Source organism: Serratia sp. SA088, assembly GCF_049065515.1.
In the GTDB taxonomy this organism is placed as follows: domain Bacteria; phylum Pseudomonadota; class Gammaproteobacteria; order Enterobacterales; family Enterobacteriaceae; genus Serratia; species Serratia nematodiphila.
The window spans coordinates 115,344-172,006 of record NZ_JBAKGW010000011.1 but is presented as its reverse complement, the minus strand read 5'-3'; the positions used below and the strand labels follow the sequence as shown (position 1 = coordinate 172,006).

The window sequence follows — 56,663 nt, the reverse complement described above, 5'->3', positions numbered from 1 at the left end:
ATGGTTATGAATCCCCAATGGGTGGAGAGAGTACAATCAGGTCATGAAGGAAGCATGAACGTCAAACTCAATTTGTCGCAAGATCCGGATGAATTACAGATCCCACATAAACTGTGGCAAGCGATTCAAAATACCCCAGGCTGGTTCCCAGCGTAAAGATACCTTGATAATTCAGTTCTTGGGTAGTGAAATGTGAGCATAATCAGCACCGTGCCGCCAATGTTCAGGCAATGGTTGCTTCGTCAACTACCTGAACATTCTTCAAGTCGGAGTATAGGGCGTGAAATAAAACTCATGCCTATCTCTGGTGAGCTCGTGATACTCGTGCCCCAGCTTTTGTTAATTATACTACGACTCTGCTCTGGGATTTTTACTTGCTGTAATCGCTGATTAATCTGCAATGAGTTAATTTAGTTTTAAAGTGGAATATTTCTCGTTTTCCAGACGGTTTGTTCACAATCAGGGACAACATGAATCACGGACATAGAAAAACCGGCCAGAGCCGGTTTGGGGAGATCTTGTTGTTAGGTTAGCTATTCAACGGCCTACGGAATACCCTGGTGTTGCTGTAGGCTTTTTCACTTCCACTATAGGTGGTGCAATGATTGATGGTCCAATGGATTCGGCAGATCAATAAATCCATATTGATCGGCTCAGCCGATCGATATGTCCATCGTCACGCCAAATCGCATTTTGGCAGCCAGTTTGCTTCGCACTCTTCACTCAGTATCAGGTTGGTCTGTATTCCCTGCTTGGTGCGGCGTTTCAGCAGCGTATGCTCATACTCTTTCAGCGTCTGCGGCACCGCCTGGCCGAACGCCGTCAGGTTCATCACGTGCTGATACCCCCGTGCGGCCATAAACGACAGGTAGGCGTGGTACAGATAGCGGCGCGGGTTCGGCGGGGTGATGTTGGCGTTGCCGATCATCATCCCTTCCGGGGTACCCAGCACCGTCAGGTAACCACAAAAATCGACCAGCGGATCGGCATGCCGTTTGATTTCCAGGGCTTCCGCCGAACTTTGCTGCGCCTGGAGCAGTGCACGCGCGTCATTCGGGTTGGCAAAGCGTTGCATCAGGTGACGCACAATCACGGCCAGCTCTTCGGTGATCTTCGCCAATAGCAACGGGTCACGCTCTTCGGGTGCGATAGCCTCCGGGAACGGCAGAATAACGCGGCGGCGCGAGATGCCGCCGCTGCGATCGCTGAACTGCATCGGGTTATTGTTCACCGCCAGTATCACTGCCGGAATGTGCGCCGCGTAGGCGTCGCGGTATTTCGGGTCGATGGCGACCGCATCGCCGCCGGTGATGGCCTTGATGCCCGCCCCGTCACCGCTCCACTTCTCTTGGTCAGGCAGGATAATCAGTGAATAGCCGACCACGCTGGCTCGCTCGCGCGCCGACTCCAGATTATCGATGGTGGCGGAGGTGGTGTTGTCAGCACCGGCCAACAGCCGGGCGATGGCGGCCATTACGCTCTTGCCGCTGCCGCCGGGGCCGGTCACTTCGAGGAACAGCTGCCAGTCGTAACGGTTGGCCAGCACCATAAAGAGTGCTGCGAGAATGCGCTGCTGCTTGTCGTGATTGTCCCCGGCGGCCCGCGTCAGCCACTGCCAGAAGTGCGGTGCATGGTCGGCCAGGTTCTCCCCGGCGCGCGGCGGCGTGTAGTCCACGCTGTTGACGGTGCGCAGCCAGTGCTCTTGCCTATGTGCGCTGAACTGGCCGTTGACAGTATCGAATACCCCGTTACGAAAGCCTATCAACCGGCGAGCCGGGTCGCCCATCTGCGGCACCATCAGCTTGAGGGTGTCCAGGATGCTGTTGATACCGGCGGCGGAGAACGGTGCACGCACCTTCTGGAACAGCGCGGCAATTTCCCGGCTCAGCTGTCGGTGCGGCAGCACCTGCCAGGCGCCGCGCGTATAGCGGCAGAGTTCTTCCCCTACCGGCGGCACCGCCAGGGTGTTCCCGTAGTGCTCGGCCAGCAGCTCGGCTTTCTCGCTGGCGCTCATGGCTTTCAGGTCGGCATCGCTCAGTGTGTCGAACGGGCTCGGCTGCGGCGGTTGGCTGAACGCCTGGAGCTGTGCGCGCGTGGACTCAGCACCCTGCTGGCAATAGACGTCGTTCCAGTCGCCCTCTGTGGGCGGCAGCGCCGGGATACCGCCGGTGAGTGTGGCCGCCTCGGCGGCGCGGGTCTGCCCGGTGCCGCTGCGGTCATTATCGGCCGCCAGCAGCAACCGCGCATCCGGGTAATGGCTGCGTACCTGCTCTGCCACCGCCGCCAGATTGTTGGCACTGAGCGCCACGCACACCGTTTCACCGGTCAGGCGGCGCACGGTGAGGCCGGTGGCATAGCCCTCGGTGAGCCAGATAACCGCGTTGTCCGGACCGCAGAGGGTGTGGCAGGCGGCCTTCACCTGCCCGCCCGCCAGCATGCGCTTGTCACCATTGGCGTTAATCAGCTGCACGTTGACCACTTCACCCCCGGCATTGTGCAGCGGCAGCAGCAGGTCGCCGGGCTGGAAGATGATACCGCCAACGCGCAGCGGCTGACCGTGCAGGGTCAGGGTGTCTGCTTCCGGCCAGCCTTTGGTACTCAGGTAGGCATTGCCGGTCTGAGGTTGCGCGGCAGCCACCAGAGCCTGTGCCTGTCGCGCGGCCTTGCGCTGAGACTCGGCCTTATCTTTCGTTGAATGACCAGTCTCAGCGGCCGGTGGCAGAGCGTTGGTGTTTTCTCCCATCACGGCAGCCACCTGTTCGGCGGCAGCCCGGGCAGACAGTGACAGGGCCTTTTCCACCAGATTGAGGCCGTCACCGGCTCCGCACTGATTGCAGAGCCAGGTTCCGCGTCCGTCCTGGTTGTCGAAACGGAAGCGGTCTTTACCGCCGCAGGTCGGGCACGGCTGCGGCTTGCCGTTCGGCTGCAAGACGATGCCGAGCGCCGGGAGTATCACCGGCCACTGGCCGGTGGCGGTGCGTACGGTCTGGGAAACGAACTGGGCGCTCATGCTCTTCTCCTCAATGTACGGTGGCGTTCTGTGCCGCCGACAGGCGCTCGCAGCACAGCTCGTCCATCATCTTTTGCCCCAGCGCGGTCAGGCGCGGTGCGGCCACCAGAACGTCGGGCTGCACCATGTCACTCAGCATGGTGCATGCCATGTCCATACCGTCTTCTGCGCCGTACTGACGCACAAAGTGCCCTTCCAAACGCAGGGCAATCGTCATCTGCAGCTCGTCCAGCGTGTAACCCAGGCTCACCCGGTAAAAGGCGCAGGTATCTAGATAGGCCTGCGCCACGGCGCGGCGGAAAACGGCGGTGCGGACTTCAATCGGTAAACAGGATGCAGTATTCATGCGGCGGTGGCCTCCATGCGGGCAAGGATTTGGGTTTCACAGGTGTTGACGACGTGGCCGAGCTGGTCGGTCAGCAAGGCAATGACCGAGGCAAACGACGCCTGTTGCGTGGCATCGGGGCGCTGCCCGCCGAGGTCGAGGGTGTCCAGCAGGTCGAGGAACAGCACGCCGGTGGCGTGCGCATGCTGAAGACGCAGAAAATCGGCGTGCGGGATAGGGTAATGGGTATCGCGGTAGTAGCGGTCGGCCAGGGTATTCATGCTACCGCCTTAACCGGCAGACGACCGGCAAAGGACAACACATAATCACGGGCCAGCACGCGGCGGGCGTTGCGTTCGGTATCCGCCACGGTGCGCACGATACGCGGTGAAGCGGTCAGCGCAGAGCGGCGCACGGCCGCAAACAAAAAGCAGAATGTCGGGTGAGTTGGGGTGAGGGTCGTAGCCATGGTGGCAGCCTCCATTGAGTCATGGTTATTGCTACCACCGAGGTTCTCACGCAAGGGTGGTAGCCCAGACGGGGGTGAGAAACCGGCCTCAATGAATACCGGCCAGCCCGAAGGCTGCCCCGCCTGAGCCACCATTGATTGACTGCTGCGATAGCATAACATCCACCGCGCAAAAAATGAGCAAGCAAAGGCTGCGACATAAAAAAACACGCCAGGCGCGTGTTGTGTCGCCATTGAGTAACACGGGTTCTCACGCCCGGCTGCCGATTGTGCGGCAGCGGGAGGACTATAGCGCAAGGCCGGACAGGGGGGCAAGCCGTAAGACGCCCCCGGACGTTCAATCGATCGCATAGTGATCAACAGTCGGTAAGCGGGTCGTTGCGGGTATCGGCCGCCGTGCAGGTCAGCGGCACCGGCCCGGCACTGAACAGGCGCGGCTCAGCCTGGCGACTCGCCAGACGAATAACGCCGTGTTTTTCGCTGTGGTGCTCCGGTAAGACGACGGCAGGCTCTTTACGCTGCAACAGGATGGCTTCCGCGATAAACAGTGCGTCGTTGTCGCTCAGGGTAAAGTGCTGGCGACCAAAGGTTAATCGCATCATGCGGCGGCCTCCTGGTGACGGTTGGCGATGCGTTCATCCATCCACAACTCGACCTCGGAGGCCAGCCAGGCGACGTTTTTAACGCCGAGGGAGACCTGGGCCGGGAACTGCTTGCGGCTCATCATCTCGTACACGGTGGAGCGGGACAGGCCGGTGGTGTAGAGCACTTCCGGTAGACGGATAAAGCGCTCGCGCGGGGTGTAACCATCAGGAAGCACCGGCGACAGAGTGGATGGGGCGGGGGGGGGGAAACGGTCAACATAAAAACGCTACCTCTTGGTGTCCGGCCAACGCTGCCGGGACTGTGTGAACTTCGGTAGCGCCCTATTATGTGAATATTTACCGGGGTGGCAACAAGACGTTGTTGTGTGGCCCATTAAGAAATGGTCATAAAAACAACAAATTATAATAGCTCAGCAATCCTCACCCTTCCTCAACATTACCCCATAGTTTTCAACAATGAATTCATTGCTAATAAATAGGTATAAACAGACTAACAACCGCTAGCCAGGGAAAAGGGCGTTTTGGGCCGGGTGAACAGTGGTGAATACCGGGTGAAGAGCTTGTAGGAAACTGTTCACCCACTTATTTACTGATTTATCTATACTTTTTATTTAGGTGAACAGTAGTGAATAGTTTTAGGTAAAACTAAAAATAGCTTGATGGTTTTCTCATCAGTGCTCAAGGCCGTTATCGCCGTTACAACAGCAATCATACCCTGCACTAATCACACTCCGCCCTTCAGCTCTTGCCAGCATCATGGGACATTGCCCTTCCGCCTTCGCCCAAAACAGCCTTTTTCCTGGCTAGCCAGCCTCAAATTGCGCGTGCATGCATAGGGTGCATGATTTTGCATGCAAGAAAATGCACTTTTCATCCCCTACGGCCTCAGCACTGGCGTGGCCTGCGGTCATTCATGCAACTGCATGAAAAGCGACACATGAAGCGCGCAGGCGAGGCGGGGGAAGTATTGCGCGCGCAGGGGAAAGAAGCTATGAGGTAGATAAAAATCAAGTAATACGATCTCCTGTACCCATTTTTGTAAAAACTTGCGCATGTTCGTTTTGTGATCAATTATTTTATTAGAATGAACACTTCAAATGTGAGATAGCCAATGCCTGATGAAAATGATAATGCTACTCAATTAGATTTGGATCCTCCTTTAAATGTGAAAAGATGGCTGATTGCATGCGATGAATCTGGCATTGATGGACAGAAATATTATGGTTTTGGGAGCCTATGGATGTTATGGCAAAGGCGAGGTGATTTTCGTCGTGAGTTTGAGGCTATACTCGCAAATAAAGGTTTTCGCAATGAAGTAAAATGGAAAAAAGCTCATAGCGAGAGCATGTATAGAGTGTCAGAGGATTTAATTGATTTCTTTTTTAGAAAACAATGGCTTGCATTTCATTGTGTTGTTGTGAAGAAATCTTTAGTAAATAAAAACTATCATGATGGAGACTATGATTTAGCTCGAAGAAAACATTTTACAATGCTCCTTACAAGAAAAATGAAATATGTTATTAATGCGCACCCTAATTATGATCATGAGTTTAGATTTTGGGTTGATCCAATAGCCTCAAGATACAAAAAAGCTGATGAAGAGGCTGAGAAAATATCAGTTAACATTCTTAATAAGGAGATTATAGGTAAGAGTTTTCAGGGAAAGGTAGTAATAACAGAGCATGATTCAAAATCGCAACCTGCAATTCAGTTATGCGATTTCCTTTTGGGGGGCGTCATGAGTGCTTTCCAAGAAAAAGCGGAGAACGAAAGAAAAGTTAGCACTCAAAAGAATATTGCTAAATATTTAGGGTGGGATGATTTAGCATCAGATACCTTCCCACGTGAAAGGAAATTTAATATTTGGCACTTTGATGATGCTGAATTGTTAAATAATGGAGTAAGGCACTTTTCAAAAACAAGAAAAGTTAATTTATTACATCCATTACAGGATAGGAACTTACAGAAAAAATGACCAACACAAAGTGATTAGCAGTTTTTTAATTTATTTTTGATTTCTTGATGCATAATGCGCCAGTGTATATATTAAGTTTAAAATGAAAGAGGGATTGAAAAGATGTTAATTAATTTTATTTTCATGTTTTATCAAAAATAAATATATACATCATTTCCCCACCATCATTAAAACTGGCGTCTGTAAAGGAATGATTAAATTGGAGCGTGCTGGGGGGGTTAACTGGCATTGAAAATAATAGCTGGGTATTTTTAATAATTTATTTTTTTGCAGTTCTTTGTTAATGCCAAAACAATTTTTTCATTTTCTAAGGATGAGATATTAAGATATTTTTGGATTTTTATTTTTAATTAACCTCTCTAATTATAGTAATGTGAAATAATTATAAATATATACTGATATTTATCTAGATTCATGATATTAAAATGAGAAAGCATCACTTCTATCGCTTAGTTTTTTAATGGGGTTAATTTTTAATCCCATGCCAGTAGTTGGCACGGGATTAAATCAGAGGAGGTGTTTTGATTGCTATTTTCTTGAGTAAACCTCCAATCCCCACCATTGCATTAATTCCCGCCTTTTATCTAAATATATAGAGCGATTATAGGCACGTCTGACCTCGTTCTTGTCATTATGTGCTAATGCAGCCTCAATCACATCAGCATTAAACTCAGCCTCATTCATTGCCGTACTAGCTATAGAGCGTAACCCATGAGCCACAAGCTTACCGCCATAGCCTATACGTTTTAAAGCCGCATTTGCCGTCTGGCTGTTCATCGGCTTGCGTGGATTGTTGCGACTTGGGAATACATATTCAAACTTGCCGCTGATAGGGTGCATGATTTCGAGTATTTCTAATGCCTGATCTGAAAGCGGAACAATGTGATCACGCTTTGCCTTCATGCGTTCTGCTGGAATGCACCATTCCTTTTTTTCAATATCGATCTCAGCCCAGGCGGTTGCTGAGGCTTCAGCAGGACGTATCAGTGTTAGCAGTTGCCATTCAAGCAAGCAGCGGGTTGGGATTGATAGATTGCTCATCGAGATAGTGCGCATTAGCTTGGGCAATTCTTCGGGCCGTATAGTCGGCATATGCTGCTTCTTAGGGCGCTCGAATGCATTGCCAATACCAGAAGCCGGATTAGCATCAATCAAGCCAGTGTTGACGGAGTAGGTCATGATTTCGTTGATGCGTTGCACTAATCGACGAACGGTCTCTAATGCACCACGAGCCTTGATGGGTTCCAGTACTTGGATCAGCAAGCGCGCTTTGATGTCCTGAACTGGAATATTCTCGATAGATGGCAGTATGTCTTTTTCAAGAGAACGCCAGATGTCTTCAGCATGCTTAACGCTAACACTGGCCTGTTTCAATGCGAACCATTGCTTTGCCACGTTCAGGAAAATGCTTTCTTGGGCTACCTGCTTTTGTTCTGCTTCTTCTGCTTCTTTAGCCTGTGGGTCAATGCCCCTAGCAAGTATCGCGAGCTTTTCGGCACGTATTTGTCGGGCGTCGGCAAGTGATAGGGCAGGGTAGGCGCCGAGGCTAACCATAGTCCGTGAACTGCTGCCGGGGCGAAGGTAGCGGAAACGCCACAGTTTCTTACCGGTGGTTTTGACTAACAGGAACAGGCCGTCACCGTCGTGTAGGGTGAGGTCTTTCTCTAGGGCTTTGGCTTTTTGTACTTCTGTATGAGTGAGGGGGCGTGTAGTCCGCGCCATGTAAGGGTTCTTCCATAATTGGTATACGTTTATGGCATACATTTTAACGTATACCTAAACGTATACCAATAACTCCCGGATTTAGCTGGATGTTCTCGGACTATTACAGACACAAAAAAGCCCGCAAACCTAGGTGGGGTGCGGGCTTTCCGTACTTATCCGGACTTATCTGGTAATACCCGGATCATTATTTGGTGGAGCTGGCGGGAGTTGAACCCGCGTCCGAAATTACTACACCGTCGGCACTACATGCTTAGTCCAATCTTTACATTCGCCGGCCAGCTGCGGATGGACACGCTACTGACAGACTAGCCTGATTGAGTTTAACGCTTCAGCCCCAGGCAGGACGTCCACGCGATCTCTTTTGGGTTTGACCTCTCTTGATCCCCGTCCTAAGAGCGGAGGCTAGGGAGAGAGGGCTCTAAGCAGGGTATTAAGCTGCTAAAGCGTAGTTTTCGTCGTTTGCGACTATTTTTTTGCGGCTTTTTACGAGGCCAACCGCCCCTCGGCATGCTCCTAGGGCTTCGCAAATCCCGTCGAATCCAGAATCAGCCCCAAGTAACTTTGTGCAGTATACCAGAAGTTTACCTCGATAAGCCAGCGGCTTAACGATTGGCGTGCTTCATGATACGGGCTTTCGCCGTCTGCCATTCGCGATCTTTGATGTCATCGCGTTTGTCGTGCTCTTTCTTGCCTTTGGCTACGCCGATCTTGATCTTGCTCCAGGCATTTTTCCAATACAGGGACAAGGCCACCACGGTGTAACCCTCGCGGTTGACGCGGCCGAGCAGGGTGTCCAGCTCGCGCCGGTTCAGCAGCAGTTTACGGGTACGCGTCGGATCGCACACCACATGCGACGAGGCCACGTTGAGCGGAGTGATGGTGGCGCCAAACAGATAGGCTTCACCGTCACGGAACGTTACGTAGCTGTCGCTGAGGTTGGCTTTGCCGGCACGCAGCGATTTAACTTCCCACCCTTGCAGCGACAGGCCCGCCTCGAACTCTTCTTCAATGAAGTATTCGAAACGCGCGCGCTTGTTTTGGGCAATGGTGGCGGAACCGGGTTTGTGTGCTTTTTTCTTTGTCATAGTGCGTTCATTATACTGGATGCTTCAGCGAAAGAAATCCTTTCCCGTTCAGCACCTGCGCAATTTTTCGCATTTTTGGTTCCCTCATCCCTTAGCAGATTTTTTGTTTGCCGCCAGATAAATGGTATTATCTGTACGTTTTATGTCTTACAGGAAATGATATGCCCCAGATCAGTCGGTCTGCATTAGTGCCGTTCAGCGCCGAGCAGATGTATCAGTTGGTTAACGATGTTCATTCTTATCCCGATTTTCTGCCAGGCTGCACCGGCAGCCGGGTGCTTAACGCTACCTCCAACGAGATGACCGCCGCGGTGGACGTCGCCAAGGCCGGTATCAGCAAGACCTTCACCACGCGCAATACGCTGCTGGATAACCAGAGCATCAATATGCAGCTGGTTGATGGCCCGTTCCGCAAGCTGATGGGCGGCTGGCAGTTCACGCCGCTGAGCGAAGAGGCCTGCAAGGTGGAGCTGCACCTGGACTTCGAGTTCACCAACAAACTGATTGAGCTGGCGTTCGGCAAGGTGTTCAAAGAGCTGGCGGGCAGCATGGTGCAGGCATTCACCCAGCGGGCGAAAGAGGTCTACAGTGTCTGACATCCAGGTCGAGGTGGTGTACGCCTTGCCGGAGCGGCAGTACCTGCGCAAGGTGAAGCTGGCCGAGGGCAGCAGCGTCGAGCAGGCGATCCAGGCTTCGGGCCTGCTGGAGCTGCGCCAGGATATCGATCTCAAGAGCAACAAAATCGGCATCTACAGCCGCCCGGCCAAGCTGGGCGATACGCTGAACGACGGCGACCGGGTGGAGATCTACCGGCCCTTGATAGCCGATCCGAAAGAGCTGCGCCGGCAACGGGCAGAAAAGGCAAAAAAATAAGGCGCTTATAGCGCCTTATTTTTTTATCTGAAGCTGACTTTTTCTTCCGCGTTGCAGCCTGCGACTGTCATGAGGAACATTATGCCCCCTCATGGGCCGGAAGAGCGGGCGGCACCGATTACTTGGTCAGCGCCGGTTTGTTCTGGATGTCGGTCAACACGCCTGCGCTGTCGAAGGTCAGCGTCAGCGTCTGCTGGGTGATGTCTTCATGGCCAGGCTGCTGGCGGAACACATAGAACCACGTTTGCGTTCCGAACGGGTCTTGCAGCATTGGGGTACCCAATGTGTAAGCGACCTGTTGTTGGGTCATCCCTTTCTGGATTTTCGCCACGTCGGTCGACGTCAGGTAGTTCCCCTGGTTGATGTCAGGACGATAAACCACCTTTTCAAAAGTAGAACAGCCTGCAGTCAGCATCACAAGAACTACAGCGGCGGCAGTCAGCGTTTTACAGCGCATAGTAATCACATTCCTTTAGGGCATAGGATGCCGATGATAATAGACCTTGCGGCAGTTGGAAACCTTTATACCCTTCATCTTTCACGTTGCGACGCATTGGCTTTCCTTTAGCACCTCAAGCGCTTGGCCTTTTTCAGGCCGTTGAGATGGCTTTGGATCACCGCCGCGCCGCACTTTAGATATTTCTCGGGCCAACAGCGTCACTGTCAGACCGCAGGAAAGTGAAAAAGTTGAGCTTTTTTATGCGGCCAGCAGTTCTTTGGCGTTGGCCAGCGTATTGCGGGTGACTTCGCTGCCGCCGAGCAGGCGCGCCAGCTCCTGCAGCCGGGCGCGTTTATCCAGCGGCGCCATCTGGGTTTCGGTAACCGTGCCGTCGGTCTGCTTGCTGACGAACAGGTGCTGATGCCCGCATCCGGCCACCTGCGGCAGGTGGGTGACGCACATCACCTGGGTGGATTCGCCGAGCTGGCGCAGCAGGCGGCCGACGATGGCGGCGGTCGGGCCGCTGATGCCCACGTCCACCTCATCGAAGATCAGCGCCGGGGTTTCCATCTTGCGGGCGGTGATCACCTGAATGGCCAGCGCGATGCGCGACAGCTCGCCGCCGGAGGCGACCTTCGCCAGCGGTTGCAGCGGTTGCCCCGGGTTGGTGGAGACGCAGAACTCGGTACGGCTGGCCCCTTCGGCGCTCAGATGCTGCGGTTCGAAGCGCACGTCGATGTTGAATTTGCCGTGCGGCATGGAGAGGGCCTGCATGCTGTCGGTAATGAGCGTGGTCAGCTCGGCGGCGTAGTGCAGGCGTTTCTGGTGCAGCTCTTCCGCCAGCGCCAGCGCCTGCTGGTGATGCAGGGTGACCGCCTCGTTCAGGTGTTCATGATCGCTTTCCTGTTGAGACAGCAACTGCTGTTCATCCAGCAACTGCTGATGCAGCTGCGGCAGCTCCTCCGGCGCGACCTGATGTTTGCGCGCCAGGCTGATTTGGCGCGACAGGCGTTGTTCCAGCTCGTGCAGGCGGTTGGGATCGAGATCCATGCGATCGGCGTAATGGCGCAGCTCGTCGCTGGCTTCGCTGATCTGGATAGAGGCCTCTTCCAGCATGTCCAGCAGGCCGCTGAGCTTATCGTCCAACCCGGCCAGCTCAAGCAGCAGGTGTTTGGCGCTGTAAAGCTGGCTGAGCATGTTGTTCTCGTCGCTGTCGGCCAGCAGCTGCAGCGTCTGCTGGCTGAGGGTCAGCAGCTGGCCGCTGTTGGCCAGGCGCTTGTACTCGGCGTCGGTCTGCTCGAACTCGCCGGCCTGCGGCGCGAATTCGTTCAGCTCTTTCAATTGGTATTGCAGCAGCTGCTTGCGCGCTTCGCGCTCGATGGACTGCTGTTGATGGTGCGCCAGCTCGCGGCAGCTCTGATGCCAGCGTTGGTAGGCCTGGCTCATCGCCGCCAGCAGGGCGGGTTCGTCGGCGTAGGCGTCGAGCAGCGCTTTTTGGTGCTCCGGCTTGAGCAGCAGCTGATGGGCGTGTTGACCGTGGATTTGAATCAGGCGTTGCCCCAGCTCGCGCAGCTGCGACAGCGGCACGGCGGTGCCGTTGATAAAGCCGCGCGAACGGCCGTCGGCGTTGATCACCCGCCGCAGCAGGCATTCGTTGCTGTCGTCCAGCTGGTTCTGCTCCAGCCATTCGCGCGCGGACGGAGTGTCCGCCAGCGAGAAGCGGGCGCAGATGTCGGCGCGGGCGGCTCCCAGGCGCACCACGTTGCCGTCGGCGCGGTTGCCGAGGCACAGCCCCAGCGCATCGATAGCGATGGATTTGCCGGCACCGGTTTCACCGGTGATCGCCGTCATGCCCGGTTGAAAATCGATTTCCAACTCACGAACGATAGCAAAGTTGCTGATGGTTAATTGCGCCAGCATGGGAACCTTCCTGTGTATAAACACATAACTGTAGTTTCATACAGTATAAACTGGTTTTATATACAGTAAAGTGGCCGGCGCAGATTTTAGAACAATTTTTTCGACCAGCCCAACTTGGTGCTTAACGTGTTGAAATAGCTGTAGTCCTTCGGGTGAATCAGGTTCAGATGGAAGTTGCTGCGGCGGATCAGCACTTCTTCGCCTTCCTGGATCGGCAGCGCGATCTGGCTGTCGCAGCTGATCTCCAGATCGCTGCCGATCTGCGAAAACTTCAGGCGGATGGTGCTGTCGCCGTTGATCACCAGCGGCCGGGCGGAAAGGGTGTGCGGGAACATCGGCACCAGCGCGATCGCCTCCAGCGATGGGGTGAGGATCGGCCCGCCGGCGGAGAGCGAGTAGGCGGTGGAGCCGGTCGGGGTGGCGATGATCAGGCCGTCGGAGCGCTGTGAGAAGGCGAAGCGATCGTCGATGTACACCTCGAATTCGATCATGTGCGCCACTTTGCCCGGGTGCAGCACCACCTCGTTGATGGCGGTGCTGATGCGGCACTGCTGGTGCTCTTTATGCACGATGGTTTCCAGTAGGAAACGCTGTTCGTCGATGTACTCGCCTTCCAGCACGTCCGCCAGCTGCTGCAGAGCGTTGTCGGGATCGAGATCGGTAAGGAAGCCAAGGTTGCCGCGGTTGACTCCGATCACCTTGATGTCGTAGCGCGCCAGCACGCGCGCGGCGCCGAGCATGTTGCCGTCGCCGCCGACCACCACCGCCAGGTCGGCCCGCTGGCCGATATCCGCCAGGCTGCCGGTCACGGCGTCTTTCAGCCCCAAATCATGGGCGATTTGGCGTTCGACCATCACCGAATAGCCGCGGGCGACCAGCCAGTGGAACAGCATCTCGTGGGTTGCCAGCGCTGAAGGGTGACGCGGGTGGCCAACAATGCCAATACAGGCGAATTTTTTATTCATTTGCTGTGATTTTCCTCACCGGGACCCGTTTATGCCCCACATTGTGACCGGTTGACTTGAAACCCCGGTTTTGATCCCCATAATAAGCCAAGTTGCGAGATTAATGCTAAAACGCGGAGATATTCATGAGTAGTAAAGAACAGAAGACGCCAAACGAGCAAGTCTCGGAAGAAATGGAACAACACGCTCATCACGAGGATACGCTGCCGGAAGCGGCGGAAGGCGTCGATCTGCGCGATGCGCGTATCGCCGAACTGGAAGCCCAACTGGCGGAAGCTCAGCAGCAAGAGCGCGACAGCCTGCTGCGCGCCAAAGCGGAAGCGGAAAACATCCGTCGCCGCGCCGAACTGGACGTTGAGAAAGCGCACAAGTTCGCCCTGGAGAAATTCTCTGGCGATCTGCTGCCGGTGATCGACAACCTGGAGCGCGCGCTGGATCTGGCGGATAAAAACAATCCGGAACTGGCCGCGATGATCGAAGGCATCGAGCTAACGCTGAAATCGCTGCTGGACGTGGTGCGCAAGTACGGCATCGAAATCGTCGGCGACGTCAACGTGCCGTTCAACCCGGAAGTGCATCAGGCGATGAGCATGATGGAATCCGCCGATCACCAGCCGAACCACGTGATGATGGTGATGCAGAAAGGCTATACGCTGAACGGCCGCCTGCTGCGCCCGGCGATGGTCGCGGTCTCCAAGGCCAAGGCGTAATCGCCCCGGCAACGATATAAAGAAAGGCACCCAAGGGTGCCTTTTTTGTCTCTGGGCTACGCCTGCGGCAGACGCGGCATCCAGTCGATCGGCGTGAGCCCTTGCTGCTCCAGCAGCTGATTGGCCTGCGAGAAGTGGCGGCAGCCGAGGAAACCGCGGTGGGCGGAAAGCGGCGACGGGTGTGGCGCTTTCAGCACATGGTGGCGGTTGCGGTCGATAAAGTTGCCTTTCTTCTGCGCGTGCGAGCCCCACAGCAGGAACACCACGCCTTCGCGGTTCTCGTTCAGGGCAGCGATCACTTTATCGGTAAAGGTTTCCCAGCCCAGGTTGGCGTGGGAGTGCGCGCGGCCGCCTTCCACCGTCAGCACGGTGTTGAGCAGCAGCACCCCCTGTTCGGCCCAGCTTTGCAGGTAACCGTGATCAGGGCGTTCGAAACCGGGAATGTCGGTCGCCAGCTCTTTATACATGTTCACCAGCGACGGCGGCGCCGGCACGCCGGGGCGCACCGAGAAAGAGAGGCCGTGCGCCTGATTGGGGCCGTGGTAGGGATCCTGGCCGAGGATGACGACTTTGACGTCCGCCAGCTCGGTAAAGCGGAACGCGTTAAACACGTCTTTCTGCGGTGGATAAATGGTCTTACCGGCCTGGCGCTCAGCGGCAACAAAGGCGAGCGTTTCAACAAAATAGGGCTGCTCTTTCTCTTTGCCGATCACGTCATGCCAGGTGAGGGAGGTGGCCATAAACGCTCTCCTTTGTTTTCTTTAGCAATTCATAGGCTATAGCTTACCGTGTCGGCCCGCGCAGCGAAACCCGCTTTTCATTTCTCGCCACCGCGCGCAATGCAATTATTTTTGAAAATTTACAAAAATAATTGGTTTTTGCCGTAGTGGGAAAATTGATATAAAACATAAATTTGCCCCTTCACGCCCTGTGCCTACCCGGTAAAAATTGACTTTAATCAAGGAACTGGCCCGGTCAGGCTGGTATACAGAACAACAAGACAACAATGGTTTTACCAAATGGCCGAAACCAGGATTGGGTTTTCTCACGATGTGAATTTTTACGCCCTTGTACGGAGGCAACATAATGATTACCGGTATTCAAATTACCAAAGCGAACGACCAGGCACTGGTGAATTCTTTCTGGCTGCTGGACGATGAAAAAGCGGAAGCTCGCTGCGTGTGCGCCAAGGCCAACTACGCGGAAGATCAGGTTGTCGCGGTGAGCGACCTGGGCCAGATCGAATACCGTGAAGTGCCGCTGGAAATGCAGCCGACCGTGCGCGTAGAAGGTGGCCAGCACCTGAACGTCAACGTGCTGCGCCGTGAAACCCTGGAAGACGCGGTCAAGCATCCGGAAAAATACCCGCAGCTGACCATCCGCGTGTCCGGCTATGCGGTGCGCTTCAACTCTCTGACGCCGGAACAGCAGCGCGACGTTATCGCCCGCACCTTTACCGAAAGCCTGTAATCGGCGGCGCAATCGTAGCAATGAGGGAGCTTCGGCTCCCTTTTTTGCGTTTGGCGGCCGAAAACCGAACGTGGATCACAATTTGCACAAAGTTAAGCATTCCTGATACAGAACTCATCCGACCTGCCGATAGCTAAGTCAGTACCTATTCAGGTGCTCAATAAAAAGTCTATCGACAAGGAGTCGGCATGAGTATGCCTTTAAGTTTTACCTCTGCAGTATCTCCGGTGGCCGCGATCCCTACACCTCGCGCCACCGCCGAGACGGCACCGGCGGCGCAGCCCGCAGCCGCGCCGGCAAGTCCCGCGCCGGTGGCCACCCCCTCTCAGAACACGCTCAATGCGCAGAATCTGTTGAATACGTTGGTCGGCGATCTCTCCGCAGCGGCGCCGACGGCGGCAGCAGCGCCGGGCGTGACCCGGGGGCAGCAATCGCAAGAGGGCGATTATGCGTTGGCGCTGTTGGCCAAGGACGTTTACTCGCTGAACGGCCAGGGCGCCGCCGGGTTTAACCGCCTGAGCGACAGCGCACTGCTCGGTTTCGGCATCGATCCCGCCAGCCTGCACGACGCGGGCAGCGGTTTCCAGGCCGGGATTTACAGCAACGACAAGCAGTTTGTATTGGCGTTTGCCGGCACCAACGACTGGCGCGACTGGCTGAGCAACGTGCGGCAGGCGACGGGCTATGACGATGTGCAGTACAATCAGGCGGTTGCCGCCGCCAAAAGCGCCAAGACGGCCTTTGGCGATGCGCTGGTGATCGCCGGCCATTCGCTCGGCGGCGGTCTGGCGGCTACGGCGGCGCTGGCGACCGGCACTACGGCGGTCACCTTCAACGCGGCCGGAGTGTCGGATTACACCCTGAATCGCCTGGGCATCGATCCGGCGGCGGCGAAGAAAGATGCCGAAGCCGGCGGCATCCGTCGTTACAGCGAGCAATATGACATGCTGACCAGCACCCAGGAGTCGACTTCGCTGATCCCGGACGCCATTGGCCACAACATCACCTTGGCCAACAGCGATACCCTGACCGGTATCGATGACTGGCGGCCGAGCAAACATCTCGATCGCAGCCTGACGGCGCACGGCATCGACAAGGTGATAAGCTCGATGGCGGAACAAAAGCCGTGGGAGGCGAAGGCCAATGCCTGAAGGGCGTCGCTTGCGGCGGGCGCTGGCGATAGCCTTACTGGCGCTGGTCGCGGTGACCGGTTTACTGATGATGGCTAAGGAGCAACAGATGGGGCAGGAGATTTCGCCGTTTGACGGCCGCAGCAATCTGGCGCTGGCTCAGGCGGTGGCGCGTGGCGATACGCAGGGTATCCGTGCACAGGCCACGCAGGATCGTTTGCGCGAACGGGGCGATCGGCAGGTCACGCTGTTGCAGTGGGCGGTGCTTTCGCAGCAGCCGGCCAGCGTGCAGGCGTTGCTGGATCTCGGCGCCGATGCGGTGGCGGCGGGGCTGGACGGCAACAGTGCGCTGCACACCGCAGCGATATTGCACGATGCGCAGTACCTGCGGTTGCTGCTGGCCAAGGTTAAGCAGGTGAACGTTCGCAATGCCGTTACCGGCGCCACACCGCTTGCGGCGGCGGTGCTGGCCGGGCGTGAGGAGCAACTGCGGCTGCTGCTGGCGGCCGGGGCGGACACCACCCTGAGCGATCGGCTGGGGGATACCCCACTGCATCTGGCGGCGAAGATTAATGCACCGCATCTGGCGCTGTTGCTGTTGCAGGCCGGGGCCGATGCCCGGGCGCGCAATCAGCAGGGTTTTGCGTTCCAGTTTTATTTCTCGCAAACGCCGGCGCATTTGCAGAATGACGAGCTGAAGGCGCAGTTCCGCGAGCTGGATAAATGGCTGCAGGGGCACCGCCTGGCCACGCATTACGCGCAGCAGTAAACGCCCATAAAAAAAACCGCCTGCACAGGCGGTTTTTTCTTGAACAGTGGCGGTTATTGCGCGTCGCCGGCCGGTTTGGCCTTCGCCTGACGGCGTTTGCCGACGTTTTTGGCGTCGCGATGGCGCACTTTCACCTTGTTGGCTTTTTCTTTGCTTTTCGCTTTTTCTTCCGCGCGTTTTGCCAGCACTTTCTTCGACGGTTTACCGTTGCTCTTCTCGTTTGGCACCTTGGTTTTCGGCCGCAGTTCGTCGATCACGCGCGCTTTCAGCGGTTCGTTCAGGTAACGGCCCACTTTGCCCAGCAGCAGATGATCGTGCGCTTCCACCAGCGAAATGGCGGTGCCTTTGCGCCCGGCGCGGCCGGTACGGCCGATACGGTGCAGGTAGGTATCTGCCGTGCGCGGCATGTCGAAGTTGAATACGTGGGTGATATCGAGGATATCCAGGCCGCGCGCGGCAACGTCGGTGGCCACCAGCACGTTAACCCGGCCATCCATCATGCGTTTGACCGCTTCGTTGCGTTTGGCCTGCACCATTTCGCCTTCGAGATAGCAGGTGTTGATGCCCGCTTCGCGCAGCCAGGTGGCCAGTTCGTGCACGCGCTCGCGCTTGCGCACGAAGATCACCGATTTTTGCACGTCCGGCTGTTTCAGCAGGTGGATCAGCAGCGCGGTTTTGTGCTGCACGTCATCGGCGCGGTAGTACCACTGCAGGATCTTTTTGCGTTCGCGGCGCGACGGGTCGGCTTCCACTTCCACCGGCTCTTTCAGGATGCGCTCGGCGAATTCGCGGATCGCTTCGCCTTCCAGCGTGGCGGAGAACAGCAGCGTTTGGTTGCGCCAGCGGGTTTCGGCGGAGATGGTTTCGATGTCCTGCGCGAAGCCCATGTCAAGCATGCGGTCGGCTTCGTCGAGGATCAGGGTTTCCACCGCGCGGCAGTCGAAGTTCTCTTCTTTAATGTATTGCAGCAAACGGCCGGTGGTGGCGACCACCACGTCCTGGTTTTCGCTGAACACTTCCGCGTGGTTCATGTAAGCGACGCCGCCGGTGATGGTGGCGATATCCAGCGAGGTATGAGCAGCCAATTCACGCGCCTGGTCGGCGACCTGCATCGCCAGTTCACGCGTTGGCGTCAGGATCAGCACGCGCGGCGGGCCGGATTTCTTGCGTGGAAAGTCCAGCAGGTGCTGCAACACGGGCAGCAGGAAGGCGGCGGTTTTGCCGGTGCCGGTCGGAGCCGAACCTAAGACGTCGCGCCCGTCCATCGCCGGCGGGATCGCAGCGGCCTGAATGGCAGTGGGGCGATCGTAGCCTTTGTCGCGCAGCGCGTCGATCAGGCGATCATCGAGTTCGAGTTCGGAAAAAGTGGTTGCTGTCATGGTCTACCTCTACTTGGGGCGCCGATTATAGACGGGTTGGCCGCGATCTTCACCTATTTAAGCGGAAAGCCGCTCTTTTCCCGCCGATCAGATTGCCTTATGCTACGCCAGTTTTATAGCCAGGTGGTGAGTGTGAGCAAGCGATCGAAAGCCGATTTTACCCCGCGCCGCGGGGGATTTACCTTTAAACAATTCTTTGTCGCCCACGATCGTTGCGCGATGAAAGTGGGTACCGACGGGGTGTTGCTCGGCGCCTGGGCGCCGGTGGGGCAGGCGCGCCGGGTGCTGGACATCGGCAGCGGCAGCGGGCTGATCGCGCTGATGCTGGCGCAGCGCAGCGGCGACGAGGTGACCGTCGACGCGGTGGAACTGGACGAAGCCGCCGCCGGCCAGGCGCGCGAAAACGCGGCGGAATCGCCGTGGCCGCAGCGCATCCGCGTGCATGCGCAGGATATTCATCATTATGCGCAGCAGCATGCCGCTGAGTATGATCTGATCGTCAGCAATCCGCCTTATTTTGAGCCGGCGGTGGCCTGCCGCGATCAGGCGCGCCACAACGCGCGCTACACCGAAACCTTAACGCACGACGCGCTGTTGGCCTGTGCGGCGCAGCTGCTGGTGGAGCAAGGAACGTTTTGCGTGGTGCTGCCGCACGACATCGGCGCCGAATTTGAACGCCTGGCGCAGCAAAGCGGTTGGCACACGGCGGCGAAAGTGAACGTCAGCGATCGGGCCGATACGCCGCGGCACCGGGTGTTGCTGGCGCTGACGCGTAAGGAAACGCCGCGGCGGGAGCAGGCGCTGGCGATCAAACAGGCCGACGGCAGCTATACCGACGATTTCCGCCGGTTGATCGCCGACTTCTACCTGTTCTACTGAAAGGAAAAGGGCGCCGATAAGGCGCCCTGTTGCATGGTTTAAGGCTGCAAAATGGTCGGCAGCGCTTCCGGCAGCAAATCCGGGTAGTCCAGCGTGTAGTGCAGGCCGCGGCTCTCTTTGCGCGCCATGGCGCTGCGCACGATAAGCTCGGCCACCTGCACCAGATTGCGCAGCTCCAGCAGGTTATTGGAGATGCGGAAGTGAGCGTAGTACTCGTCGATTTCCGCCTGCAGCGTATTGATGCGGCGCAGGGCGCGCTCAAGGCGCTTGGTGGTGCGCACGATGCCGACGTAATCCCACATGAACAGCCGCAGCTCGTGCCAGTTGTGCTGGATCACCACCCGTTCGTCTGCATCGTCCACCCGGCTTTCATCCCAGTGCGGCACCTGTTTGGCCTGCCGGATGAAGGGCAGGCGCTGCAGAATGTCTTCCGCCGCCGACCAACCGTAAACCAGGCACTCCAGCAGCGAATTCGACGCCATGCGATTGGCACCGTGCAGGCCGGTGTAGCTGACCTCGCCGATGGCGTACAGCCCGTCGAGATCGGTGCGGCCGTGCTGATCGACCATCACGCCGCCGCAGGTGTAGTGCGCCGCCGGGACGATAGGGATCGGTTGCCGAGTCAGATCGAAGCCCAGCGTCAGCAGCTTTTCGTAGATCATCGGGAAGTGCTGGGTGATGAATTCCGCTGGCTTGTGGCTGATGTCCAGGTACATGCAGTCGGCGCCCAGGCGCTTCATTTCATGGTCGATGGCGCGGGCGACGATATCGCGCGGGGCCAGTTCGCCGCGCGGGTCGAAATCCGGCATAAAGCGGCTGCCGTCCGGGCGTTTCAGGTAGGCGCCTTCGCCGCGCAGCGCTTCGGTCAGCAGGAAGTTGCGCGCCTGCGGGTGGAACAGGCAGGTCGGGTGGAACTGGTTGAACTCCAGGTTGGCGACCCGGCAGCCGGCGCGCCAGGCCATGGCGATGCCGTCGCCGGAGGAGATGTCCGGGTTGGTGGTGTATTGGTACACCTTGGCCGCGCCGCCGGTGGCCAGCACCACCGTTTTGGCGCGGTAGGTTTCCACCCGCTCCAGCTCGCGGTTCCAGACGTAAGCGCCCACCACTCGGCGGGTGCCCGGCAGGCCGATTTTGTTCGAGGTGATAAGGTCGACCGCGTTGCGGCGTTCCATCACGTAAATATTGGGGTGAGCGCTTGCTTTCCCTACCAGCGTGGTCTCTACTTCCTTACCGGTAGCGTCTGCGGCGTGCAGGATGCGGCGATGGCTGTGGCCGCCTTCGCGCGTGAGGTGATAATGCTCCTCGCCCTGCGCGTTGACCTCGGTGTCGAACAGCACGCCCTGATCGATCAGCCATTGCACGCAGTGGCGCGCGTTGCCGGCGATGAATTCGACGGCCTCTTTGTCGCACAGGCCGGCGCCGGCAATCAAAGTGTCATCAACGTGTGAGGCAATGCTGTCCGTCTCATCGAACACCGCGGCGATCCCGCCCTGGGCGTAAAAGGTGGCTCCCTCGCTGAGCGGCCCCTTGCTGAGAACGGTAACCTTGCAATGCTGCGCCAGGCGCAGCGCCAGTGACAGGCCCGCAGCGCCGCTGCCGACGATCAGTACATCGCTAACATGTTCAGATGATGGTTGCATAACGTATGATGTGTGCAGAAGAAGAGTGAATTTCATGTTAGCCTAACTGTCCGGGCAAAAGCCACGGATAGGGTGACATCAACAGAAAAAACAATGGCGATATGGAACTTCGTGTTCTATATGAACTCCAAGCGAGTGCTTGCTCAGGAAAATAATGTATGGCTGGCAGTACAATTTTACGCGTGGAGACGGATTTGGGGAGAGTTTACCTCGGATGAGCGAGCAGTTAACGGATCAAGTTCTGGTCGAGCGGGTCCAAAAGGGCGACCAGAAGTCGTTTAACCTACTGGTAGTGCGCTATCAGCATAAGGTGGCGAGTCTCGTTTCCCGCTATGTGCCGCAGGGCGATGTGCCCGATGTGGTGCAGGAGTCGTTTATCAAGGCCTATCGCGCACTGGAATCGTTCCGTGGCGACAGCGCTTTTTATACCTGGTTGTATCGAATCGCCGTGAACACGGCAAAGAATTATCTGGTTGCTCAGGGGCGCCGTCCGCCATCCAGTGATGTGGACGCCAACGATGCGGAAAATTACGAAAGTGCGGGCGCACTGAAAGAAATTTCGAACCCTGAGAACTTAATGTTGTCAGAAGAGCTGAGACAGATAGTTTTCCGTACCATTGAGTCTCTCCCTGAGGATCTTCGCATGGCGATTACCCTGCGGGAGTTGGATGGTCTAAGCTACGAAGAAATAGCCGCCATCATGGATTGCCCGGTCGGAACCGTACGTTCGCGTATTTTCCGCGCCCGGGAAGCTATCGATAATAAAGTTCAACCGCTGATCCAGCGTTAGCAATGGCGGGCACAGGAAGGGTACTTAGGCATGCAGAAAGAAAAGCTTTCCGCTCTGATGGATGGTGAATCGTTCGACAGCGAGCTGTTGAGTTCTCTGTCGCAAGATCGAACGCTTCAACAAAGCTGGCAGAGCTATCACCTGATACGTGACACACTGCGAGGTGATGTCGGACAAGTGATGCATCTCGACATCGCCGATCGCGTCGCCGCTGCACTTGAGAAAGAACCCGCCCGGCTGGTGCCTTCCGCCGTTCAGGAATCTCAGCCGCAGCCTCACACCTGGCAGAAAATGCCGTTCTGGGACAAAGTGCGTCCTTGGGCGAGCCAGATTACGCAAATCGGCATGGCGGCCTGCGTGTCGCTGGCGGTGATCGTCGGCGTGCAGCACTACAACCAGCCTTCTGCGACATCGAACGCGTCCGAATCGCCGGCCTTCACCACGCTGCCGATCATGGGGCAGGCCTCGCCGGTCAGCCTGGGCGTTCCTGCCGACAGTTTCTCCACCGGCAGCGGCCAACAGCAGCAGGTGCAGGAACAGCGCAAGCGTATCAACGCCATGCTGCAGGACTATGAACTGCAACGTCGCCTGCATTCGGATCAGCTGCAGCTTGAGCAAGGCAACCCGCAACAGGCTGCCATTCAGGTTCCCGGAACTCAGTCTTTAGGAATGCAACAGCAGTAATGAAGCAAATCTGGTTCTCCGTTTGTTTATTGACGGGCAGCCTGCTCTATTCCAGCATCGCCCCGGCGCAGCCAACTGCGTCCGGGGCGTTATTGCAACAGATGAGCAGCGCCAGCCGTTCTCTCAATTACGAGCTCGCCTACATCAGCGTCAGCAAGCAGGGAATCGAGTCGTTGCGCTATCGCCATGCGGTGATCGGCAACGTGCCGCTCGGCCAGCTGCTGCATATGGATGGCCCGCGCCGCGAAGTGTTGCAGCGCGGCGGCGGGATCAGCTACTTCGAACCCGGTCTGGAGCCGTTCACGCTCACTGGCGATCACATCGTCGACGCGCTGCCGGCGATCGTTTATGCCGATTTCACCCGTCTGGCGAAGTATTACGACTTCATCTCCGTGGGCAGCACCCGCATCGCCGATCGGCCGTGTGAAGTGCTGCGCGTGGTGGCGCGCGACGGTTCCCGCTACAGCTACATCGTCTGGATGGACGAAGACACCAAGCTGCCGCTGCGGGTGGATTTGCTCGATCGCGACGGCGAAACGCTGGAGCAATATCGGGTGATCTCCTTCGCGGTCGGCGCCGAGGTGCAGGGCGCGATGCAGGGGCTGCTCAAGGCCAACCTGCCGCCGCTGCTGTCGCTGCCGGCGGTGGAAAATGTCCAGCTCAGCTGGAGCACCGGCTGGCTGCCGGCCGGCGTGGACGAGGTGGCGCGCAATCGCCGCAAATTGCCGAACGTCGCCGTGCCGGTGGAATCCCGGCTCTACAGCGACGGCCTGTTCAGCTTCTCGGTCAACGTCAGCCCGGCGGGCAGCGGAGCCGGGCAGCAGTACTACCGTCAGGGGCGCCGCACCATTCAGACCGAAGTGCGCGCGGGCAACGAAATCACGATTGTGGGCGAATTGCCGCCGGCGACGGCCAAGCGCATCGCCGACAGCATTTCTTTCAAGGTATCGCCGTAATGATGAAAGAGTGGGCCACGGTGGTTTCGTGGCAACAGGGCGTAGCGCTGCTGCGTTGTGAACCCAAGGCCGGCTGCGGCAGCTGCACCGCGCGCTCCGGCTGTGGCGCGCGTGCGCTGAACGAGCTGGTGCCGGAAACCGAGCATCAGCTGCAGGTACATATCGATCAGCCGCTCGAACCTGGGCAGCGCGTCGAGGTCGGCATCGCGGAAGGCAGCCTGCTGCGCTCCGCCATGCTGGTTTACCTGACGCCGCTGCTGGGCATGATGGTGGGCGGCACGTTGCTGCAATATTGTTTCGGCAGCGACGCCTCGGCGGCAGTTGGCGCCGTGTTGGGCGGCGGCGTGGCCTTTATGCTGGCTCGCCGCTTGGCCCGACGTCTGGGCGAGCAGGCCGATTACCAGCCGGTGGTGCTGCAAATTGGGTTGCCGCCTACCGCGATGCGCATGCAGGCGGAAAACTCCCCGCTGATTTAAACCGATGGCCGCGTCATCGCCGGGTTGTGATAGGCGGGGATGCGGTTGTGGATCATATGCTCCAACAGCGCGATGAATAGATCGGCGCTGAGCAGCGAATCGTAGTTAATCGCGAACAGCACATTTCCCTGGCCGTCGAATAAGCGGATGCCGCGCTGCGGATGATTTTCCAACGCGCGGATCTGTTCGATAGGCACGTTTCCCCGTTCCGTTGTCAGCAGGGTGGCGCTCAGCCGCAGCGTTTCGGTCGGCGTGCCTTGCTGCTTGCCGAGCAGCAACTGCCACAGCCAGCGCGCGTCGCCCTCTATGGTGTGAAACGACACAGTTCCCCCCTGATAGAGCGCATTCAGCGCCAGCGGCCCGCGCTGCTGCAGCTGTTGGTCGACGATCACGTCCGCCAATCGCCACGAGTGGGCGACGTTGCTGAAAACCGTGCACCAAGGCTGATCTGCACCGGCGCGGAACGCCGTAACGTCAAACAGCCCGCCAAAAGCCTGGCCGCCGCGAAAGCGATAGATGTCGCCGATCTTGTCAAACGGGATGAAACGCTCTTTGTGATGGTGGCTGTCAAAGACCCGCACGCCGTGCTCGTACAGACGATAGGTCAGCGTCGGACGCAGATAATGCCGCAGCGCCAGCAGCGTACAGCCGAGTAAAATCGTGCCCGCGCCGGCTTGCAACAGCGTGATGACCTGGCTCTCGTCAATGCTGCTCAGCAGCGGCAGCACCAACAGCGCCGCCCCCACGCTAAACAGCAGCGCCGCCGCCGCCAGTATGCCCCAGTTGACCTTTGAAAAATCGTGCCGGCTCAGCATTTGCCCTTTATCGATCATAATGCACCTTCCAATCAACGTACGCAGATATGCTGGTGAACCCCGGTGGGCTGCCGATGTAGTGCCCTGAATAATGTTTTGTCGCGGAGCTCATGCCCTTTCTATCCGAGGGACGGTGGTGGCGTATATGGGGTTTTTCCTAAAGGAAGTGGGGCAAAATGGAATTCTAAGAGGTTGATCCAAATATTCTTTTTTTATAATTTCGGAGAGGGTTTATTGCGCTGTGGCCGGTTATGTATTAGCGCCGAAGTTTGACGGCCACGAAGTACCGGCAAGCCTTGGATTCAGGCCGCATCGTCCGCGTTAACATCTGTTTTCACCCGCCGGGGCGCCCTGTAACATTTAGCGGCGCATAATAGAATGCCTTCACTGCACCGATCGCTAGGTTTTCAGTGGTGTGGCATGTAGAATGCAGCGATTCAGGTGCAAGACGGCCTCACCCATTCACTGTCGCTTTAGGTCCATGCGGGTTTCTATAGGCGAGTAATTCAGAAATACCAAGGCAGAAAAACTTTTATAATGAAGCATATACGAAATTTCTCCATTATTGCCCATATTGACCACGGTAAGTCGACGCTGTCTGACCGCATTATCCAAATCTGCGGTGGCTTGACCGACCGTGAAATGGCTGCGCAGGTGCTCGATTCCATGGATCTGGAGCGCGAGCGCGGCATCACCATCAAGGCGCAGAGCGTGACGCTGGATTATAAAGCGCAGGATGGGCAGACCTATCAGCTTAACTTTATCGACACCCCAGGCCACGTTGACTTCTCCTATGAAGTTTCCCGCTCGCTGGCGGCCTGCGAAGGCGCGCTGCTGGTGGTGGACGCTGGCCAGGGCGTAGAAGCCCAGACGCTGGCCAACTGCTACACCGCGATCGAAATGGATCTGGAAGTGGTGCCGGTGTTGAACAAAATCGACCTGCCGGCCGCCGATCCGGATCGCGCCGCGCAGGAAATCGAAGACATCGTCGGCATCGACGCCACCGATGCCGTGCGCTGCTCGGCCAAAACCGGCGTCGGTGTGCCTGACGTGCTGGAGCGCCTGGTGCGCGACATTCCGCCGCCGCAGGGCGATCCGGATGCGCCGCTGCAGGCGCTGATCATCGACTCCTGGTTCGATAACTACCTGGGCGTCGTGTCGCTGGTGCGCGTCAAGAACGGCACGCTGCGCAAGGGCGACAAGATCAAGGTCATGAGCACCGGCCAGGTGTATAACGCCGATCGTTTGGGCATCTTCACGCCGAAGCAGGTCGATCGCGACGTGCTGAACTGCGGCGAAGTGGGCTGGCTGGTCTGTGCGATCAAAGACATCCTCGGCGCGCCGGTGGGCGATACCCTGACGCAGGCGCGTCAGCCGGCGGATAAAGCGTTGCCGGGCTTCAAGAAAGTGAAGCCGCAGGTGTACGCCGGTCTGTTCCCGATCAGCTCCGACGACTATGAATCTTTCCGCGATGCGCTGGGCAAGCTGAGCCTTAACGACGCCTCCCTGTTCTACGAACCGGAAAGCTCCACCGCGTTGGGCTTCGGCTTCCGCTGCGGCTTCCTCGGTCTGCTGCACATGGAGATCATTCAGGAGCGTCTGGAGCGTGAATACGATCTGGATCTGATCACCACCGCGCCGACGGTAGTCTATGAAGTGGAAACCACCGGCAAGGAAGTGATCTACGTCGACAGCCCATCCAAGCTGCCGCCGTTGAACAACATCCAGGAACTGCGCGAGCCGATCGCCGAATGTCACATGCTGATGCCGCAGGAATACCTGGGCAACGTCATCACCCTGTGCGTTGAGAAGCGCGGCGTGCAGACCAACATGGTCTACCACGGCAACCAGGTGGCGCTGACTTATGAAATCCCGATGGCGGAAGTGGTGCTCGACTTCTTCGACCGCCTGAAGTCCACGTCGCGCGGTTATGCGTCGCTGGATTACAACTTCAAGCGCTTCCAGGCCTCCGACATGGTGCGCGTGGACGTGCTGATCAACAACGAGCGCGTGGATGCGCTGGCGCTGATCACTCACCGCGACAACTCGCAGTACCGCGGCCGTGAATTGGTGGAGAAGATGAAAGATCTGATCCCGCGTCAGCAGTTCGACATCGCGATTCAGGCGGCGATCGGCACGCACATCATCGCGCGCTCCACCGTGAAGCAGCTGCGTAAAAACGTGCTGGCGAAATGCTACGGCGGTGACGTCAGCCGTAAGAAAAAGCTGCTGCAGAAGCAGAAAGACGGTAAGAAGCGCATGAAGCAGGTCGGCAACGTCGAGCTGCCGCAGGAAGCGTTCCTGGCCATTCTGCACGTCGGTAAAGACGGCAAGTAACCGCGACGAGTTCGCGAAACGAGGGAGTTTGCATGGCGAATATGTTTGCCCTGATCCTGGCGTTGGCCACCCTGGTCACCGGGATCATCTGGTGCTTCGAGCGCTTTAAATGGGCGCCGGCCCGCCGCGCGAAGATTGCGGCGGTCAACGAGCAGACCGCGGGCGCCGTAGACGATAAAACGCTGGCGAAAGTGGCGAAGCAGCCAGGCTGGGTGGAGACCGGCGCATCGGTCTTCCCGGTGTTGCTGCTGGTGTTTGTGGTGCGTTCGTTTATTTACGAACCGTTCCAGATCCCGTCCGGCTCAATGATGCCGACGCTGTTGATTGGCGATTTCATTCTGGTGGAGAAATATGCCTACGGCATTAAAGATCCGATTACCCAGACGACGCTCATTGAAACCGGCCATCCGAAGCGTGGTGATATTGCGGTATTTAAATATCCGCTGGATCCGAAACTGGATTATATCAAGCGCGTGATTGGCCTGCCGGGCGACCGTATTACTTACGATCCGGTGAATAAGCGCGTCACGGTGCAGCCGTCCTGCAACAGCGGGCAGTCCTGTGATACCGCGCTGGCCGTGACCTACGCCGATGCGCAGCCGAGCGACTTCGTGCAGCTGTTCAGCCGCAGCGGCATGGGCGAGGCCAGCAACGGCTTCTACCAGATCCCGCTGAACGATAGCGTGCCGTCGGGCGGCATTCGCATGCGTGAGCGCCAGGAAAGCCTCGGTAACGTCACGCACCGCATCCTGACCGTGCCGGACGCGCAGGATCGAGTGGGCGCTTACTACCAACAGCCGGGCAAACCGTTGGCGGAGTGGGTGGTGCCGGCCGGGCATTACTTCATGATGGGCGACAACCGTGACAACAGCGCGGACAGCCGTTACTGGGGCTTTGTGCCGGAGAAGAATCTGGTGGGCAAAGCCACGGCCATCTGGATGAGCTTTGAAAAACAGGAAGGCGAGTGGCCTACCGGCGTGCGTTTCAGCCGGATCGGCGGCATTCATTAATCGCTGATTTATTCCCTGTCAATTTCACGCCGCAGCCTACTGCGGCGTGAAAGATTAAGAGGATATAAACACAGCATTATGTTTCCACTCGTTGTAGAATACCTTCTCGAGCGATAAAAGTTGGCTCCTGCTGGGAGCCACTGCAAACGAAACAGCTTTGGATCGGCTTTCGGCGAAGCAGGCCTGTTCCGTGTGCTGCAAGTTTTTGACGCATTCTTGATCTATTGGTAACTCATGAACCCCATCGTAATAAACAGGCTGCAGCGGAAGCTGGGCTACACTTTTCAACAGCAGGAGCTTTTACTGCAGGCTTTGACTCACCGCAGCGCCAGCAGTAAACACAATGAACGTCTTGAGTTTCTGGGTGACTCGATTCTGAGCTTTGTCATCGCCAATGCGCTCTATCACCGTTTTCCTCGCGTAGACGAGGGCGACATGAGCCGCATGCGCGCCACGCTGGTGCGCGGCAACACGCTGGCGGAGATGGCGCGCGAGTTTGACCTGGGCGAATGTCTGCGGCTTGGGCCGGGCGAATTGAAAAGTGGTGGGTTCCGCCGCGAGTCAATCCTGGCGGATACGGTGGAGGCATTGATCGGCGGCGTGTTCCTGGACAGCGACATCCAGACCGTCGAGCGTCTGATTTTGGACTGGTATCGCAGCCGGTTGGACGAAATCAGCCCCGGTGATAAGCAGAAAGACCCGAAAACCCGTTTGCAGGAATTTTTGCAGGGGCGTCATCTGCCGTTGCCTTCTTATTTGGTGGTGCAGGTTCGCGGTGAAGCGCACGACCAGGAGTTTACCATCCACTGCCAGGTGAGTGGTTTGAGCGAGCCCGTGGTGGGCACCGGCTCGAGCCGCCGTAAAGCCGAGCAGGCGGCAGCGGAACAAGCGCTGAAAAAGCTGGAGCTTGAATGAGCGAAGTAAAACAACACTGCGGGTTTATCGCCATCGTCGGCCGCCCGAACGTGGGCAAATCGACGTTGCTGAACCAACTGCTGGGGCAGAAGGTTTCCATTACGTCGCGTAAGCCGCAGACGACCCGTCACCGCATCATGGGCATCGACACCGATGGCGCCTATCAGGCGATCTACGTCGATACCCCCGGGCTGCACATCGAAGAAAAACGCGCCATCAACCGTTTGATGAACCGTGCGGCCAGCAGCTCGATCGGCGACGTTGAGCTGGTGATCTTCGTGGTCGAAGGCACCAACTGGACCGCCGACGACGAAATGGTGGTCAACAAGCTGCGCAGCCTGCGCTGCCCGGTATTGCTGGCGATCAACAAGGTCGATAACGTTACCGACAAATCCAAGCTGTTGCCGCACATCGCGTTCCTCAGCCAGCAGATGAACTTCCTCGACGTGGTGCCTATCTCCGCCGAGAAAGGGATGAACGTCGACACCATCGCCGGCATCGTGCGCAAGCTGTTGCCGGAAGCGGAACACCACTTCCCGGAAGATTACATCACCGATCGCTCCCAGCGCTTTATGGCGTCCGAGATCATCCGCGAGAAGCTGATGCGTTTCCTGGGCGAAGAGCTGCCGTACTCGGTGACGGTGGAAATCGAACAGTTCGTGGCTAACGATCGCGGCGGCTACGATGTGCACGGCCTGATCCTGGTTGAGCGCGAAGGCCAGAAGAAAATGGTCATCGGCAACAAGGGCGCCAAGATCAAAACCATCGGCATCGAAGCGCGTCAGGACATGGAACAGATGTTCGACGCCAAAGTGCATCTCGAGCTGTGGGTGAAAGTGAAATCCGGTTGGGCGGACGACGAACGTGCGCTGCGCAGCCTGGGCTATGTTGACGATCTGAAGTAACGATCCGTGGACGGCTGGGAGCGCGCTTTCGTCCTGCATGGGCGGCCGTACAGTGAAACCAGTCTGATGCTGGATCTGTTTACCGAAGGTCATGGGCGGGTGCGCTTGCTGGCGAAAGGCGCGCGCAGCCGCCGCTCCAATCTGAAGGGTTGCCTGCAACCCTTTACCCCCCTGTTAGTGCGCTGGGGCGGCCGCGGCGAAGTGAAAACGCTGCGCAACGCCGAAGCGGTCTCTCTCGGTTTACCCCTCAGCGGCATGATGCTTTACAGCGGCCTGTACGTGAACGAACTGCTGGCGCGCGTGCTGGAGCAGGAAACCAACTACTCGGTGCTGTTCTTCGACTACTTGCAATGCCTGCAGGCGCTGGCGGCGGAAGACAGTTCGCCGGAACAGGCGCTGCGCCAGTTCGAGCTGGCCTTGTTGCATCATCTCGGCTACGGCCTCGATTTTCTGCACTGCGCCGGCAGCGGCCTGCCGGTGGATGACGCCATGACCTACCGTTACCGCGAAGAGAAAGGCTTTATCGCCAGCCTGGTGGTGGATCACTACAGCTTCACCGGGCGTGAACTGCGCGCGCTGGCGGAGCGGCAGTTTCCCGATGCCGAGACGCTGCGCGCCGCCAAGCGTTTCACCCGCATGGCGCTGAAACCCTACCTCGGCGGCAAACCGTTGAAGAGCCGCGAACTGTTTCGCCAATTCGTGCGCAAACAGCCGAATACGCCGGTTGACGACGCCTGACCTTTTCCCCTTTTTCCGCCCTGCGCCCGCGTGTAAACTGCTGGCACTGAAAATCGTATTTAGAGGTTGTCATGGCTGATTTGCTGCTGGGCGTCAATATCGATCACATCGCCACGTTACGTAACGCGCGCGGAACCCAATACCCGGATCCGGTTCAGGCGGCATTCATTGCCGAACAGGCGGGGGCCGACGGCATTACCGTGCATCTGCGCGAAGATCGCCGCCACATCACCGACCGCGACGTGCGCTTGCTGCGCCAGACCATCCAGACGCGCATGAACCTGGAGATGGCGGTGACCGACGAGATGCTGGACATCGCCATTGAGCTGCAGCCGCATTTCTGCTGCCTGGTGCCGGAAAAACGCGAGGAAGTGACCACCGAAGGCGGCCTGGACGTCGCCGGCCAGCTGGACAAAATGAGCGTGGCGGTCGAGCGCCTGGCGCAGGCGGGCATTCTGGTTTCGCTGTTCATCGATCCCGATCATCGCCAGATCGACGCGGCGGTGGCGGTGGGCGCACCCTATATCGAAATCCACACCGGCGCCTACGCCGAAGCGCAGGGCGAGCTGGCGGTACAGGCCGAGCTGCGCCGCATCGCGGTCGCCGCAGCCTACGCGGCCGAGAAGGGGCTGAAGGTCAACGCCGGCCACGGCCTGACCTACCACAACGTGCAGCCGATTGCCGCGCTGCCGGAAATGCACGAGCTGAACATCGGCCATGCGATTATCGGCCAGGCGGTGATGAGCGGTCTGCCGGCTGCGGTTGCCGACATGAAAGTGCTGATGCGGGAAGCGCGCCGGTAATGGCGGTGCTCGGGCTGGGTACCGACATCGTCGAGATGGCGCGTATCGAGGCGGTGGTGGAGCGCAGTGGCGATCGTCTGGCGCGCCGCGTGCTGAGCGACGCCGAGTGGGCGCTGTATCAGCAGCACCAGCAGCCGATTCGCTTTCTGGCCAAGCGTTTCGCGGTGAAAGAGGCCGCCGCCAAGGCGTTCGGCACCGGCATTCGCAACGGCCTGGCGTTCAACCAGTTCGAGGTGTTCAACGATGCGTTGGGCAAACCGAATATTCGTTTGCACGGCCGCGCCGCCGAGCTGGCGGGGGAGATGGGGGTCACCGCGATCCATGTTTCGCTGGCCGATGAAAGGCGCTATGCCTGCGCGACGGTGATCGTCGAAAGCTGAAAATAGAAAGGGCGCCCTGCGGCGCCCTTGTCAGTCCTGCGGCGGGTTAAATGCGATCGGCGTGGTGCAACACCACGAACTTGTCCCACAGCTGTTCGTTGGTCTCACGATGCTGCGGATCGGTGATAATGGTGTTGTCGATGGGGCAGACCTGCTGACAGGTTGGCGTATCGTAATGGCCAACGCACTCGGTGCAGCGATCGGTATCGATCTGGTAGATCTCATCGCCCATCGAAATTGCCTGGTTCGGGCATTCCGGCTCGCACATGTCGCAGTTGATGCATTTGCGTGTGATTAGCAGGGCCATGGCGTATCTCTCATTATTAACAGGGGTATTTTCGCAGCGGCAATTATACCGGTCAAACCAACTTTTTCATTAACTGTTCGCTGTGTTTGATGCGATCGCGGGCATGATCGAGATCGTGCTGGATCAGCGCCATAAACAGCAGGTCGGTGAGGGCGAACTGGGCGGTGCTGGAGGAGATGGCCGCGCTGCGGGTGCGGGGCTCTTCGGCGATGGTATAGAGGCAGTGATCGGCGCGTTGCTGCAGGCCGTTGGGCGAGAAGCTGGTCAGCGCCAGCACCCTGGCGCCGGCCTGGCGCGCTTCTTCCGCCGCCAGATTGATTTCACGCCGCTCGCCGCTGAAGGAGATAGCCAGCAGCAGATCGCGTTTGTCCAGCGCCTGCACCGCCGCCAGTTGGACGTGCATATCCGCTTCGGCCACCGCCATCACGCCAATTTTCAGCAGCTTGAAGGAAAAATCCTTGGCCACCAGCCCGGAGGCGCCGATGCCGATCAGCATCACTCGGCGCGCCTGGCGCAGCATGTCCAGCGCCTGATGCAGCCGCTCTTCGCTGTTGATGTCCAGCGTCGCGCGCAGCGCCGCCTGCTTTTCCGCCAGCAGCTTTTCACCGACGATTTTCAGCGTGTCGCTGCTGAGAATGTGGTTATGAACGGTCACTACCGGTTCTGCCTGCGGCTGGGCCAGCGTTTCGCTCAGCGCCAGCTTCAGCGCCGGGAAACCTTTATAGCCCAGCTTTTGGGCGAACTTCACCACGCTCGACTGGCTAACGCCGGCCAACTGAGCCAGTTTTTGCGAGCTGAGATGGCGCGCCTGCTCGGCGTTATTCAGCAGAAAGTCCGCCAGCTTGCGGTCGTTTTGCGCCAGTGTCGGATACATCTGGCGAATGCGCAGAAGGGTACTCATTGTTCTTTCCCTGGAAACCAGCGGCCATTTTGCCATGCAGAGGGCGAAAACGCGCGGTGAAAATTTTTGTGAGCTCACCGTTAAAATAGCAAATAGCGCTCGCTTTGTTGAATAAAATATTCAAATATTGATTTAATTATGTGAATTAAAAATTCAAAGGTGAACAGATGAACTTAGGCGCACTGGTATCGGAAACCCGCAACCCGGCCACCATGGGGCTGGATGAAATGTCGACGCTGGACATGGTTCGTTGCTTTAACCAGGAAGATCGCAAGGTGCCGGAGGCTATCGAAAAGGTGTTGCCGGCGATCGCGCAGGCGGTCGATTTGGCCGCGGCGGCGTTGAAGGCCGGCGGCCGGTTGATTTATTTGGGCGCCGGCACCAGTGGTCGCCTGGGCGTATTGGACGCTTCCGAGTGCCCGCCGACCTTCGGCGTGCCGCACGGCGTGGTGGTGGGGCTAATCGCCGGCGGGCCGGGCGCGCTGCTCAAAGCGGTGGAGGGGGCGGAAGATGACGAGGCGCTGGGTGAAGCCGATCTCCGGGCGCTGAACCTCACCGCCGTCGATATGGTGGTGGGGCTGGCGGCCTCGGGGCGCACGCCCTACGTGATCGGCGCACTGCGCTATGCGTGCGGGCTGGGCTGCCCGACGGCGGCCATCTCCTGTAACCCGGATTCGCCGATTGCGCACGAAGCACAGGTGGCGATTTCGCCGGTGGTGGGGCCGGAGGCGCTGACCGGCTCAACGCGCCTGAAATCCGGCACCGCGCAGAAACTGGTACTCAACATGCTGTCGACCGGTGCGATGGTCAAACTGGGCAAGGTCTACCAGAACCTGATGGTGGACGTGAAGGCCACCAACGTCAAACTGGTGGATCGCGCCTGCCGCATCGTGATGGAGGCCACCGGCGCCGAACGCGCTCAGGCGGAGGCGGCGCTGGCGCAGACCGGCTTTGAGGTTAAACCGGCGATCCTGATGATTTTAGCCGGCGTCAGCGCCGAAGAGGCGCAGCAGCGGCTGCAGCGGCACGATGGCTACCTGCGCGCGGCGCTGGCGCGTTAATTCACGGTGGGGGCGGCGATGGACAAGACAACGGCATTGGCGACACAGCTCCTGGCGGGCGTGGGGGGCGAGGGCAATATCCTCAAACTGGAAAACTGCATGACGCGGGTGCGCGTCGAGGTCAGCGATGAGCAGCGGCTGGATCTGGCCGCCCTCAAGCAGCTGCCGGGGGTGAAGGGCTATATCAAACAGGGTGAACAGCATCAGTTTATCGTCGGTCCGGGCGCCGCCGCCAAGGTGGTGGACGCCATGCGCGGGCTGTTGAGCGGTGATGCGCAGCCCGTTGCCGCCGTCGGTGACGCCGCCCGCACCAAGGCGCAGGCCAAGCAAAAATACGCTGCGCCGATGAGCGGCGCGCTGAAAAAGCTGGCCGATGTCTTTATTCCGCTGATCCCGGCGTTTATCGCCTCGGGGCTGATCACCGGTATCATCAACCTGCTGAAACGGCCCGACATCGCCGGCCAGCTGGCGGTGGACTACCCGAACGTGCTGGGGCTGCTGGCGATCTTCGGCAGCGCGGTGTTCGCCATTATGAACATTCTGGTTGGGGTCAACGCCGCGCGGGTGTTTGGCGGTTCGCAGGCGATGGGCGGCGTGATGGCCGGCATTCTCTCCAGTCCGGCGCTGGCGCAGATCACCCTGTTCGGCGAGGCGCTGCAGCCGGGGCGCGGCGGGGTGATCGCCGTATTGTTGGTGGTGGCGTTGATGTGCTGGGTGGAGAAGCGCCTGCGCACGCTGTTGCCGGAGTCGGTCGAACTGATCCTTAACCCATTGCTGACCACGCTGGTGACTGCCTCATTGGCGATCCTGATCCTGCAGCCGCTCGGGGGGGTTATTTCCGATGCCATCGCCCACGGCGCCAATCTGGCGATCGACAAGGGCGGGCTGCTGGTGGGGGCGCTGCTCTCCGGGCTGTTCCTGCCGCTGGTGCTCTCCGGCCTGCATCAGGGGCTGGTGCCGATCCACGTCGAGCTGGTGCAGGCGCACGGTTCCAACCCGCTGTTGCCGATCCTGGCGATGGCCGGCGTCGGTCAGGTGGGGGCGGCGCTGGCGGTGCTGCTGAAAACCCGCAACGCGCGGCTGAAGAAGGTGATCAAAGGGGCGTTGCCGGTCGGCATTCTCGGCATCGGCGAGCCGCTGATCTTCGGGGTGACGCTGCCGCTGGGCCGGCCGTTTATCGGCGCCTGCCTCGGCGGCGCGGTCGGCGGTGCGCTGATCAGCTACTGGAAGGTGGCGACGGTGATCACCTTCGGCATTTCGGGGCTGCCTTTGGCGTTGACCATCGTCTCAGGTAAGGTGATGTTGTATCTGGCGGGGATGCTGATTACGATTATCGCCGGTTTTCTCTTCACCTGGATGATGGGGTTCAACGATCCCGAGGAGTAGCGTTTGAGCGACAAGCAGCAACAACCGGCCGCAGCAGGGCGCCGCGTGGTGTTTTTCGATCTGGACGGCACCCTGCATCAGGAGGATATGTTCGGCAGTTTCTTGCGCTTCCTGCTGCGCCGCCTACCGCTGAACCTGCTGCTGGTAGTGCCGCTGCTGCTGCCGATCGGCCTGGCGCTGTTGCTGCTGGGGCGCGCTGCGCGCTGGCCGATGAGCCTGCTGCTGTGGGCTATCACTTTCGGGCGTTCCGAAGCGACGCTGAAGGCGCTGGAGCGGCAGTTTATCGAGGCCTTTCGCCAGAAGGTGACCGCGTTTCCGGTGGTGCAAATGCGGCTGCGGCAGTATCTGGAGGAGCACGATGCCGAGGTGTGGCTGATTACCGGCTCGCCGGAGCAACTGGTGGCGCAGGTGTATCGGGATTCGGCGTTTCTGCCGCGGGTGCGGTTGATCGGCAGCCGCATCACGCGCCGCTGCGGCGGATGGGTCTTGACCCTGCGCTGCCTGGGGGCGCAGAAAGTGGTGCAGCTGGAACAGCGGCTCGGCGCGCCGCTGAAGCTGTACAGCGGTTACAGCGACAGCAAGCAGGATAACCCGCTGCTGTTCTTTTGCGAGCACCGCTGGCGGGTGAGCAAGCAGGGCGAGCTGCAGCAGCTGGAATAAACCAAGGGCGGAGAATTCCGCCCTTGGTTGCTTTTATCGGTACCGCGATCAGTCGTCGCTTACGTCGTGCGGCTTGCGCCCCAGCTGCCAAATCTTCTCCGCATAATGCCCCAACGCCCACAGGCTCAGGCCGAGCAGCGCGAAGAAAATCGTTTTCGGCATGCTGTCCCAGAAAAACTCGAACAGGCGGGTATAGAGGTTGATGCCGAGGAAGGTCAGCCCGAAACCGCGCAGCATGGCGTCGTCATGCTTCAACCCCAGCCAGATGGCGGCGAGGGCGGCCAGCCCGAACAGCAGGCTCCAGTGGAACAGCTCAATCTGGCGCGCGCGGTACCAGCTGTCGAGATCGCCGTAGTTGCCGAAGATAGACAGCAGCCACAGCGCGATGAACAGGTACAGCAGGCCCATCGCCAGCGACACCCGCTGCAGGCCGCGCTGCGCCAAGAGCGGCCGCAGCAGCAATGCGGCGGCGATCAGCACCCCGCCGAAGGCGATAAAGCGAATCGGGTAGCTCATGCCGAGCCAGTAGGCGCCCCAGCCGGACAGGTAGCCGGTCTCGGCGCCGAAGGCATTGCCGAGCGACAGCAGGGCGAACCACCATACCAGCCCGGAGCGGCTGAACCAGCCGATCGCGCCGTACAGCAGCGCGGCGACCAGCAGCAGTACGGAAACCCGCCCGCTGCCGTTATCCAGCCAGACGCCCAGTTGCCATAAGGCGCAGGCGGTGAGCAACACGGCGACAAACAATGCCGCCTCGTTGCCGTAACGTTTTTCCGGGTGCCGTTGGCGGCGGCGCAGCGCCCAGACATAGGCCAGCGCCGCCAGTACGCCGGCGATCGCCATGCGCACCGGCGCGTCGAAGCGGAAGAGTTCGCTCAGCCATTCAAGCAGTGCGCTGTCGGCGAACAGGCTGGTGACGGCGATCAGCAACGAGGCCAGCGCGGCGAGAAACGCATAGCGCGCCAGCCGCCGCCAGTCGAAAGGTTGCACGTCCACATGCTGCAGCAGTTGCTGCCGTTGTTCGGGCGTCATGGCGCCTTCCCCAACCCAGCCGTCCAGCGCCTTGCGCACCACGACGGCGTTCTTTTTACTGAGTTTCATGCTTCTTGTCCCTGAATCACATGCCGATTCGGCCAGTATAGCCATTGGCGGGCGGCTACGACAAAGGAGGGCTAGTGTGTATAATGCCCGCCGCAAAAGCGCACGAGGAATTATGCGATGACTGAATATAACGATGAGTACTGGATGCGTCAGGCATTGCAGCTGGCCCTGCGCGCGCAGGAAGAGGGCGAGGTGCCGGTGGGTGCGCTGCTGGTGCTGGACAATCAGGTCATCGGCGAGGGCTGGAACCGGCCGATCGGCCGCCACGATCCTACCGCACACGCCGAGATCATGGCGCTGCGCCAGGGCGGCGCGGTGCTGCAAAACTATCGCCTGCTGAACGCCACGCTGTACGTCACGCTGGAGCCCTGCGTGATGTGCGCCGGCGCGATGGTGCACAGCCGCATCCGCCGGTTGGTGTACGGCGCCGCCGACGAGAAAACCGGCGCGGCCGGCTCGCTGGTGGACATTCTGCGCCATCCGGGCATGAACCATCAGGTGGAGATCGTCTCGGGCGTGCTGGCGGACGAATGCGCCGCCACCCTGAGCAATTTCTTCCGCCTGCGCCGCGAACAGAAAAAAGCGCTCAGGCTGGCGCAGCGGGCGGCGGATAAGCCGGAATAATCAGTAGTTGAGCGCCAGTTCCGGCATCACCGTCGGATAGCCTTTCCCCAACGCTTCCTGCTCGGCGGCCGCCTGCGCCGCCTTTCTCTCTTTTTCCTGCAGATAGCCCACCAGGCTGACCTGGTAGCGGCGGATGTTTTCTACATAGTTGTAGGCTTCACGCCCGCGCGCATAGCCATAGGTCAGCTGCGGGTAGTAGCGCTTTTGGCTGAGCATCGGCAGGCGCTGCTTGACGTCGACCCAGCTGTCCGGGTTGCCTTTTTGCGTCTTGGTCAGCTTGCGCGCGTCCAGCATATGGCCCCAACCCATGTTGTAGGCCGCCAGCGAGAACCAGATGCGTTCGTCTTCCGGCACGCTGTCCGGCACCTTGGCCATCAGCCGCTGCAGGTACAGGGCGCCGCCCTGAATGCTCTCTTCCGGATCGAGGCGATCGTTGACCCCCAGGCCGTCGGCGGTGGCGCGGGTCAGCATCATCAGGCCGCGCACGCCGGTGGGGGAGGTGGCCTGCGGATTCCAGTGCGATTCCTGATAGGCGATGGCCGCCAGCAGCTTCCAGTCGATCTCGTTGGCGTGCTTCTCGAACAGCGGGCGGAAGTTGGGCAGCACCGAATCGATGGCCGACAGGAAGGTTTTGGTATCCACATAGTCGAAGCTGCCGACGTGGCCGAGGTATTTCTCTTCCAGCCGCGCCAGGGTGCCGTCGTCCACCATCTGGCTGTAGAAGTCCAGCATCGCCGCGTACAGGCTGTCGTCGCCGTCGCGTTTCAGGTACCAGGTGACCGGTTCTTCGTCGGTGACGTCGAACGCCACCGCCAGCTGCGGATGGATGCGCTGCAGCAGCGCGATGGTCACCGAATCGCCGAGGGTGTAGTCCAGCTTGCCGTCGGCCACCCGTTCCAGCAGCTCTTTGGAGGTGAGATCGCTGGAGGACTCCCAGGCGAGATCCGGGTATTTATCCTGCTTGAGCTGTTTTAGCGTGCTGACGTGCGCGGAACCGGAGGCGACCGCCAGCTTGCCTTTGATGTCGGCGAAGCTTTTCGGCCGCGGGTTGCCCAGCCGGTACACCAGCTGTTGGGAAACGGAGTAGTAGGCCGGGCCGGTGCGCGCGCGGCTGAGGCGCTCCTGGTTGTAGATCAGGCCCGCCGCCAGCAGGTCGGCGTCGTCGTCGTCCAGATCGTCGAACAGGTCATTGATGTTCTGATGGGGGATCACCACCAGCTTCACCCCGAGGTAGTTGGCGAAGCGCTTGGCCAGTTCGTAGTCGAGCCCACCCGGCCCTTGCTTGGTGTTGAAATAGGTCAGCGGTGAATTCAGCGTGCTGATACGCAACTCGCCGCGGGAAATGATCTCCTGGAGTTGCCCGCCCTGGCCGCTGCGCCAGGTGATGTTGGGCCACAGCGCGAGAGCCAGAAGCAGAGTGACAACGCCGATGAGGATGTAGTTTATTTTAAGACGTTTCAAATAGTTATCCAGTGGTGGCACAGGTACGCCGGCGACGACAACCGCGACTTTTCTCATGGTTAAATCACCAGTGCGGGGGGCATTTTGCGCAACAAAACGCCAGTGTGCAACTTTATTGACACGTTATGACAATTCGACGGTGCGGCATGCTTTTATCAATAATCCCTACGCAAACGGTTTCGTCGGCGCCGAGGATTCTCTATAATGACGCGCGTTTTCCCCTGTTGCGCCCAATGAAGCGTCTTATCCGTCGCTTCGAAGACGAGAGAACTTTGATTATGGAAATTCTGCGTGGTTCGCCCGCTTTATCGGCTTTTCGCATTACCAAACTGCTGTCCCGCTGCCAGGACGCTCACCTGCCCGTCAGTGATATCTACGCCGAGTACGTCCACTTTGCCGATGTCAGCGCACCGCTAAGTGCCGAAGAACACGCCAAGCTTCAGCGTCTGCTCAAGTACGGTCCTTCTCTCGCCGAACACGCTCCTGAAGGCCGGCTGCTGCTGGTTACGCCGCGTCCGGGCACCATTTCTCCCTGGTCTTCCAAAGCCACCGACATCGCCCACAACTGCGGTCTGCAACAGGTGCTGCGGCTGGAGCGCGGTCTGGCGTTCTACGTCAAGGCGCCTGAACTGACGGAAGCCCAGTGGCGGCAGCTCGCCGCGCTGTTGCACGATCGCATGATGGAAACCGTCTTCAGCGAGCTGCAACAGGCCGAACAGCTGTTCGCGCACCATCAGCCGGCGCCGTATCAGTCGGTCGACGTGCTGGGCGCAGGGCGCGCCGCGCTGGAGCAAGCCAACGTCCGGCTCGGCCTGGCGCTGGCGCAGGACGAGATCGACTACCTGCTGAATGCCTTTACCGGTTTGGGGCGCAACCCGACGGATATCGAACTCTATATGTTCGCGCAGGCCAACTCTGAGCACTGCCGCCACAAGATTTTCAACGCCGACTGGATCATCGACGGCGAGCAGCAGCCTAAATCGCTGTTCAAGATGATCAAAAACACCTATGAGCAGACGCCGGACTACGTGCTGTCGGCGTATAAAGACAACGCCGCCGTGATGGAAGGTTCGCAGGTCGGCCGCTTCTTCGCCGCGCCGGAGAACGGCACGTACGATTACCATCAGGAAGACGCGCACATCCTGATGAAGGTGGAAACTCACAACCACCCGACGGCGATTTCGCCGTGGCCGGGCGCCGCGACCGGCTCCGGCGGCGAGATCCGCGACGAGGGCGCCACCGGCCGCGGCGCCAAGCCGAAGGCCGGCCTGGTGGGCTTCTCGGTGTCCAACCTGCGCATTCCCGGCTTTGAACAGCCGTGGGAGCAGGACTTCGGCAAACCGGAACGCATCGTCACCGCACTGGACATCATGACCGAAGGCCCGCTGGGCGGCGCGGCGTTCAACAACGAATTCGGTCGCCCGGCGCTGCTGGGCTACTTCCGCACCTATGAAGAGCGCGTCAACAGCCATAACGGCGTCGAGCTGCGCGGCTACCACAAACCGATCATGCTGGCGGGCGGCATCGGCAACATCCGCGCCGATCACGTGCAGAAAGGGGAAATCACCGTCGGCGCCAAGCTGGTGGTGCTGGGCGGCCCGGCGATGAATATCGGCCTGGGCGGCGGCGCGGCGTCCTCGATGGCGTCCGGCCAGTCCGATGCCGATCTGGACTTCGCTTCGGTGCAGCGCGACAACCCGGAAATGGAACGCCGCTGTCAGGAAGTGATCGACCGCTGCTGGCAGCTGGGCGACCAGAACCCGATCCTGTTTATCCATGACGTCGGCGCCGGCGGCCTGTCCAACGCCATGCCGGAGCTGGTGAGCGACGGCGGCCGCGGTGGGCGCTTCGAGCTGCGCGATATCCTCAACGACGAGCCGGGCATGAGCCCGCTGGAAGTGTGGTGCAACGAATCGCAGGAACGTTACGTGATGGCGATCGCCCCGGCGCAGATGGCGCAGTTCGACGAGATCTGCCGCCGCGAGCGCGCACCTTATGCGGTGATCGGCGAAGCGACCGAAGAACAGCACCTGACGTTGAACGACCGTCACTTCGACAACCAGCCGATCGACATGCCGCTGGACGTGCTGCTCGGCAAGACGCCGAAAATGACCCGCGACGTTACCCGTCTGCAGGCGAGTGGCCAGCCGGTGCAGCGTGAGAACATCACGCTGGCCGACGCGGTGAAACGCGTGCTGCATCTGCCGGCCGTTGCAGAGAAAACCTTCCTGATCACCATCGGCGATCGCACCGTTACCGGCATGGTGGCGCGTGACCAGATGGTCGGCCCGTGGCAGATCCCGGTGGCCGACTGCGCGGTCACCACCGCCAGCCTGGACAGCTACTACGGCGAGGCGATGTCGCTCGGCGAACGTGCGCCGGTGGCGCTGCTGGACTTCGCCGCCTCCGGCCGCCTGGCGGTCGGGGAAGCGCTGACCAACCTGGCTGCCACGGAAATCGGCAGCCTGAAGCGCGTGAAGCTGTCCGCCAACTGGATGGCCGCCGCCGGCCACCCGGGCGAAGACGCCGGCCTGTACGAAGCGGTGAAAGCGGTGGGCGAAGAGCTGTGCCCGGCGCTGGGCATCACCATCCCGGTGGGCAAAGACTCCATGTCGATGAAAACCCGCTGGCAGGAAGGCGACGAACAGCGCGAAATGACCTCGCCGCTGTCGCTGGTCATCACCGCCTTCGCCCGCGTGGAAGACGTGCGCCACACCGTGACGCCGCAATTGCGCACCGATAAGGGCGACAGCGCGCTGCTGTTGATCGATCTGGGCAATGGCCATAACGCGCTGGGCGCTACCGCGCTGGCGCAGGTTTATCGCCAACTGGGCGACAAACCGGCCGATGTGCGCGATGTCGCGCAGCTGGCGGGCTTCTTCAACGCCATGCAGCAGCTGGTGGCCGATCGCGCGCTGCTGGCTTATCACGACCGCGCCGACGGCGGCCTGCTGGTGACGCTGGCGGAGATGGCCTTTGCCGGTCACTGCGGCGTAGAGGTTAACCTCGATGGCCTCGGCGACGATGCGCTGGCGGTGCTGTTCAACGAAGAGCTGGGCGCGGTGATCCAGGTGAGCGCCGAACGTCTCGACGAGGTGAAGCAGGCGTTCGCTCAGCATGGGCTGACCGACAACGTGCATCAGATCGGCAGCGCGCAGGCCGGCGATCGTTTCGTCATCAACCAACATGGCAAGGCGTTGTACAGCGAAAGCCGCAATACGCTGCGCACCTGGTGGGCGGAAACCACCTGGCAGATGCAGCGCCTGCGCGACAACCCGGCGTGCGCCGATCAGGAACATCAGGCCAAGCAGGATGAACAAGATCCCGGCCTGAACGTGAAGCTGACCTTCGCACCCGAGGAAGACATCGCTGCGCCGTACATCGCCAAGGGCGCTCGCCCGAAAGTGGCGGTGCTGCGCGAGCAGGGGGTGAACTCCCACGTTGAAATGGCGGCGGCGTTCCACCGCGCCGGCTTTGACGCCGTGGACGTGCACATGAGCGATCTGCTGGCCGGGCGCCGCGATCTGCAGGACTTCCACACGCTGGTGGCCTGCGGCGGCTTCTCTTACGGCGACGTCCTGGGCGCCGGCGAAGGCTGGGCGAAGTCTATCCTGTTCAACGAGCGGGTGCGCGACGAGTTTGAAGCGTTCTTCCACCGTCCGCAGACGCTGGCGCTGGGCGTGTGCAACGGCTGCCAGATGATGTCCAACCTGCGTGAGCTGATCCCGGGCGCCGAACACTGGCCGCGCTTCGTGCGCAACCTGTCGGATCGCTTCGAGGCGCGTTTCAGCCTGGTGGAAGTGGCGGCCAGCCCGTCGCTGTTCATGCAGGGCATGACCGGCTCGCGCATGCCGATCGCCGTTTCCCACGGTGAAGGGCACGTCGAAGTGCGCGATGCGGCGCATTTGGCGGCGTTGGAAAGCCACGGCCTGGTGGCGCTGCGTTTCGTCAACAACGCCGGTCAGGTGACGGAAGCTTATCCGGCCAACCCGAACGGCTCGCCGAACGGCATTACCGCCGTGACCAGCGCCAGCGGGCGCGCCACGGTGATGATGCCGCACCCGGAGCGCGTGTTCCGCACCGTCAGCAACTCCTGGCACCCGGAAGAGTGGGGCGAGGACAGCCCGTGGATGCGTATGTTCCGCAACGCCCGTAAGCAGCTGGGCTAAAAACGGCCACCACCGTACAGAGGGCGCAAGCAATTGCGCCCTTTTTTATGGCCGGCGTTCGCCGTCTGGCGGCAGTGTCTGCATTTTGCGACAAGCGCTATTTTCCCTGTCGCCAAATGGAGACGTTTAACTTATTGATTTTATTGCAGGTAAGCAGGTTTGACTTTAGTTGTCTGCATTTGGCGACAGCACGGCGTTTTTTTCATCGCTCATCAGTGCGTAATGGGTGGGGGGGATTTGCTGATGTGATTTTATTTTTAAATAAAATCATTGTGTTATTATTTTTGTTGCAAAACTGGCACGCTACGTGCATTATTCTCGGCGGCTGCTCATTCACCTTTTTATGACGGCGCCGTAATTAGACGGCAAATCGCCTCATAAGCCTCCGAATGATGCCAAAGAAATGGTGCCTATCGTCCAACCAAACCGATAACAGACCGCGCAAGCGGCTTTATCAAGCATCGGGCGACACGTGGAGTGAGGCACCGCCTGTATCCAACTGTGATGAAGGGTTCATCAATCCTGGATACTTACGGATGCTATTCGTCCTGTTCGATGCCAGCCGCTGCGCTACATCACCCTGGGGACGAGGTTTAAGGGCATCCACACTTTCCTTGCGTTGGGGCAAGTTTCTTGCCCCGATGTCAATTCTCAACGCTGCGCTTATGCCCGTTTCGTTGCCTATGCCCTCGAACGCAGACGCTATCCCCATACTCTCGTTTTCGCGCCGGTTGATGTTACCGGGGCCGCATGCCGTCGGCAGGCCAGGCCTATGGGCGCGCTTCGCCGATCCCGCGGCTTTTTCCTTGCGCGTTCAGGATTCTCCCCTGCCGGGCTTTTCTCTTTCCGGCGAGTCAGTTAGCATCGTGACAGAGCTGAGAGAATGAGATGATTTCGTTGAAAAAATGGCGTTTATTCCCCCGTTCGCTGCGGCAATTGGTGCTGCTGGCCTTCCTGTTGGTGCTGCTGCCGCTGTTGGTGCTGGCCTATCAAGCCTACCAGAGCCTGGATCACCTCAGCGCGCAGGCGGCGGACATCAACCGCACCACGCTGGTGGACGCGCGGCGCAGCGAGGCGATGACCAGCGTGGCGCTGGAGATGGAGCGCAGCTATCGTCAGTACTGCGTGCTGGTCGATCCTACGCTGCAGAAGCTGTACCAGAACCAGCGCAAACAGTATTCGCAGATGCTGGACGCCCACGCGCCGATCCTGCCGGACGAACGTTATTACCAAACGCTGCGTCAGTTGCTGACCCAGTTGGCGGCGATCAAATGCCATAACAGCGGGCCGGACCAAGAGGCCTCGGCCCTGCTCGAGTCGTTCTCGCGATCCAATGCCGAAATGGTACAGGCCACGCGCGCGGTGGTGTTTTCACGCGGCCAGCAGCTGCAGCAGGCCATCGCCGAGCGCGGTCAGTTCTTCGGCTGGCAGGCGCTGCTGTTGTTCCTGGTCAGCGTGCTGCTGGTGGTGCTGTTCACCCGCATGATCATCGGGCCGGTCAAGGCCGTGGAACGGATGATCAATCGCCTGGGGGAAGGGCGCGCGCTGGGCAGCACCGCGTCGTTCAAAGGGCCGCGCGAGCTGCGTTCGCTGGCGCAGCGCATCATCTGGCTGAGCGAACGGTTGGCGTGGCTGGAGTCGCAGCGCCACGAGTTCTTGCGCCATATCTCGCACGAGTTGAAAACGCCGCTGGCCAGCATGCGTGAAGGAACCGAACTGCTGGCAGACGAAGTGGCGGGGCCGCTGACCTCCGATCAAAAAGAGGTGGTGGCGATCCTCGACAACAGCAGCCGTCATCTGCAACAGCTGATTGAACAACTGCTGGATTACAACCGCAAACTGGCCGACGGCCCGGCGGAACACGAGAACGTCGAGCTGCGTGAGATGGTCGATTTGGTGGTCGCCGCGCACAGTTTGCCGGCGCGGGCGAAGATGATTTCCACCGAAATCGCCCTGGAGGCGGAAATCTGCTGGGCAGAGCCTACGCTATTAATGCGCGTGCTGGATAATCTCTACTCCAATGCGGTGCACTACGGCAAGGAATCCGGTAACATTTGGATCCGCAGCCGTCAGGTTGGACAACGGGTGCAAATCGACGTCGCCAATACCGGCACGCCGATCCCCGAGGCTGAAAGAGCCATGATTTTCGAGCCTTTTTTCCAGGGTAGTCACCAGCGAAAAGGGGCGGTAAAAGGAAGCGGACTGGGGTTGAGCATCGCTCAGGACTGTATCCGTCGCATGCGCGGTGAGCTGCAACTGGCGACGGTCGCCGGTGCAGACGTCTGCTTCCGCATTGAACTGCCGTTAACCGCCGAGAATGAATAAATAATGTACACATGGTCTAAGCGCCTTCGTCTTTCACAGACCGAACGTTCACCGCGTGCCGTGCACAGAGCGCCGCTCGGCAAACGCCCGATCAGCTGGTTGGGCGCCGTTTTCTTTATGCCGCTGTTGCTGGCGGGCTGCGTCGATCGCGCGGTCAGCGGCGGCCTGAGCGCTCAGCAGCAAGAAGCGATCCCGGATACCAAGGTGATCGATTACCGCACCGCGGCTTGCGATACCCTGTGGCAGTTGGACGACAAGGACGCGCTGGATAACGCGCTCTACTGGCTGCGTGCGATGGACTGCGCCGATCGCATCGGCTCAACCCAGGCGCGCGCGCTGGCGAAAACGGTGCCTGGCGACAGCTGGTCCGGCGTTTTCAAACAGAGCATTCTGCTGGGGAGCGCACAGCCGACCTCCGGCGAACGCCGCCAGATGATCGACAGGATCAACAGCTACCGGATGGAGTTTCCCGGTTCGCTGCGTCCACTGACGCAGCTGTGGCGCCAGCAGCAGATGCTGCAGATCACGCTGTTCGATGAGAAAGCGCGTTATCAGCATCTGCAGGAAAGCAGCGACAGCCAGATCGATTCGCTGCGCCAGAGCCAGGCGCGCTTGCAATCGCAGCTGCAGGACACCTCGCGCAAGCTGGAAAACCTGACCGACATCGAGCGCCAGCTCTCATCGCGCAAGCAGTTGCAAGGGGAAATACCGGACAACGGCACAGGCTCGCAAAAGGGCGAAGCTGCCGGTAAAAACGGCGCGGCCGCGAAAGGGGCTGAGCCGCAGGACGAACCGGAAAAGGGCACTGCGCTGCCGGTTGAACCGGAAGACACCTATACGCCGCACCCTGCCAATAAGGAGTCCCACGCGCAATGACCGCACGCAAACCGGCCAACCTGTTATTGGTTGACGACGATCCCAGCCTGCTGAAGCTGCTGGGCATGCGCCTGACCAGCGAAGGTTTTCACGTCACCACCGCCGAAAGCGGCCAGGAAGCGCTGCGCCTGCTGGCGCGCGAACAGATCGATCTGGTGATCAGCGATCTGCGCATGGATGAGATGGACGGCATGGCGCTGTTCGCCGAGATCCAAAAACATCAGCCGGGCATGCCGGTGATCATTCTCACCGCGCACGGTTCGATTCCCGATGCGGTGGCCGCCACCCAGCAGGGGGTGTTCAGCTTTCTCACCAAACCGGTGGATCGCGATGCGCTGTACAAGGCCATCGACGAGGCGCTCGCGCTGTCGGCCAGCCCGGCCGGCGACGATGCCTGGCGAGAAGACATCGTCACCCGCAGCCCGTTGATGCTGCGCCTGCTGGAGCAGGTGAAAATGGTGGCGCAGTCCGACGTCAGCGTATTGATCAACGGCCAGAGCGGCACCGGTAAAGAGGTGGTGGCGCAGGCGATCCACGCGGCCAGCCCGCGCGCCAGCAAGGCGTTCATCGCCATCAACTGCGGCGCGCTGCCGGAGCAGCTGCTGGAGTCCGAACTGTTCGGCCACGCCAAGGGCGCCTTTACCGGCGCGGTCAGCAGCCGCGAAGGGCTGTTCCAGGCGGCGGCGGGCGGCACGCTGTTCCTCGACGAGATCGGCGATATGCCGCTGTCGCTGCAGGTGAAGCTGCTGCGCGTGCTGCAGGAACGCAAGGTGCGGCCGCTCGGTAGCAATCGCGATCTGGACATTGACGTACGCATCATCTCCGCCACCCACCGCGATCTGCAAAAGGCGATGGCGAAGAACGAGTTCCGCGAGGATCTCTACTACCGCCTCAACGTGGTGAACCTCAAGATCCCGGCGCTCAACGAGCGCGCCGAAGATATCCCGCTGCTGGCCAATCACCTGTTGCGCGAAGCGGCTCAGCGGCACAAGCCGTTCGTGCGCAGCTTCTCGACCGACGCCATGAAGCGGCTGATGACCGCCAGCTGGCCGGGCAACGTGCGTCAGCTGGTCAACGTCATCGAGCAGTGCGTGGCGCTGACCTCGGCACCGGTGATCAGCGAAGCGTTGGTGGAGCAGGCGCTGGAAGGGGAAAATACCGCGCTGCCGACCTTTGCCGAAGCGCGTAACCAGTTCGAGTTGCATTACCTGCGCAAGCTGCTGCAGATCACCAAGGGCAACGTGACCCAGGCCGCGCGCATGGCGGGCCGCAACCGCACCGAGTTTTACAAATTGCTGTCGCGCCACGAGCTGGACGCCAACGATTTTAAAGAATGACAGTTTCCCGCCGGCGCCTGCCACGCAGGTTCTCAACAAATCCGGCGGAATGATTTACACTCCGTTCTCTTTGCCGCGGCGCGCCCCGGCGTAGAGTACCATGGAACGTATTAAGCGGGATCGTACACAAATGAGCAGATCACTTTCCATCGCCCTGGCCCAGTTGAACCTGCTGGTCGGCGACATTGAAGGCAACACCGAACGCATGTTGCAAATCGTGCAGGAGCAGCAGAAGGCGGGAGCCGATCTGGTCATGTTCAGCGAACTGGCGCTGTCCGGCTACCCGCCGGAAGACCTGCTGTACCGCAATGATTTCTATCAGCGCTGCGATGCACAGCTGCTGCGCCTGCAGCAGGCCTCCGCCGAGACGGCGATCCTGGTCGGCCACCCGTGGCGCGAAGGCGACAAGCTGTACAACGCGCTGTCGCTGTTCGCCGAAGGCCGCCTGCTGACCCGCTACTTCAAGCAGCAGCTGCCGAACTACGGCGTGTTCGATGAGAAGCGCTATTTCCACGCCGGCAACGACACCTGCGTGGTGCAATTGAAAGGCTACCGTCTGGGGCTGCTGATCTGCGAAGATCTGTGGTTCCCTGAGCCGATCGACGCCGCCAAGGCGGCCGGCGCGGAGATTATCCTGTCGATCAACGCCTCACCGTATAATCGCGAAAAACCGTATATCCGCAAAACGCTGATGGCCGGCCACTGCCAGCGCACTCAGCTGCCGCTGGTGTACCTCAACCAGGTCGGCGGCCAGGATGAGCTGATCTTCGACGGCTGCTCCAAGGTCTTCGACGCCGCCGGCACCATGACTCACCGTCTGGCGGCCTTCGACGAGCAAGTGACCCGCCTGGAATTCAACGAGCTGGATGTGGTGCCGATGGCCGATCCGGCCGCTGAGCTGCCGCAGCTGGCGCAGGTGTACCAGGCGCTGGTGCTGGCGGTGCGCGACTATGTGACCAAAAATGGCTTTAAAGGCGCGGTGCTGGGGCTGTCCGGCGGCATCGACTCGGCGCTGACGCTGGCGATCGCCGTGGATGCGTTGGGCAAAGACAAGGTGCAGGCGCTGATGATGCCATTCCGCTACACCGCGGATATCAGCATCGCCGACGCCAAGGAAGAGGCGGAAATCCTCGGCGTGGAGTTCGATATCGTCTCCATCGAACCGATGTTCGACGCCTTTATGGGCCAGCTGTCGCCGATGTTCGCCGGCACCGAACGCGACACCACCGAAGAGAACCTGCAGGCGCGTTGCCGCGGGGTGGTGCTGATGGCGCTGTCCAACAAGCGCCGCAGCATCGTGCTGACCACTGGCAACAAGAGCGAAATGGCGGTCGGTTACGCCACGCTGTACGGCGATATGGCCGGCGGTTTCGACGTGCTGAAGGACGTGCCGAAAACGCTGGTGTTCAAGCTGTCTGAATACCGTAACACCGTCTCCTACGTGATCCCGCAGCGGGTGATCGATCGCCCGCCGTCCGCCGAGCTGGCGCCGGATCAGGTCGATCAGGACAGCCTGCCGCCGTACGATATCCTGGATGCGATCCTGGAAGGCTACGTCGAGCGCGACAAGTCGGTCGCCGATCTGGTGGCCGAAGGGTTCGACGAAGCGATCGTGCGCAAGGTGATCCGCCTGGTGGACATCAACGAATACAAGCGGCGTCAGGCCGCCGTCGGGCCGCGCATCACCGCCCGTAACTTCGGCAAAGACCGCCGCTACCCCATCACATCCGGTTTTGGCCGCAAAAATTGGTAAAAGGAAAGAAGATGAAAAAGATCGACGCGATTATCAAGCCGTTCAAACTGGATGACGTCCGCGAAGCGCTGGCCGAAGTGGGCATCACCGGCATGACGGTCACCGAAGTCAAAGGCTTCGGCCGCCAGAAGGGCCACACCGAGCTGTACCGCGGCGCCGAATACATGGTCGATTTTCTGCCTAAGGTGAAGATCGAGATCGTGGTTGCCGACGACATCGTCGACACCTGCGTGGAAACCATTATGCAAACCGCGCAGACCGGCAAGATCGGCGACGGCAAAATCTTCGTCTTCGACGTGGCGCGCGTGGTGCGTATCCGTACCGGCGAGCAGGACGAAGAAGCGATCTGATCCTCCGCAGGTTCATCGGCCATCAGGAGGGCGCAGCATGCTGCGCCCTTGTCATTTCTGCTCCCCGTACATCACACTTCTTCGCCTCGCCGTTTCCCCCATTTTTGCCTGCGGGCATTCTAAAAAAGCGAACGCTATCGCGTTTTTGACACTTTTCCCGATCGCTTCACGGCTGGCGTCTACACTCAACGCAATGTTTTTGCTTGAGGAATCACCCCCATGATGACGTTACGCCAAATCCGCCACTTCATCGCCGTGGCGGAAACCGGGTCGATCTCCGCCGGCGCCCAGGCGGTGTTTGTCTCCCAGTCTTCGCTGACGCTGGCGATCCAGCAGCTGGAAACCGAGATCGGCGTGCGGCTGTTCGATCGCCACGCCAAGGGCATGACGCTGACCCATCAGGGGCACCAATTCTTGCGCCAGTCGTATCTGATCCTGGCGACGGTGGACAACGCCAAGCGCAGCCTGCAGATCGGCACCGAAAGCCTGACCGGCAAGCTGACCATCGGCGTCACCAGCCTGGTGGCCGGTTACTTCCTGGTGGAACTGCTCACGCGCTTTAAATCGGCTTATCCCAATGTCACCGTGCAGGTGGTTGAAGACGAACGCCCGTACATCGAGCATCTGCTGGTCAGCGGCGAGATCGACATCGGCGTGCTGATCTTGTCGAACATCGAGGACCGCGACGCGCTGCAGACCGAGGTGCTGATGCACTCGCCGTATCGCCTGTGGCTGCCGCCGCTGCACCCGCTGCTGGAGCACGAGAGCATCAGCCTGGCGGACGTGGCCAAACAGCCGCTGATCCAGCTCAACGCCGATGAAATGGACGTGCACGCGCGGCGCATCTGGGCGCGCGCCGGGCTGAAGCCGGAGATCGCCATGAAGACCGCCTCGACCGAGGCGGTGCGCAGCCTGGTGGCGGCGGGGATGGGAGTCTCCATCCAGCCGGATATGGCGTACCGCGCCTGGTCGCTGGAGGGCAACATGATCGAGGCGCGCAAGCTGGACGATCTGCTGGAGCCGCTGGATATCGGGTTGGCATGGCGGCGCGGCAGCGCGCGGCCGGAGCTGGTGACGCCGTTCCTCACCATCGCGCGCGAGAACGGCAGCAAACATGCCGCCGGGCTTAAGCATTCGATTTAATCGAACGCGTCGTTCAGTATTTAGAATTTGTTGCCCGCCAGAGGCTCGCTTAGGCTGATTAAAACTAACTTATTCACATTTGGTTAACGTTTTTGTCACTTAGGGGCGTCAGGCGATGGCGGATGTGCAGGTTCTCTCAGGTTTGTCCTGTCAGCAGTTCATTAACGGTCAGCTTATCGACGGCGAAGGCCAGCAGGAGTGCATCGTCAATCCGGCCAACGGCGAGACGCTGATCGCCCTGACCGAAGCCTCTGCGGCACAGGTCGGCAGCGCGGTGAAAGCCGCGCAGCAGGCGTTTGGCCATTGGTCGCGCACTACGCCGGCCCAGCGCGCCACGCTGTTGCTGCGTATCGCCGACGCCATTGAGCGGCAGGCGCCGCAGCTGGCGCAGCTGGAGGCCCTCAACTGCGGCAAACCGCTGCATCAGGCGCTCAATGACGATCTGCCGGCGGCGGTCGACGTGTTCCGCTTCTTTGCCGGCGCGGTGCGCACGCAGCAAGGGCAACTGGCCGGTGAGTATGTGCCGGGCCACACCTCGATGATCCGCCGCGATCCCATTGGCGTGGTGGCCTCGATCGCCCCCTGGAACTATCCGCTGATGATGGCGGCGTGGAAGATCGCGCCGGCGTTGGCGGCGGGCAATACCGTGGTGTTTAAACCCTCCGAACATACGCCGCTGACCATTCTGGCGCTGGTGCCTGCGCTGCAAGAGATCCTGCCGCCGGGCGTGCTGAACATCGTCTATGGCGGCGGTGAAGGGGTCGGCAGCCAGCTGGTGGGGCACCCGCAGGTGCGGCTGGTGTCGGTCACCGGCGATATCGTCACCGGGCAAAAAATCCTCCAGGCGGCGGCTAAAAGCGTCAAGCGCACCCATCTGGAGCTGGGGGGCAAGGCGCCGGTGATCGTTTGCGACGACGCCGATCTCGACGAGGTGGTCAACGGCATTCGCACCTACGGCTATTACAACGCCGGCCAGGACTGCACCGCCGCCTGCCGCATCTACGCGCAGGCCGGCATCTATCCCAAACTGGTGGACGCGCTGGGCGAAGCGGTCGCCAGCCTGCGCTTCGCCCGCAAGCGCGATCAGGACAACGAGATCGGCCCGTTGATAAGTGCCCGCCAGCGCGATCGCGTCGCCAGTTTTGTCGAGCGGGCGCTCAGCCAACCGCATATCGAATTGATCACCGGCGCCGCGGCGCACTCCGGGCCGGGGTTCTACTACCAGCCGACCTTGCTGGCGGGTTGCCTGCAAAGCGACGAGATCGTGCAGCGCGAGGTGTTCGGCCCGGTGGTCAGCGTCACGCGCTTCGAACACCTGGAGCAGGCGGTCGCGTGGGCCAATGACTCGGAATACGGGCTGGCCTCGTCGGTGTGGACGCAAAATATCGATCGGGCGCTGCACATTGCCGCCCATCTGCAGTACGGCAGCACCTGGATCAACACTCATTTCACCTTGGCGAGCGAAATGCCGCACGGCGGCCTGAAACGCTCCGGCTACGGCAAGGATCTGTCCAGCGATTCGCTGCAGGATTACAGCGTTGTCAGGCACGTTATGGCGAAGTTCAAAGCCGGCTTCTAACGGTTATATCAAGAAAAATCAGGCGGCAGCCGTTCCCTGCCGCACACCGATAAGCAACACAGGGGTAATTACGATGGGAAAAACTACCGCAGTCACCACCACCGTCTCCGCGCTCTGTCTCACCGTGCTGTGCGGCCTGGCCCAGGCGGCCGATCTGCCGCAGTCGTTGGGCAAAGGCGAAGGCCGGCTGGACATCATCGCCTGGCCCGGCTACATCGAACGCGGCCAGTCCGACAAAAACTACGACTGGGTCACCCAGTTTGAGAAGCAAACCGGCTGTGCGGTGAACGTGAAGACCGCCGCCACCTCCGATGAAATGGTCAGCCTGATGGCCAAGGGCGGCTACGATCTGGTGACCGCCTCCGGCGACGCCTCGCTGCGCCTGATCTTCGGCAAACGGGTGCAGCCGATCAACACCGCGCTGATCCCGAACTGGAAGAACATCGATCCGCGCCTGCTGAACGGCGCCTGGTACACCGTGGACGGCAAAACCTACGGCACGCCGTACCAGTGGGGGCCGAACCTGCTGATGTACAACACCAAAACCTTCCCGACGCCGCCGGACAGCTGGGCGGTGATCTTCCAGCAGCAGAACCTGCCGGACGGCAAGAGCAACCAGGGCCGGGTGCAGGCTTACGACGGCCCGATCTACATCGCCGACGCGGCGCTGTTCCTGAAGGCCACCCAGCCGCAGCTCGGCATCAGCGATCCTTACCAGCTCAACGAAGAGCAGTATCAGGCGGCGCTGAAGCTGCTGCGCAGCCAGCACGCGCTGATCCACCGCTACTGGCACGATACCTCGGTGCAGATGAGCGACTTTAAAAACGAAGGCGTGGTGGCCTCCAGCGCCTGGCCGTATCAGGCCAACGCCCTGAAGGGCGAAGGGCAGCCGATCGCCACCGTGTTCCCGAAAGAGGGCGTGACCGGCTGGGCGGACACCACCATGCTGCATGCCGACGCCAAACACCCGAGCTGCGCCTACCAGTGGATGAACTGGTCGCTGGAGCCGAAGGTGCAGGGTGACGTGGCGGCCTGGTTCGGGTCGGTGCCGGCTTCACCGGCGGGCTGCAAGGCCAGCGCGCTGCTGGGTGAGAAGGGTTGCGAAACCAACGGTTTCAACCAGTTCGACAAAATCGCCTTCTGGAAAACGCCGCAGGCGCAGGGCGGCAAGTTCGTGCCGTACAGCCGCTGGACCCAGGATTACATCGCCATCATGGGCGGCCGCTAAGCCGCGGGGCGCAGCCCGCTGCGCCCGAATTACATCCGTATGGAGCACAGAAAATGACCATTGCCGTGCAATTCATCGATGTTTCGCGGACTTTCGGCGATGTTCGCGCCGTGGATCGGGTATCCATCGATATTCAGGACGGGGAATTCTTCTCCATGCTCGGGCCGTCCGGCTCGGGCAAAACCACCTGCCTGCGCCTGATCGCCGGCTTTGAACAGCTCACTTCCGGCTCTATTCGCATTCACGGCCAGGAAGCCGCCAACCTGCCGCCGTATCAGCGCGACGTGAATACCGTGTTTCAGGATTACGCGCTGTTTCCGCACATGTCGGTGCTGGAAAACGTCGCCTACGGCCTGATGGTGAAGGGCGTCGCCAAACGCGAGCGGCTGGCGCGGGCGCAAGAGGCGCTGGAGAGCGTGGCGCTCGGTTTCGTCGCCGAACGCAAGCCGGCGCACCTGTCGGGCGGCCAGCGGCAGCGCGTGGCGCTGGCGCGCGCGCTGGTCAACCGGCCACGGGTGCTGCTGCTGGACGAACCGCTCGGCGCGCTGGATCTCAAGCTGCGCGAGCAGATGCAGGGCGAACTGAAGAAGCTGCAGCGCCAGCTGGGCATCACCTTTATCTTCGTCACCCACGATCAAAGCGAAGCGCTGTCGATGTCCGATCGGGTGGCGGTATTCAATAACGGCCGCATCGAGCAGGTGGATACGCCGCGCGAGCTTTACATGCGGCCGAAGACGCCGTTCGTCGCCGAGTTCGTCGGCACCTCCAACGTGGTGCGCAGCGAGCTGGCGCAGCGCCTGCTCGGCGAAAGCCGAACCTTCTCGATCCGGCCGGAGCATATTCGCCTGCTGGAGCAAGGCGGCGCGGCGCAGGACGAAATCCAGGTGCAGGGCACGCTGCAGGAAATCCACTACCAGGGCGCGGCCACGCGCTATGAGATCGCGCTGAACGGCGGCGAAAAGCTGCTGGTCAGCCAGGCCAATCCACAGTGGATCGCCGCAGGGCAACAGCGTCAGATCGGCCAGCCGATCGTCGCCTGCTGGCCGCGCGCGGCGATGGTGCCGCTGCTGGAGGAGAGGTGAGATGGACATGAGCATCGATTCCCCCCCGGCGCGCGGCGGTAGCGTGCGCGCGCTGTCGACCTGGCTCTATCGCCGGCCGACGCTGTATCTGCTGTTACTGCTGGTGCCGCCGCTGCTGTGGTTCGGCGCGGTGTACCTCGGCTCGCTGCTGACGCTGCTGTGGCAGGGGTTCTACACCTTCGACGATTTCACCATGGCGGTGACGCCGGATCTGACCTTCGCCAACCTGGCGGCGCTGTTCAACCCGGCCAACTACGACATCATCCTGCGCACGCTGACCATGGCGGTGCTGGTGTCGCTGGCCAGCGCGGTACTGGCGTTCCCGATCGCCTATTACATGGCGCGTTATACCAGCGGCCGCGTCAAGGCGTTCTTTTACATCGCGGTGATGATGCCGATGTGGGCCAGCTATATCGTCAAAGCCTATGCCTGGACCCTGCTGCTGGCGAAAGACGGCGTGGCGCAGTGGTTTCTGCAGCACCTGGGGCTGGAGCCGCTGTTGGCTTCGCTGCTGACGGTGCCCGGCATCGGCGGCAACACGCTGTCGACCTCGGGGCTGGGGCGTTTTCTGGTGTTCGTTTATATCTGGCTGCCGTTCATGATCCTGCCGATCCAGGCGGCGCTGGAGCGCCTGCCGCCCTCGCTGCTGCACGCTTCGGCGGATCTGGGCGCCCGGCCGGCGCAGACCTTCCGCCACGTCATTTTGCCGCTGGCGGTGCCGGGCATCGCCGCCGGGTCGATCTTCACCTTTTCGCTGACGCTGGGCGACTTTATCGTGCCGCAGCTGGTGGGGCCGCCGGGCTATTTCATCGGCAGCATGGTCTATGCCCAGCAGGGCGCGATCGGCAATATGCCGATGGCCGCGGCCTTTACGCTGGTGCCGATCGTCCTGATCGCCATCTACCTTTCCATCGTCAAACGTCTGGGGGCTTTCGATGCACTCTGAACGCGCGCCCTTAGGGCTGAAGCTGGCCGCCTGGGGCGGACTTGTCTTCCTGCATTTCCCGTTGGCGATCATCGCCATTTACGCCTTCAACACCGAAGACGCGGCCTTCAGCTTCCCGCCGAAGGGCTTTACGCTGCACTGGTTCAACGTCGCCGCCGGGCGGCAGGACATCCTCGATGCGGTGCTGCTGTCGGCGC

The 56,663-nt window shown here is 59.9% G+C and carries 53 protein-coding genes, 1 other RNA gene and 1 pseudogene (1 of these 55 only partly in view); 35 read left to right on the top strand and 20 right to left on the bottom strand.

Annotated features, from left to right (window positions below; genetic code table 11):
- Positions 1-676: 676 nt before the first annotated feature.
- The 6 genes and pseudogenes from ACOWVD_RS22915 to ACOWVD_RS22890 form a co-directional block, all read right to left on the bottom strand.
- On the bottom strand, positions 677-3,010 hold the full coding sequence (locus ACOWVD_RS22915; protein ID WP_240023615.1) for a primase-helicase zinc-binding domain-containing protein: 2,334 nt from the start codon (positions 3,008-3,010) through the stop codon (positions 677-679).
- Positions 3,011-3,020: 10 nt separating this feature from the next.
- Positions 3,021-3,356, bottom strand: a complete 336-nt coding sequence (locus ACOWVD_RS22910; protein ID WP_015376195.1) for a DUF5375 family protein — start codon at positions 3,354-3,356, stop codon at positions 3,021-3,023.
- Positions 3,353-3,616 carry a hypothetical protein gene (locus ACOWVD_RS22905; protein WP_015376194.1) on the bottom strand — a complete coding sequence of 88 codons (264 nt, stop codon included), beginning with the start codon at positions 3,614-3,616 and terminating at the stop codon, positions 3,353-3,355. Before ACOWVD_RS22905 ends, ACOWVD_RS22910 begins: the two co-directional genes overlap by 4 nt.
- The gene (locus tag ACOWVD_RS22900) at positions 3,613-4,155 is read right to left on the bottom strand and encodes a host cell division inhibitor Icd-like protein (protein ID WP_421105789.1); all 543 of its coding nucleotides are present in this window, start codon (positions 4,153-4,155) and stop codon (positions 3,613-3,615) included. The genes ACOWVD_RS22905 and ACOWVD_RS22900 overlap by 4 nt, the downstream gene beginning before the upstream one ends.
- A gap of 5 nt (positions 4,156-4,160) precedes the next feature.
- A complete protein-coding gene (locus tag ACOWVD_RS22895) occupies positions 4,161-4,406 on the bottom strand; it encodes a hypothetical protein (protein WP_421105788.1) in 246 nt (81 codons plus the stop codon).
- Positions 4,403-4,668: pseudogene (locus tag ACOWVD_RS22890) on the bottom strand (helix-turn-helix transcriptional regulator). The gene ACOWVD_RS22895 and the pseudogene ACOWVD_RS22890 overlap by 4 nt, the downstream one beginning before the upstream one ends.
- Positions 4,669-5,520: 852 nt before the next feature.
- On the opposite strand from ACOWVD_RS22890, the gene ACOWVD_RS22885 reads away from it, so the two are divergent.
- Positions 5,521-6,384, top strand: a complete 864-nt coding sequence (locus ACOWVD_RS22885) for a DUF3800 domain-containing protein (protein ID WP_421105787.1) — start codon at positions 5,521-5,523, stop codon at positions 6,382-6,384.
- Positions 6,385-6,912: 528 nt separating this feature from the next.
- On the opposite strand, the gene ACOWVD_RS22880 is transcribed toward ACOWVD_RS22885, so the two are convergent.
- From ACOWVD_RS22880 to smpB, 3 genes are all read right to left on the bottom strand, one after another.
- Positions 6,913-8,106, bottom strand: a complete 1,194-nt coding sequence (locus ACOWVD_RS22880; protein WP_421105786.1) for an integrase domain-containing protein — start codon at positions 8,104-8,106, stop codon at positions 6,913-6,915.
- Positions 8,107-8,298: 192 nt separating this feature from the next.
- Positions 8,299-8,662, bottom strand: a transfer-messenger RNA (tmRNA) gene (gene ssrA, locus ACOWVD_RS22875).
- Between the two features lie 49 nt (positions 8,663-8,711).
- On the bottom strand, positions 8,712-9,194 hold the full coding sequence (gene smpB / locus ACOWVD_RS22870; protein ID WP_004929094.1) for an SsrA-binding protein SmpB: 483 nt from the start codon (positions 9,192-9,194) through the stop codon (positions 8,712-8,714).
- A gap of 161 nt (positions 9,195-9,355) precedes the next feature.
- On the opposite strand from smpB, the gene ACOWVD_RS22865 reads away from it, so the two are divergent.
- Together ACOWVD_RS22865 and ACOWVD_RS22860 are read left to right on the top strand one after the other, a co-directional pair.
- Complete coding sequence (locus tag ACOWVD_RS22865; protein ID WP_004929096.1) at positions 9,356-9,790, top strand: type II toxin-antitoxin system RatA family toxin; 435 nt, start codon at positions 9,356-9,358, stop codon at positions 9,788-9,790.
- The gene (locus ACOWVD_RS22860) at positions 9,783-10,067 is read left to right on the top strand and encodes an RnfH family protein (protein ID WP_004929098.1); all 285 of its coding nucleotides are present in this window, start codon (positions 9,783-9,785) and stop codon (positions 10,065-10,067) included. Before ACOWVD_RS22865 ends, ACOWVD_RS22860 begins: the two co-directional genes overlap by 8 nt.
- Positions 10,068-10,185: 118 nt before the next feature.
- Here the strand turns inward: ACOWVD_RS22860 and bamE are convergent, their stop codons facing one another.
- The 3 genes from bamE to nadK form a co-directional block, all read right to left on the bottom strand.
- Complete coding sequence (bamE, locus tag ACOWVD_RS22855; protein ID WP_004929101.1) at positions 10,186-10,524, bottom strand: outer membrane protein assembly factor BamE; 339 nt, start codon at positions 10,522-10,524, stop codon at positions 10,186-10,188.
- 240 nt (positions 10,525-10,764) lie between these two features.
- Positions 10,765-12,426, bottom strand: a complete 1,662-nt coding sequence (recN, locus tag ACOWVD_RS22850) for a DNA repair protein RecN (protein WP_004929104.1) — start codon at positions 12,424-12,426, stop codon at positions 10,765-10,767.
- A gap of 86 nt (positions 12,427-12,512) precedes the next feature.
- Positions 12,513-13,391, bottom strand: coding sequence for an NAD(+) kinase (gene nadK / locus ACOWVD_RS22845; RefSeq protein WP_004929107.1), 879 nt, complete (start codon positions 13,389-13,391; stop codon positions 12,513-12,515).
- A gap of 125 nt (positions 13,392-13,516) precedes the next feature.
- On the opposite strand from nadK, the gene grpE reads away from it, so the two are divergent.
- Entirely contained in the window at positions 13,517-14,101 is a 585-nt protein-coding gene (gene grpE / locus ACOWVD_RS22840; RefSeq protein ID WP_016929801.1) for a nucleotide exchange factor GrpE, read from the top strand.
- A 56-nt stretch (positions 14,102-14,157) separates the two neighbouring features.
- Here grpE and ung read toward each other — a convergent pair whose 3' ends face one another.
- Positions 14,158-14,841, bottom strand: coding sequence for a uracil-DNA glycosylase (gene ung / locus ACOWVD_RS22835; protein ID WP_004929112.1), 684 nt, complete (start codon positions 14,839-14,841; stop codon positions 14,158-14,160).
- Between the two features lie 346 nt (positions 14,842-15,187).
- On the opposite strand from ung, the gene grcA reads away from it, so the two are divergent.
- The 3 genes from grcA (at position 15,188) to ACOWVD_RS22820 (ending at position 17,470) form a co-directional block, all read left to right on the top strand.
- Entirely contained in the window at positions 15,188-15,571 is a 384-nt protein-coding gene (grcA, locus tag ACOWVD_RS22830) for an autonomous glycyl radical cofactor GrcA (protein WP_004929114.1), read from the top strand.
- A 188-nt stretch (positions 15,572-15,759) separates the two neighbouring features.
- On the top strand, positions 15,760-16,722 hold the full coding sequence (locus ACOWVD_RS22825; RefSeq protein ID WP_197763929.1) for a phospholipase: 963 nt from the start codon (positions 15,760-15,762) through the stop codon (positions 16,720-16,722).
- Positions 16,715-17,470, top strand: coding sequence for an ankyrin repeat domain-containing protein (locus ACOWVD_RS22820; protein ID WP_049242221.1), 756 nt, complete (start codon positions 16,715-16,717; stop codon positions 17,468-17,470). Before ACOWVD_RS22825 ends, ACOWVD_RS22820 begins: the two co-directional genes overlap by 8 nt.
- A gap of 53 nt (positions 17,471-17,523) precedes the next feature.
- Here ACOWVD_RS22820 and srmB read toward each other — a convergent pair whose 3' ends face one another.
- A complete protein-coding gene (gene srmB / locus ACOWVD_RS22815) occupies positions 17,524-18,849 on the bottom strand; it encodes an ATP-dependent RNA helicase SrmB (RefSeq protein ID WP_015378813.1) in 1,326 nt (441 codons plus the stop codon).
- 99 nt (positions 18,850-18,948) lie between these two features.
- On the opposite strand from srmB, the gene trmN reads away from it, so the two are divergent.
- Positions 18,949-19,728, top strand: coding sequence for a tRNA(1)(Val) (adenine(37)-N(6))-methyltransferase TrmN (trmN, locus tag ACOWVD_RS22810; RefSeq protein ID WP_277496961.1), 780 nt, complete (start codon positions 18,949-18,951; stop codon positions 19,726-19,728).
- 38 nt (positions 19,729-19,766) lie between these two features.
- Here the strand turns inward: trmN and nadB are convergent, their stop codons facing one another.
- Positions 19,767-21,368, bottom strand: a complete 1,602-nt coding sequence (gene nadB / locus ACOWVD_RS22805; protein WP_021504531.1) for an L-aspartate oxidase — start codon at positions 21,366-21,368, stop codon at positions 19,767-19,769.
- Between the two features lie 214 nt (positions 21,369-21,582).
- Between nadB and rpoE the strand changes: the two genes are divergently transcribed.
- From rpoE to rseC, 4 genes are read left to right on the top strand one after another with little or no spacing between them, the layout of a single operon-like run.
- The gene (gene rpoE / locus ACOWVD_RS22800) at positions 21,583-22,158 is read left to right on the top strand and encodes an RNA polymerase sigma factor RpoE (RefSeq protein WP_004929136.1); all 576 of its coding nucleotides are present in this window, start codon (positions 21,583-21,585) and stop codon (positions 22,156-22,158) included.
- Positions 22,159-22,188: 30 nt separating this feature from the next.
- Positions 22,189-22,842: an anti-sigma-E factor RseA gene (gene rseA / locus ACOWVD_RS22795; RefSeq protein WP_015378809.1), complete on the top strand. Its 654-nt coding sequence runs from the start codon at positions 22,189-22,191 to the stop codon at positions 22,840-22,842.
- Entirely contained in the window at positions 22,842-23,798 is a 957-nt protein-coding gene (gene rseB / locus ACOWVD_RS22790; protein ID WP_004929141.1) for a sigma-E factor regulatory protein RseB, read from the top strand. Before rseA ends, rseB begins: the two co-directional genes overlap by 1 nt.
- Positions 23,798-24,274, top strand: coding sequence for a SoxR-reducing system protein RseC (rseC, locus tag ACOWVD_RS22785; protein ID WP_049242216.1), 477 nt, complete (start codon positions 23,798-23,800; stop codon positions 24,272-24,274). Before rseB ends, rseC begins: the two co-directional genes overlap by 1 nt.
- On the opposite strand, the gene ACOWVD_RS22780 is transcribed toward rseC, so the two are convergent.
- Positions 24,271-25,107 (bottom strand): hypothetical protein, encoded by an 837-nt coding sequence (locus ACOWVD_RS22780; RefSeq protein ID WP_049242209.1) that lies wholly within the window; start codon positions 25,105-25,107, stop codon positions 24,271-24,273. The two genes, rseC and ACOWVD_RS22780, sit on opposite strands and share 4 nt — an antisense overlap.
- A gap of 519 nt (positions 25,108-25,626) precedes the next feature.
- Between ACOWVD_RS22780 and lepA the strand changes: the two genes are divergently transcribed.
- The 7 genes from lepA to acpS all read left to right on the top strand — a co-directional run bounded on the left by lepA (position 25,627) and on the right by acpS (position 32,177).
- A complete protein-coding gene (gene lepA, locus ACOWVD_RS22775) occupies positions 25,627-27,426 on the top strand; it encodes a translation elongation factor 4 (RefSeq protein ID WP_004929150.1) in 1,800 nt (599 codons plus the stop codon).
- Between the two features lie 32 nt (positions 27,427-27,458).
- Positions 27,459-28,436: a signal peptidase I gene (lepB, locus tag ACOWVD_RS22770; protein WP_160125873.1), complete on the top strand. Its 978-nt coding sequence runs from the start codon at positions 27,459-27,461 to the stop codon at positions 28,434-28,436.
- A 234-nt stretch (positions 28,437-28,670) separates the two neighbouring features.
- Positions 28,671-29,351, top strand: a complete 681-nt coding sequence (gene rnc / locus ACOWVD_RS22765; RefSeq protein ID WP_004929158.1) for a ribonuclease III — start codon at positions 28,671-28,673, stop codon at positions 29,349-29,351.
- Positions 29,348-30,256 carry a GTPase Era gene (era, locus tag ACOWVD_RS22760; protein ID WP_004929162.1) on the top strand — a complete coding sequence of 303 codons (909 nt, stop codon included), beginning with the start codon at positions 29,348-29,350 and terminating at the stop codon, positions 30,254-30,256. Before rnc ends, era begins: the two co-directional genes overlap by 4 nt.
- A gap of 6 nt (positions 30,257-30,262) precedes the next feature.
- A complete protein-coding gene (recO, locus tag ACOWVD_RS22755; RefSeq protein WP_004929165.1) occupies positions 30,263-30,994 on the top strand; it encodes a DNA repair protein RecO in 732 nt (243 codons plus the stop codon).
- Between the two features lie 71 nt (positions 30,995-31,065).
- A complete protein-coding gene (gene pdxJ, locus ACOWVD_RS22750; protein WP_016929790.1) occupies positions 31,066-31,797 on the top strand; it encodes a pyridoxine 5'-phosphate synthase in 732 nt (243 codons plus the stop codon).
- Positions 31,797-32,177, top strand: coding sequence for a holo-ACP synthase (acpS, locus tag ACOWVD_RS22745; RefSeq protein ID WP_004929169.1), 381 nt, complete (start codon positions 31,797-31,799; stop codon positions 32,175-32,177). Before pdxJ ends, acpS begins: the two co-directional genes overlap by 1 nt.
- A gap of 46 nt (positions 32,178-32,223) precedes the next feature.
- On the opposite strand, the gene ACOWVD_RS22740 is transcribed toward acpS, so the two are convergent.
- Positions 32,224-32,484, bottom strand: coding sequence for a YfhL family 4Fe-4S dicluster ferredoxin (locus ACOWVD_RS22740; RefSeq protein ID WP_033632309.1), 261 nt, complete (start codon positions 32,482-32,484; stop codon positions 32,224-32,226).
- 52 nt (positions 32,485-32,536) lie between these two features.
- The gene (locus tag ACOWVD_RS22735; protein ID WP_164095095.1) at positions 32,537-33,385 is read right to left on the bottom strand and encodes a MurR/RpiR family transcriptional regulator; all 849 of its coding nucleotides are present in this window, start codon (positions 33,383-33,385) and stop codon (positions 32,537-32,539) included.
- Between the two features lie 167 nt (positions 33,386-33,552).
- Between ACOWVD_RS22735 and murQ the strand changes: the two genes are divergently transcribed.
- From murQ to yfhb, 3 genes are read left to right on the top strand one after another with little or no spacing between them, the layout of a single operon-like run.
- Entirely contained in the window at positions 33,553-34,446 is an 894-nt protein-coding gene (gene murQ / locus ACOWVD_RS22730; protein ID WP_049242197.1) for an N-acetylmuramic acid 6-phosphate etherase, read from the top strand.
- Positions 34,447-34,464: 18 nt separating this feature from the next.
- Positions 34,465-35,832, top strand: coding sequence for a PTS transporter subunit EIIC (locus ACOWVD_RS22725; protein ID WP_049242195.1), 1,368 nt, complete (start codon positions 34,465-34,467; stop codon positions 35,830-35,832).
- Positions 35,833-35,835: 3 nt separating this feature from the next.
- A complete protein-coding gene (gene yfhb, locus ACOWVD_RS22720) occupies positions 35,836-36,492 on the top strand; it encodes a phosphatidylglycerophosphatase C (protein ID WP_049242192.1) in 657 nt (218 codons plus the stop codon).
- 48 nt (positions 36,493-36,540) lie between these two features.
- On the opposite strand, the gene ACOWVD_RS22715 is transcribed toward yfhb, so the two are convergent.
- Complete coding sequence (locus ACOWVD_RS22715; protein ID WP_049242191.1) at positions 36,541-37,593, bottom strand: DUF2157 domain-containing protein; 1,053 nt, start codon at positions 37,591-37,593, stop codon at positions 36,541-36,543.
- 117 nt (positions 37,594-37,710) lie between these two features.
- Here ACOWVD_RS22715 and tadA point away from each other — a divergent pair, with 117 nt between their 5' ends.
- On the top strand, positions 37,711-38,217 hold the full coding sequence (gene tadA, locus ACOWVD_RS22710; RefSeq protein WP_015378796.1) for a tRNA adenosine(34) deaminase TadA: 507 nt from the start codon (positions 37,711-37,713) through the stop codon (positions 38,215-38,217).
- Here the strand turns inward: tadA and mltF are convergent, their stop codons facing one another.
- Complete coding sequence (gene mltF, locus ACOWVD_RS22705) at positions 38,218-39,678, bottom strand: membrane-bound lytic murein transglycosylase MltF (protein WP_049242188.1); 1,461 nt, start codon at positions 39,676-39,678, stop codon at positions 38,218-38,220. It abuts the gene before it with no gap.
- Positions 39,679-39,956: 278 nt separating this feature from the next.
- Here mltF and purL point away from each other — a divergent pair, with 278 nt between their 5' ends.
- The 12 genes from purL to ACOWVD_RS22645 form a co-directional block, all read left to right on the top strand.
- Positions 39,957-43,847, top strand: a complete 3,891-nt coding sequence (purL, locus tag ACOWVD_RS22700; RefSeq protein ID WP_197763922.1) for a phosphoribosylformylglycinamidine synthase — start codon at positions 39,957-39,959, stop codon at positions 43,845-43,847.
- Between the two features lie 888 nt (positions 43,848-44,735).
- Complete coding sequence (locus ACOWVD_RS22695) at positions 44,736-46,172, top strand: sensor histidine kinase (protein ID WP_004941357.1); 1,437 nt, start codon at positions 44,736-44,738, stop codon at positions 46,170-46,172.
- Positions 46,173-46,175: 3 nt separating this feature from the next.
- Positions 46,176-47,048 (top strand): two-component system QseEF-associated lipoprotein QseG, encoded by an 873-nt coding sequence (qseG, locus tag ACOWVD_RS22690; protein WP_053091219.1) that lies wholly within the window; start codon positions 46,176-46,178, stop codon positions 47,046-47,048.
- Positions 47,045-48,385: a two-component system response regulator GlrR gene (gene glrR / locus ACOWVD_RS22685; protein ID WP_004941361.1), complete on the top strand. Its 1,341-nt coding sequence runs from the start codon at positions 47,045-47,047 to the stop codon at positions 48,383-48,385. The genes qseG and glrR overlap by 4 nt, the downstream gene beginning before the upstream one ends.
- Positions 48,386-48,515: 130 nt before the next feature.
- Complete coding sequence (locus ACOWVD_RS22680) at positions 48,516-50,138, top strand: NAD+ synthase (RefSeq protein ID WP_049242185.1); 1,623 nt, start codon at positions 48,516-48,518, stop codon at positions 50,136-50,138.
- Positions 50,139-50,149: 11 nt separating this feature from the next.
- Positions 50,150-50,488 carry a nitrogen regulatory protein P-II gene (gene glnB, locus ACOWVD_RS22675; RefSeq protein ID WP_004847623.1) on the top strand — a complete coding sequence of 113 codons (339 nt, stop codon included), beginning with the start codon at positions 50,150-50,152 and terminating at the stop codon, positions 50,486-50,488.
- Between the two features lie 219 nt (positions 50,489-50,707).
- Positions 50,708-51,631: a LysR substrate-binding domain-containing protein gene (locus tag ACOWVD_RS22670; protein ID WP_015378793.1), complete on the top strand. Its 924-nt coding sequence runs from the start codon at positions 50,708-50,710 to the stop codon at positions 51,629-51,631.
- A 115-nt stretch (positions 51,632-51,746) separates the two neighbouring features.
- On the top strand, positions 51,747-53,210 hold the full coding sequence (locus ACOWVD_RS22665) for a gamma-aminobutyraldehyde dehydrogenase (RefSeq protein WP_033639607.1): 1,464 nt from the start codon (positions 51,747-51,749) through the stop codon (positions 53,208-53,210).
- Between the two features lie 73 nt (positions 53,211-53,283).
- On the top strand, positions 53,284-54,438 hold the full coding sequence (gene ydcS / locus ACOWVD_RS22660) for a putative ABC transporter substrate-binding protein YdcS (protein WP_019452335.1): 1,155 nt from the start codon (positions 53,284-53,286) through the stop codon (positions 54,436-54,438).
- Between the two features lie 53 nt (positions 54,439-54,491).
- Complete coding sequence (locus tag ACOWVD_RS22655) at positions 54,492-55,520, top strand: ABC transporter ATP-binding protein (RefSeq protein WP_019452336.1); 1,029 nt, start codon at positions 54,492-54,494, stop codon at positions 55,518-55,520.
- A 1-nt stretch (position 55,521) separates the two neighbouring features.
- Entirely contained in the window at positions 55,522-56,466 is a 945-nt protein-coding gene (locus ACOWVD_RS22650; protein WP_015378789.1) for an ABC transporter permease, read from the top strand.
- Positions 56,456-56,663, top strand: the beginning of a protein-coding gene (locus ACOWVD_RS22645; protein WP_004941378.1) for an ABC transporter permease. 599 nt of this gene lie beyond the right edge of the window; 208 of the gene's 807 nt are visible here — the first part of the coding sequence; its start codon is at positions 56,456-56,458; its stop codon lies beyond the right edge, outside the window. Before ACOWVD_RS22650 ends, ACOWVD_RS22645 begins: the two co-directional genes overlap by 11 nt.

Coding starts and splice junctions, on each gene's coding strand:
- ACOWVD_RS22915 (WP_240023615.1), bottom strand. CDS start 3,010: ATGAGCGCCCAGTTCGTTTCCCAGACCGTACGCACCGCCACCGGCCAG.
- ACOWVD_RS22910 (WP_015376195.1), bottom strand. CDS start 3,356: ATGAATACTGCATCCTGTTTACCGATTGAAGTCCGCACCGCCGTTTTC.
- ACOWVD_RS22905 (WP_015376194.1), bottom strand. CDS start 3,616: ATGAATACCCTGGCCGACCGCTACTACCGCGATACCCATTACCCTATC.
- ACOWVD_RS22900 (WP_421105789.1), bottom strand. CDS start 4,155: ATGCGATCGATTGAACGTCCGGGGGCGTCTTACGGCTTGCCCCCCTGT.
- ACOWVD_RS22895 (WP_421105788.1), bottom strand. CDS start 4,406: ATGATGCGATTAACCTTTGGTCGCCAGCACTTTACCCTGAGCGACAAC.
- ACOWVD_RS22885 (WP_421105787.1), top strand. CDS start 5,521: ATGCCTGATGAAAATGATAATGCTACTCAATTAGATTTGGATCCTCCT.
- ACOWVD_RS22880 (WP_421105786.1), bottom strand. CDS start 8,106: ATGGCGCGGACTACACGCCCCCTCACTCATACAGAAGTACAAAAAGCC.
- smpB (WP_004929094.1), bottom strand. CDS start 9,194: ATGACAAAGAAAAAAGCACACAAACCCGGTTCCGCCACCATTGCCCAA.
- ACOWVD_RS22865 (WP_004929096.1), top strand. CDS start 9,356: ATGCCCCAGATCAGTCGGTCTGCATTAGTGCCGTTCAGCGCCGAGCAG.
- bamE (WP_004929101.1), bottom strand. CDS start 10,524: ATGCGCTGTAAAACGCTGACTGCCGCCGCTGTAGTTCTTGTGATGCTG.
- recN (WP_004929104.1), bottom strand. CDS start 12,426: ATGCTGGCGCAATTAACCATCAGCAACTTTGCTATCGTTCGTGAGTTG.
- nadK (WP_004929107.1), bottom strand. CDS start 13,391: ATGAATAAAAAATTCGCCTGTATTGGCATTGTTGGCCACCCGCGTCAC.
- grpE (WP_016929801.1), top strand. CDS start 13,517: ATGAGTAGTAAAGAACAGAAGACGCCAAACGAGCAAGTCTCGGAAGAA.
- ung (WP_004929112.1), bottom strand. CDS start 14,841: ATGGCCACCTCCCTCACCTGGCATGACGTGATCGGCAAAGAGAAAGAG.
- grcA (WP_004929114.1), top strand. CDS start 15,188: ATGATTACCGGTATTCAAATTACCAAAGCGAACGACCAGGCACTGGTG.
- ACOWVD_RS22825 (WP_197763929.1), top strand. CDS start 15,760: ATGAGTATGCCTTTAAGTTTTACCTCTGCAGTATCTCCGGTGGCCGCG.
- ACOWVD_RS22820 (WP_049242221.1), top strand. CDS start 16,715: ATGCCTGAAGGGCGTCGCTTGCGGCGGGCGCTGGCGATAGCCTTACTG.
- srmB (WP_015378813.1), bottom strand. CDS start 18,849: ATGACAGCAACCACTTTTTCCGAACTCGAACTCGATGATCGCCTGATC.
- trmN (WP_277496961.1), top strand. CDS start 18,949: ATGCTACGCCAGTTTTATAGCCAGGTGGTGAGTGTGAGCAAGCGATCG.
- nadB (WP_021504531.1), bottom strand. CDS start 21,368: ATGCAACCATCATCTGAACATGTTAGCGATGTACTGATCGTCGGCAGC.
- rpoE (WP_004929136.1), top strand. CDS start 21,583: ATGAGCGAGCAGTTAACGGATCAAGTTCTGGTCGAGCGGGTCCAAAAG.
- rseA (WP_015378809.1), top strand. CDS start 22,189: ATGCAGAAAGAAAAGCTTTCCGCTCTGATGGATGGTGAATCGTTCGAC.
- rseB (WP_004929141.1), top strand. CDS start 22,842: ATGAAGCAAATCTGGTTCTCCGTTTGTTTATTGACGGGCAGCCTGCTC.
- rseC (WP_049242216.1), top strand. CDS start 23,798: ATGATGAAAGAGTGGGCCACGGTGGTTTCGTGGCAACAGGGCGTAGCG.
- ACOWVD_RS22780 (WP_049242209.1), bottom strand. CDS start 25,107: ATGATCGATAAAGGGCAAATGCTGAGCCGGCACGATTTTTCAAAGGTC.
- lepA (WP_004929150.1), top strand. CDS start 25,627: ATGAAGCATATACGAAATTTCTCCATTATTGCCCATATTGACCACGGT.
- lepB (WP_160125873.1), top strand. CDS start 27,459: ATGGCGAATATGTTTGCCCTGATCCTGGCGTTGGCCACCCTGGTCACC.
- rnc (WP_004929158.1), top strand. CDS start 28,671: ATGAACCCCATCGTAATAAACAGGCTGCAGCGGAAGCTGGGCTACACT.
- era (WP_004929162.1), top strand. CDS start 29,348: ATGAGCGAAGTAAAACAACACTGCGGGTTTATCGCCATCGTCGGCCGC.
- pdxJ (WP_016929790.1), top strand. CDS start 31,066: ATGGCTGATTTGCTGCTGGGCGTCAATATCGATCACATCGCCACGTTA.
- acpS (WP_004929169.1), top strand. CDS start 31,797: ATGGCGGTGCTCGGGCTGGGTACCGACATCGTCGAGATGGCGCGTATC.
- ACOWVD_RS22740 (WP_033632309.1), bottom strand. CDS start 32,484: ATGGCCCTGCTAATCACACGCAAATGCATCAACTGCGACATGTGCGAG.
- ACOWVD_RS22735 (WP_164095095.1), bottom strand. CDS start 33,385: ATGAGTACCCTTCTGCGCATTCGCCAGATGTATCCGACACTGGCGCAA.
- murQ (WP_049242197.1), top strand. CDS start 33,553: ATGAACTTAGGCGCACTGGTATCGGAAACCCGCAACCCGGCCACCATG.
- ACOWVD_RS22725 (WP_049242195.1), top strand. CDS start 34,465: ATGGACAAGACAACGGCATTGGCGACACAGCTCCTGGCGGGCGTGGGG.
- ACOWVD_RS22715 (WP_049242191.1), bottom strand. CDS start 37,593: ATGAAACTCAGTAAAAAGAACGCCGTCGTGGTGCGCAAGGCGCTGGAC.
- tadA (WP_015378796.1), top strand. CDS start 37,711: ATGACTGAATATAACGATGAGTACTGGATGCGTCAGGCATTGCAGCTG.
- purL (WP_197763922.1), top strand. CDS start 39,957: ATGGAAATTCTGCGTGGTTCGCCCGCTTTATCGGCTTTTCGCATTACC.
- ACOWVD_RS22695 (WP_004941357.1), top strand. CDS start 44,736: ATGATTTCGTTGAAAAAATGGCGTTTATTCCCCCGTTCGCTGCGGCAA.
- qseG (WP_053091219.1), top strand. CDS start 46,176: ATGTACACATGGTCTAAGCGCCTTCGTCTTTCACAGACCGAACGTTCA.
- glrR (WP_004941361.1), top strand. CDS start 47,045: ATGACCGCACGCAAACCGGCCAACCTGTTATTGGTTGACGACGATCCC.
- ACOWVD_RS22680 (WP_049242185.1), top strand. CDS start 48,516: ATGAGCAGATCACTTTCCATCGCCCTGGCCCAGTTGAACCTGCTGGTC.
- glnB (WP_004847623.1), top strand. CDS start 50,150: ATGAAAAAGATCGACGCGATTATCAAGCCGTTCAAACTGGATGACGTC.
- ACOWVD_RS22670 (WP_015378793.1), top strand. CDS start 50,708: ATGATGACGTTACGCCAAATCCGCCACTTCATCGCCGTGGCGGAAACC.
- ACOWVD_RS22665 (WP_033639607.1), top strand. CDS start 51,747: ATGGCGGATGTGCAGGTTCTCTCAGGTTTGTCCTGTCAGCAGTTCATT.
- ydcS (WP_019452335.1), top strand. CDS start 53,284: ATGGGAAAAACTACCGCAGTCACCACCACCGTCTCCGCGCTCTGTCTC.
- ACOWVD_RS22655 (WP_019452336.1), top strand. CDS start 54,492: ATGACCATTGCCGTGCAATTCATCGATGTTTCGCGGACTTTCGGCGAT.
- ACOWVD_RS22650 (WP_015378789.1), top strand. CDS start 55,522: ATGGACATGAGCATCGATTCCCCCCCGGCGCGCGGCGGTAGCGTGCGC.